General features: G+C 59.1%; 46 protein-coding genes and 1 pseudogene (1 of these 47 cut by a window edge). 19 read left to right on the forward strand and 28 right to left on the reverse strand.

What is annotated here, in order from left to right; translation table 11 throughout:
• Window positions 1-173 precede the first annotated feature (173 nt).
• The 5 genes from LDO14_RS21225 to LDO14_RS21245 all read left to right on the forward strand — a co-directional run bounded on the left by LDO14_RS21225 (window position 174) and on the right by LDO14_RS21245 (window position 4,927).
• Window positions 174-1,745, forward strand: a complete 1,572-nt coding sequence (locus LDO14_RS21225; protein WP_223995452.1) for a GMC oxidoreductase — start codon at window positions 174-176, stop codon at window positions 1,743-1,745.
• The gene (locus tag LDO14_RS21230; protein ID WP_223995454.1) at window positions 1,742-2,137 is read left to right on the forward strand and encodes a DUF6379 domain-containing protein; all 396 of its coding nucleotides are present in this window, start codon (window positions 1,742-1,744) and stop codon (window positions 2,135-2,137) included. The genes LDO14_RS21225 and LDO14_RS21230 overlap by 4 nt, the downstream gene beginning before the upstream one ends.
• Window positions 2,134-3,237 carry a sugar phosphate isomerase/epimerase gene (locus LDO14_RS21235; RefSeq protein ID WP_223995456.1) on the forward strand — a complete coding sequence of 368 codons (1,104 nt, stop codon included), beginning with the start codon at window positions 2,134-2,136 and terminating at the stop codon, window positions 3,235-3,237. Before LDO14_RS21230 ends, LDO14_RS21235 begins: the two co-directional genes overlap by 4 nt.
• A gap of 328 nt (window positions 3,238-3,565) precedes the next feature.
• Window positions 3,566-4,216: a plasmid pRiA4b ORF-3 family protein gene (locus LDO14_RS21240; protein ID WP_223995458.1), complete on the forward strand. Its 651-nt coding sequence runs from the start codon at window positions 3,566-3,568 to the stop codon at window positions 4,214-4,216.
• A gap of 24 nt (window positions 4,217-4,240) precedes the next feature.
• On the forward strand, window positions 4,241-4,927 hold the full coding sequence (locus LDO14_RS21245; protein ID WP_223995460.1) for a hypothetical protein: 687 nt from the start codon (window positions 4,241-4,243) through the stop codon (window positions 4,925-4,927).
• Between the two features lie 104 nt (window positions 4,928-5,031).
• Here the strand turns inward: LDO14_RS21245 and LDO14_RS21250 are convergent, their stop codons facing one another.
• On the reverse strand, window positions 5,032-5,367 hold the full coding sequence (locus LDO14_RS21250; protein ID WP_159630067.1) for a DUF1508 domain-containing protein: 336 nt from the start codon (window positions 5,365-5,367) through the stop codon (window positions 5,032-5,034).
• A gap of 231 nt (window positions 5,368-5,598) precedes the next feature.
• Window positions 5,599-6,090: an Hpt domain-containing protein gene (locus tag LDO14_RS21255; protein WP_159630065.1), complete on the reverse strand. Its 492-nt coding sequence runs from the start codon at window positions 6,088-6,090 to the stop codon at window positions 5,599-5,601.
• A gap of 564 nt (window positions 6,091-6,654) precedes the next feature.
• On the opposite strand from LDO14_RS21255, the gene LDO14_RS21260 reads away from it, so the two are divergent.
• The gene (locus tag LDO14_RS21260; protein WP_159630063.1) at window positions 6,655-6,855 is read left to right on the forward strand and encodes a hypothetical protein; all 201 of its coding nucleotides are present in this window, start codon (window positions 6,655-6,657) and stop codon (window positions 6,853-6,855) included.
• Window positions 6,856-6,974: 119 nt separating this feature from the next.
• Here LDO14_RS21260 and LDO14_RS21265 read toward each other — a convergent pair whose 3' ends face one another.
• The gene (locus LDO14_RS21265) at window positions 6,975-7,271 is read right to left on the reverse strand and encodes a DUF4193 domain-containing protein (protein ID WP_159630061.1); all 297 of its coding nucleotides are present in this window, start codon (window positions 7,269-7,271) and stop codon (window positions 6,975-6,977) included.
• Window positions 7,272-7,469: 198 nt separating this feature from the next.
• Here LDO14_RS21265 and LDO14_RS21270 point away from each other — a divergent pair, with 198 nt between their 5' ends.
• The 3 genes from LDO14_RS21270 (at window position 7,470) to LDO14_RS21280 (ending at window position 10,015) form a co-directional block, all read left to right on the forward strand.
• Window positions 7,470-8,036, forward strand: coding sequence for a recombinase family protein (locus LDO14_RS21270; RefSeq protein WP_159630059.1), 567 nt, complete (start codon window positions 7,470-7,472; stop codon window positions 8,034-8,036).
• A 488-nt stretch (window positions 8,037-8,524) separates the two neighbouring features.
• Complete coding sequence (locus tag LDO14_RS21275) at window positions 8,525-9,265, forward strand: LacI family DNA-binding transcriptional regulator (RefSeq protein ID WP_223995462.1); 741 nt, start codon at window positions 8,525-8,527, stop codon at window positions 9,263-9,265.
• Window positions 9,266-9,439: 174 nt separating this feature from the next.
• Window positions 9,440-10,015 (forward strand): nitroreductase family protein, encoded by a 576-nt coding sequence (locus LDO14_RS21280; RefSeq protein WP_159630057.1) that lies wholly within the window; start codon window positions 9,440-9,442, stop codon window positions 10,013-10,015.
• Between the two features lie 1,445 nt (window positions 10,016-11,460).
• Here LDO14_RS21280 and LDO14_RS21290 read toward each other — a convergent pair.
• Both LDO14_RS21290 and LDO14_RS21295 read right to left on the reverse strand, forming a co-directional pair.
• Window positions 11,461-12,153, reverse strand: a complete 693-nt coding sequence (locus LDO14_RS21290; RefSeq protein ID WP_159630055.1) for an SGNH/GDSL hydrolase family protein — start codon at window positions 12,151-12,153, stop codon at window positions 11,461-11,463.
• 613 nt (window positions 12,154-12,766) lie between these two features.
• Window positions 12,767-14,275, reverse strand: a complete 1,509-nt coding sequence (locus tag LDO14_RS21295) for an APC family permease (protein ID WP_159630053.1) — start codon at window positions 14,273-14,275, stop codon at window positions 12,767-12,769.
• Window positions 14,276-15,780: 1,505 nt separating this feature from the next.
• Here LDO14_RS21295 and LDO14_RS21300 point away from each other — a divergent pair.
• Window positions 15,781-16,176 (forward strand): annotated as a pseudogene (locus LDO14_RS21300) (NAD(P)H-dependent oxidoreductase); the annotation flags it as partial.
• Window positions 16,177-16,424: 248 nt separating this feature from the next.
• On the opposite strand, the gene istB (LDO14_RS21305) reads toward LDO14_RS21300, so the two are convergent.
• The 4 genes from istB (LDO14_RS21305) to LDO14_RS21320 form a co-directional block, all read right to left on the reverse strand.
• Complete coding sequence (istB, locus tag LDO14_RS21305) at window positions 16,425-17,213, reverse strand: IS21-like element helper ATPase IstB (RefSeq protein ID WP_223993173.1); 789 nt, start codon at window positions 17,211-17,213, stop codon at window positions 16,425-16,427.
• Complete coding sequence (istA, locus tag LDO14_RS21310) at window positions 17,210-18,742, reverse strand: IS21 family transposase (protein ID WP_223993174.1); 1,533 nt, start codon at window positions 18,740-18,742, stop codon at window positions 17,210-17,212. Before istA (LDO14_RS21310) ends, istB (LDO14_RS21305) begins: the two co-directional genes overlap by 4 nt.
• A gap of 769 nt (window positions 18,743-19,511) precedes the next feature.
• Window positions 19,512-19,856: a cupin domain-containing protein gene (locus LDO14_RS21315; protein WP_159630049.1), complete on the reverse strand. Its 345-nt coding sequence runs from the start codon at window positions 19,854-19,856 to the stop codon at window positions 19,512-19,514.
• Window positions 19,853-21,118: an NAD(P)/FAD-dependent oxidoreductase gene (locus LDO14_RS21320; protein ID WP_159630047.1), complete on the reverse strand. Its 1,266-nt coding sequence runs from the start codon at window positions 21,116-21,118 to the stop codon at window positions 19,853-19,855. Before LDO14_RS21320 ends, LDO14_RS21315 begins: the two co-directional genes overlap by 4 nt.
• An 884-nt stretch (window positions 21,119-22,002) precedes the next feature.
• Here LDO14_RS21320 and LDO14_RS21325 point away from each other — a divergent pair.
• The 3 genes from LDO14_RS21325 (at window position 22,003) to LDO14_RS21335 (ending at window position 25,069) form a co-directional block, all read left to right on the forward strand.
• On the forward strand, window positions 22,003-23,508 hold the full coding sequence (locus tag LDO14_RS21325; protein ID WP_159630043.1) for an NAD-dependent succinate-semialdehyde dehydrogenase: 1,506 nt from the start codon (window positions 22,003-22,005) through the stop codon (window positions 23,506-23,508).
• Between the two features lie 84 nt (window positions 23,509-23,592).
• A complete protein-coding gene (locus LDO14_RS21330; protein WP_236560689.1) occupies window positions 23,593-24,285 on the forward strand; it encodes a fumarylacetoacetate hydrolase family protein in 693 nt (230 codons plus the stop codon).
• Between the two features lie 568 nt (window positions 24,286-24,853).
• Window positions 24,854-25,069 (forward strand): hypothetical protein, encoded by a 216-nt coding sequence (locus tag LDO14_RS21335; RefSeq protein ID WP_223917530.1) that lies wholly within the window; start codon window positions 24,854-24,856, stop codon window positions 25,067-25,069.
• 260 nt (window positions 25,070-25,329) lie between these two features.
• Here LDO14_RS21335 and LDO14_RS21345 read toward each other — a convergent pair whose 3' ends face one another.
• From LDO14_RS21345 to LDO14_RS21360, 4 genes are all read right to left on the reverse strand, one after another.
• Complete coding sequence (locus LDO14_RS21345) at window positions 25,330-26,259, reverse strand: bifunctional methylenetetrahydrofolate dehydrogenase/methenyltetrahydrofolate cyclohydrolase (protein WP_159630035.1); 930 nt, start codon at window positions 26,257-26,259, stop codon at window positions 25,330-25,332.
• A 96-nt stretch (window positions 26,260-26,355) separates the two neighbouring features.
• A complete protein-coding gene (locus LDO14_RS21350; RefSeq protein ID WP_159630033.1) occupies window positions 26,356-28,830 on the reverse strand; it encodes an FAD-dependent oxidoreductase in 2,475 nt (824 codons plus the stop codon).
• Window positions 28,831-28,886: 56 nt separating this feature from the next.
• Complete coding sequence (purU, locus tag LDO14_RS21355; RefSeq protein WP_159630031.1) at window positions 28,887-29,750, reverse strand: formyltetrahydrofolate deformylase; 864 nt, start codon at window positions 29,748-29,750, stop codon at window positions 28,887-28,889.
• An 852-nt stretch (window positions 29,751-30,602) separates the two neighbouring features.
• Complete coding sequence (locus LDO14_RS21360; protein WP_159635063.1) at window positions 30,603-31,931, reverse strand: APC family permease; 1,329 nt, start codon at window positions 31,929-31,931, stop codon at window positions 30,603-30,605.
• Between the two features lie 702 nt (window positions 31,932-32,633).
• On the opposite strand from LDO14_RS21360, the gene pmfR reads away from it, so the two are divergent.
• On the forward strand, window positions 32,634-34,046 hold the full coding sequence (gene pmfR / locus LDO14_RS21365) for a transcciptional activator PmfR (protein ID WP_223917529.1): 1,413 nt from the start codon (window positions 32,634-32,636) through the stop codon (window positions 34,044-34,046).
• 1,363 nt (window positions 34,047-35,409) lie between these two features.
• Here the strand turns inward: pmfR and nboR are convergent.
• The 10 genes from nboR to kdhC all read right to left on the reverse strand — a co-directional run bounded on the left by nboR (window position 35,410) and on the right by kdhC (window position 46,242).
• Window positions 35,410-36,009: a nicotine blue oxidoreductase gene (gene nboR, locus LDO14_RS21370; RefSeq protein WP_159630021.1), complete on the reverse strand. Its 600-nt coding sequence runs from the start codon at window positions 36,007-36,009 to the stop codon at window positions 35,410-35,412.
• Between the two features lie 387 nt (window positions 36,010-36,396).
• Window positions 36,397-37,530 carry an XdhC family protein gene (locus tag LDO14_RS21375; RefSeq protein WP_159630019.1) on the reverse strand — a complete coding sequence of 378 codons (1,134 nt, stop codon included), beginning with the start codon at window positions 37,528-37,530 and terminating at the stop codon, window positions 36,397-36,399.
• The gene (locus LDO14_RS21380; protein WP_159630017.1) at window positions 37,523-38,551 is read right to left on the reverse strand and encodes a VWA domain-containing protein; all 1,029 of its coding nucleotides are present in this window, start codon (window positions 38,549-38,551) and stop codon (window positions 37,523-37,525) included. The genes LDO14_RS21375 and LDO14_RS21380 overlap by 8 nt, the downstream gene beginning before the upstream one ends.
• Window positions 38,552-38,631: 80 nt before the next feature.
• On the reverse strand, window positions 38,632-39,525 hold the full coding sequence (locus LDO14_RS21385; RefSeq protein WP_159630015.1) for a MoxR family ATPase: 894 nt from the start codon (window positions 39,523-39,525) through the stop codon (window positions 38,632-38,634).
• Between the two features lie 197 nt (window positions 39,526-39,722).
• A complete protein-coding gene (locus LDO14_RS21390) occupies window positions 39,723-40,547 on the reverse strand; it encodes a carbon-nitrogen family hydrolase (RefSeq protein WP_236560688.1) in 825 nt (274 codons plus the stop codon).
• 61 nt (window positions 40,548-40,608) lie between these two features.
• A complete protein-coding gene (locus LDO14_RS21395; RefSeq protein WP_159630013.1) occupies window positions 40,609-41,322 on the reverse strand; it encodes an SRPBCC family protein in 714 nt (237 codons plus the stop codon).
• A gap of 12 nt (window positions 41,323-41,334) precedes the next feature.
• Window positions 41,335-42,528: an FAD-dependent monooxygenase gene (locus tag LDO14_RS21400; RefSeq protein WP_159630011.1), complete on the reverse strand. Its 1,194-nt coding sequence runs from the start codon at window positions 42,526-42,528 to the stop codon at window positions 41,335-41,337.
• Complete coding sequence (locus tag LDO14_RS21405; protein ID WP_159630009.1) at window positions 42,525-43,457, reverse strand: cyclase family protein; 933 nt, start codon at window positions 43,455-43,457, stop codon at window positions 42,525-42,527. The genes LDO14_RS21400 and LDO14_RS21405 overlap by 4 nt, the downstream gene beginning before the upstream one ends.
• Window positions 43,457-43,762, reverse strand: coding sequence for a Dabb family protein (locus LDO14_RS21410; RefSeq protein WP_159630007.1), 306 nt, complete (start codon window positions 43,760-43,762; stop codon window positions 43,457-43,459). Before LDO14_RS21410 ends, LDO14_RS21405 begins: the two co-directional genes overlap by 1 nt.
• 95 nt (window positions 43,763-43,857) lie before the next feature.
• Window positions 43,858-46,242: a 6-hydroxypseudooxynicotine dehydrogenase complex subunit gamma gene (gene kdhC, locus LDO14_RS21415; protein ID WP_159630005.1), complete on the reverse strand. Its 2,385-nt coding sequence runs from the start codon at window positions 46,240-46,242 to the stop codon at window positions 43,858-43,860.
• Between the two features lie 167 nt (window positions 46,243-46,409).
• On the opposite strand from kdhC, the gene LDO14_RS21420 reads away from it, so the two are divergent.
• On the forward strand, window positions 46,410-47,513 hold the full coding sequence (locus tag LDO14_RS21420) for a 2,6-dihydropseudooxynicotine hydrolase (protein WP_159630003.1): 1,104 nt from the start codon (window positions 46,410-46,412) through the stop codon (window positions 47,511-47,513).
• The gene (locus tag LDO14_RS21425; protein ID WP_159630001.1) at window positions 47,506-47,856 is read left to right on the forward strand and encodes a cupin domain-containing protein; all 351 of its coding nucleotides are present in this window, start codon (window positions 47,506-47,508) and stop codon (window positions 47,854-47,856) included. Before LDO14_RS21420 ends, LDO14_RS21425 begins: the two co-directional genes overlap by 8 nt.
• A gap of 38 nt (window positions 47,857-47,894) precedes the next feature.
• Here the strand turns inward: LDO14_RS21425 and LDO14_RS21430 are convergent, their stop codons facing one another.
• Window positions 47,895-49,121: a helix-turn-helix domain-containing protein gene (locus tag LDO14_RS21430; protein WP_159629999.1), complete on the reverse strand. Its 1,227-nt coding sequence runs from the start codon at window positions 49,119-49,121 to the stop codon at window positions 47,895-47,897.
• A 59-nt stretch (window positions 49,122-49,180) separates the two neighbouring features.
• Here LDO14_RS21430 and LDO14_RS21435 point away from each other — a divergent pair, with 59 nt between their 5' ends.
• The 3 genes from LDO14_RS21435 to kdhB all read left to right on the forward strand — a co-directional run bounded on the left by LDO14_RS21435 (window position 49,181) and on the right by kdhB (window position 51,884).
• Window positions 49,181-50,365 carry a PucR family transcriptional regulator gene (locus LDO14_RS21435; protein ID WP_159629997.1) on the forward strand — a complete coding sequence of 395 codons (1,185 nt, stop codon included), beginning with the start codon at window positions 49,181-49,183 and terminating at the stop codon, window positions 50,363-50,365.
• A 146-nt stretch (window positions 50,366-50,511) separates the two neighbouring features.
• The gene (gene kdhA / locus LDO14_RS21440; RefSeq protein ID WP_159629995.1) at window positions 50,512-51,402 is read left to right on the forward strand and encodes a 6-hydroxypseudooxynicotine dehydrogenase complex subunit alpha; all 891 of its coding nucleotides are present in this window, start codon (window positions 50,512-50,514) and stop codon (window positions 51,400-51,402) included.
• Window positions 51,402-51,884: a 6-hydroxypseudooxynicotine dehydrogenase complex subunit beta gene (gene kdhB / locus LDO14_RS21445; RefSeq protein WP_159629993.1), complete on the forward strand. Its 483-nt coding sequence runs from the start codon at window positions 51,402-51,404 to the stop codon at window positions 51,882-51,884. The genes kdhA and kdhB overlap by 1 nt, the downstream gene beginning before the upstream one ends.
• A 665-nt stretch (window positions 51,885-52,549) precedes the next feature.
• Here the strand turns inward: kdhB and istB (LDO14_RS21450) are convergent.
• The 4 genes from istB (LDO14_RS21450) to LDO14_RS21470 form a co-directional block, all read right to left on the reverse strand.
• Entirely contained in the window at window positions 52,550-53,338 is a 789-nt protein-coding gene (gene istB, locus LDO14_RS21450) for an IS21-like element helper ATPase IstB (protein WP_223917527.1), read from the reverse strand.
• The gene (gene istA / locus LDO14_RS21455) at window positions 53,335-54,867 is read right to left on the reverse strand and encodes an IS21 family transposase (protein WP_223993174.1); all 1,533 of its coding nucleotides are present in this window, start codon (window positions 54,865-54,867) and stop codon (window positions 53,335-53,337) included. Before istA (LDO14_RS21455) ends, istB (LDO14_RS21450) begins: the two co-directional genes overlap by 4 nt.
• 1,120 nt (window positions 54,868-55,987) lie before the next feature.
• Entirely contained in the window at window positions 55,988-56,362 is a 375-nt protein-coding gene (locus tag LDO14_RS21465; protein WP_159629989.1) for a DUF948 domain-containing protein, read from the reverse strand.
• A gap of 452 nt (window positions 56,363-56,814) precedes the next feature.
• Window positions 56,815-57,671: the 3' portion of a (S)-6-hydroxynicotine oxidase gene (locus LDO14_RS21470; RefSeq protein WP_159629987.1), read on the reverse strand. It continues 421 nt past the right edge of the window; 857 of the gene's 1,278 nt are visible here — the last part of the coding sequence; its start codon lies off the right edge, out of view; it ends in the stop codon at window positions 56,815-56,817.

The following is a 57,671-nucleotide window of genomic DNA, read 5'->3' on the forward strand; positions in this document are numbered from 1 at the left end:
GAGACTAACCCCTTGAACTTCCTCCTTCCATCACCCTTGACCCCGAAAAGAGCAGGAATGACTAAATCTTTTCCCCGTCGTCCGGACATTGCCGTCACCAGCAGTGGTACCAGACCTTCCCTCCGCAGCCATGCAAAATCCACCCGCCGCATCCAGGAACTGGTGGCGGGGCTGTGAACGGAAGGTACCCCACCGCCGTCGACGTGGCGATCGTTGGCAGCGGCCCCACCGCCTCCGCGTACGCAAGAATCCTCAGTGAGGAAGCTCCCGGTGCCACCATCGCCATGTTTGAAGTGGGCCCCACCGTCAGCAACCCGCCGGGAGCACACGTCAAAAACATTCAGGACCCGGACCGCCGCAGCTTGGCCCAGCGAGCATCGGAAGGACCCGGAGCGGGCGCTGAAACGGTGAACTCACCCGGTGCAGTTAAGAGTGGACAACGCCGGGCCCGGCCGGGAACCTACCTGCTGCAGGACGGCTACGCCTTCCCGGGCGAGGACGGCATGCCCGTCGCGGCCATGTCCAGCAATGTGGGCGGCATGGCCGCCCACTGGACCGCCGCCTGCCCCCGCCCTGGCGGCAAGGAGCGCATCCCGTTCCTGCCGGACCTGGAAGAACTCCTTAACGAGGCCGACCGCCTTTTGGGCGTCACCACGCACGCTTTCGATGGCGCCCCCTTCTCGGACCTGGTCCGCGAACGCCTCGCCGGGGTAGTGGATCAGGGCCGAAAGCCTGCCTTCCGCGTCCAGCCCATGCCCCTTGCTGTACACCGGCGGCAGGATGGCGGCCTCGTATGGTCCGGCTCCGACGTCGTGATGGGGGAGGCCACCCGCGATAATCCGCATTTTGAACTGTTTGATGAATCGCTGGTGACCCGTGTGCTGGTGGAGGACGGCGCCGCTGCCGGCATCGAAGTGCAGGACCGCCGCAGCGGTGACACCTATCAGGTGGCCGCCCGTTACGTTGTGGTGGGGGCGGACGCCCTGCGCACACCGCAGCTGCTGTGGGCTTCCGGGATCCGGCCAGGCGCCCTGGGCCGCTACCTCAACGACCAGGCGCAGGTGGTGTTCGCGAGCAGGCTCCGCGATGTCCAGCCCGAGGACGCGCCGGCGGCGGCCAATGGTGCCCTCAGTGAGCAGAGCGGAGTGGCCTGGGTTCCCTACACGGACGAGGCGCCCTTCCACGGCCAGATCATGCAGCTGGATGCTTCCCCGGTTCCCCTGGCCGACGATGATCCCATCGTCCCGGGCTCCATCGTGGGGCTGGGCCTGTTCTGCGCGAAGGACCTGCAGCGCGAGGACCGGGTGGCGTTCGACGACGATGCCCGCGACTCCTACGGCATGCCCGCCATGCGCATCCACTACCGCCTCACCGCGCGGGACCACGAGGTACTGGAGCGCGCCAGGCAGGAAATCGTCCGCCTGGGCAAGGCTGTGGGCGAACCGATCGATGAGCGCCCGTTTGTAATGCCGCCCGGGGCGTCGCTGCACTACCAGGGCACCACGCGCATGGGGGAGACGGACGACGGCGAGAGTGTCTGTTCACCCGACAGCCAGGTGTGGCAGGTCCCCGGCCTCTTTGTGGCCGGCAACGGCGTCATCCCCACCGCCACAGCATGCAACCCCACCCTGACATCCGTAGCAATCGCCGTGCGCGCAGCACGTTGCATTTCCAAGGAACTCGAGACGCCATTGGCCGTTTCGGGATCAATTGCACCATCACAACAGACAAGGAGGTCTCGATGATCGCCGACCGCATGATCGAGCAGGGAACACTGACCACCCAGGACGGCCGCACCGCCGTCGAAGTCCGGATCCCCTGGTACCGCGCGCTTCCGGGCTCATGCATCGCCGGGGCAGCACTGACGGTTGACGGCGTTGCCGCGCCGGAGGACACGCTGCGCTGGACCATGAACAACCGCACGTTCAGCTTTGCAGAGCTCGTGGATGAAACCGGCGAGTGGTGGTACCCGCTGGACTCGGCCGTCCTTTCCGGCGACCTTCCCGTCCGGGATGACAACGCAGAGCACGAGGTCCGGGTGGACCTGAAGCTCTACATCCCCTACATCATCACCGACCACGGCGTGCTGCACATCGAAGAGCACGACACCAAGACCATGAAGGTGGCACAGCGATGACCAGCCTCGGCACGCCGATCCAGGGCGTCACCCTATACAGCTTCACCCGGGCTTTCCACGCCCGGCAGTACGACCTCGACGGCCTCATCCGCAAGGTGGCGGCCGAAGGTTTCGGCCCGGGCCTTGAGGTTATCGGGTTCTCCAGCCTGCGCGGCTTCCCGGACCGCATCGATGACACCTTTGTGGGCCAGTTCCGCGACCTGGTGGCCGAGGTGGACCTCGTGCCCACCTCGCTGGCAGTCAACGTTGATACCGGCATCCGGCGGGACCGGCTGATGAACCACGACGAGCTGGTCGAATACATGCGCAAGCAGATCGAGGTGGCCGCCAGGCTCGGCTTCCCGATCGCCCGCGTGCAGATCTCGCTGACCCCCGACGCCATGGAAAGCCTGCTGCCCGTGGCCGAGAAGTACGGTGTGACCCTTGCCCTCGAAGTCCATGCGGACCAGCACGGCGCGCACGAACGGGTCCTCGCGCTGCGTGACCGCTACGAGAAGCTCGATTCCCCGCTGCTCGGCTTCACTGCCGACTGGGGCGCCACCGTCACCGGTTTTGCCTCCTCGCTGCTGGAGGCCTACCGCCGTCGTGGTGCTTCGGAGGACCTGCTCCGGCAGGTGGTTGAGCTGTGGGACGGCTTCTATGCCGAAGGACCGCCCAACAACCAGAAGGTCCATGGCGAACGTTTCGGCGCCTTCATTGGCCTCGCTGCCCGGAACGGCCGGCCGGACCTGGGCATCGACTTTGGCATCAACGGAACGGGACTTTTCGGCCCTGCACCCCTGGACACCTGGCTGGAAATCATGCCGTGGGTCCGCCACGTGCACGGCAAGTTCTTCGGCATCGACGAAAACGGCGAAGAGCCCTCGGTGCCGGTACGCGGCCTCGTCCGGCAACTCGTGGAAAACGGCTACTCCGGTGCCATCTCCAGTGAATACGAAGGCTGGCACTGGAACAACTGGCAGGACCCGTTCGAGATCATCCGCGGCGAGCAGGCCGTCCAGCGCTCAGCAGCGGCCAATGCCGGTTCCGCCATGATCACCGAGGCAACGGAAGCCCGCCGCATCCTCAGCAGCCACCTCGCCCAGCCCGTCCGCGGCTGACAACGAAGGAAACAACACATGTCACAAGGACTGACGGGGCAACCCGTTAACTCCAGCTTTCGTGCCCAGGCTGGAGTCTTGAGGCTGGAATGATCCGTTGGGGGCCTGATGGGCGCTGCCCACCCCAAGGCGGGACCGCGCCCGGCTATGGCCGTCGTCCTGGGCCGGAACGCTGGCGCGGTGGCGCGCCGGGCAAAAGTGGGGCTGGGCTGCGGTCGCCTTCTAGTTAAAGCGCCGATAATGGAGATTCTGTAAGGCTGAGGTTCGATGGCGGGGGAGTGGCCAGGGTCTCCGGAAGCGAGCGGCGTCGGCTGCAAGAATGGCCTGCATGGAGAACATTTCTACCACCATGGGCCGGACATCGGGGTGGATGCTGGAGGTTCGCGTCGAGCTGGTCGACAGTAACCCAAAAATATGGCGCCAACTGGAGGTCCGCGGCTCATTGAGCCTGGACCGGGTCCACCAGATCCTGCAAACTGCCTTTGGCTGGGAGGACATGCACCTGCACAGGTTCACAGCCGATGACTCGTTCGCGCCGCTGCGGCCGGTGGATGGTCAGATTCCAGAGACGCTGCAATGGCTTCCCCGGCGGGAGTGCGACGAACCGGATGACAGGCCAGAGGAAGACTTGGCCCTTGCGCAGCTGCTGGCGCTGGGCGGTGGCGCGGCCTTTTACGAATACGACTTCGGCGACAGCTGGCTGCACCGGCTTGAGCTGGTGACGCGGCGCCCCGCAGCCGACGGCACTCCGGCGGCCCGCGTGCTCGACGGTGCCCGCCGCGGCCCGCTGGAAGACTCGGGAGGATTCCCGGGGTACGAAGAACTCCTCGAGGCATTGGCCGACCCGGCTCATCCAGACCACACAGAGCACACCGAGTGGGCCGCAGAGACCACCGGCACGGATGAACCATTTGACCCCGTCTTCCTGGACATCCCGGCGTTGAACCAGGCGCTGGCAGCACAGGTGATTAGTGACTGAGATTTTCGCCCGTAGGCTGTGGTTGTGAGGGTAGCGAAATCGGATGTCATCGCCGGGCTGCCGGCCGACTTGGCCCGCGCGATCGTCCGCCGGTTCAGGGGCCGGGAAATGACCGACGTGGGTGTGGCAGACCTCCTCGACGGCACCGGGCATCAACCAGGGACGGTGCTGGCCCAATTGGAAGCTGCCGGATACATGGAGAGGGTCGAGACCGACGCCGCCGGGGACATCTGGTGGGACACGACCATCCAGGGCAACGCTCTGGCGATGGCAAGCTTCGGGAAACCGATCAGCCGGAAAACCGCCGACCGCCTGGTGTCGGAACTGCTGGAGCGGGCACGCGCCTACAACGCCGACCCGGCCAAGCCTCTGTTCATCGACACGTTGCGGGTTTTCGGCAGCTACCTCAACCCTCAGATCGACCCGCTGGGCGACGTCGACCTCGAACTCACCTACGGCAGAAGGATCACCGACCCTACGCTCGTCGCAGCCTATGCCAAAGCAAGCGGCCGGTCGTTCAACACCTACGTGGACCGGCTGCTGTGGCCGTATACGGAGCTGGTCCAGCACCTGAAGAACCGGTCGGCGTTCATCAGCATCACGACCGAGAACATTGCCTTGCTCACCGACCACTCAGAAATCATCTACAGCATCGACACCGACCCGGCAGCCGCGCCGCCGCCGGCCGACAGAACCCTCACCGGCCGCTAAAACCGGGCATTTTTAGGCCTCTCCCCCAGCAATTTTAAAGAGCCGATATCGGATCTTACGTAAAGCTGGAGCTGGGAAGGGGCAGAGGCGGGCCCTCCCCGGGCTCAGGAAAAGTTGTGTATTGCCCCGGCCCAGCGCGGACCGGAGACGGCCCGGCGGACCGCACGGGCGCGCCCATGGAAATCGATTTTGGGAACCCGTTGGGAGCCCGCCGGAGCAGGCGGGTCATTGTAGGCTCGATGTCCGATAGCGCTGAGGGTCGTACAGGAATCGGTAATCAGTCCCATGCCGGCGTACTCGCGGACGGCGGCGATCCCTGCCACGGCGTCGGTCTTGGTCGTGAAGGGTCTGGATACGGCCATTACGGTGCCGTCCGGTGCTGTCAGACGGAACCTGAAAGCTGATTGTGCGTCGATAAACAGTTCGAACATTCCTGCCATTGCGATCCTTTCGGTCTGCGGGACCTCGTGGCTGCACCTTCGCAGCCGGCGGGCGCCAAGCATCGTTGCCAGCGCTTTTCGTGGTGTATCCCGCTCCAAATTTTTCATCAACTCAGCATGCGTCCCCCGAGTCTTGCCCAGGGACGCCCGCGGACGCAAGCCTCGCGTGGCATCCAGGGCGAATTGATGTCCTGCTCTCGGTCCCATTCCAGGGGGCGGCTTCCCCGCATTCTAGGCGTGGGCAGCTGGCATGGAACCAAGCCGGGCCTCCGCTTGCTCCAGCAGCATGGGGGAAGCGGCAGTCAGAGCCTCTACGTCGCACTGCAGGGCCGTTGCATGTACCCGCGCGGACGTGAAATTCCTGGCCCCGACCAGTGGCAGGATGATCGCGCAGCGCTCGGCAATGTGCTTTGCGCCAGCCATGGACGATGCAGTGTGCAAACTACGGACAGCATTAGCTGAGCCCGCGGGGTCCTCCTCGGCCAGAGTGGCGAGGATCCGGGACACTCGAGCCTGCTGCAGGCTGAAAAAGTCGCTGAGGAATTGCAGGGCCAGGGCAGGGCCCTGCGTATCCTCGGCAATGTTCCACAGGCTTTGCAGGTCGAGAGCCGACATATCGCCGGTGACACCCGGCAACGAAGCGGCCGAGTCAGCGTCCCGTGGGCCCATCGCCTCAGCAGCTCCGGGTCGTTCTAAACGCAATATATTGACGGTGGTTCTCAAACGGATCCTCAAAGATTACGAGCGCCGCCAACGGAACCCGAGCCCCGTTACTGGCCAGGCGCTCTGCATGACCTGACCAAGACACTCTTCCTGAAAAGGATCAAGCGGGTGCTTCCTGCGGATCAAGATTTCCTCAAGATGCACGCCTGAAAATGAGTCTCCACTGCCAATTTGTTGGAGCGAAGCTTTTGATGAATCATAGGTTTCGGCGGAGGATGCGCCGCGCGGAAAGTGTTGTTTTCCAAACCCAGCCGGGATCCCATCCCGCCCGTCTTTCATCACAAACTGTTAGGTCGCCAGCTACCGCCGCGGCCCAACGAAGCCGCCTCCGCAGAGCCTGAAACCAAGCAGGCAAGCCGAGCACGCATTCATCGGCTCCAAGCTGACCCAGGGGCCCACAAGCCCCCTGAGGGCGGCGAGATGGCACACCAAACAGCACAACCAAAATCTGTTGCAGCGCGCCCGTCGGCGGCTCCCAGGGTTTTGAAGATCCACCACTCTTCCGGCAACCAGCCCAGCCAAAAGCTTTGCCGCCACTCTTACATTGGACAAAGGAGACCAACAATGTTCACCCACGACACCATCATCATCGAAGCCCACGACCGCGCATCCAGAGATCTGCAGCTTGAAGAAGCCACCCGCCTGCTCAGCGAGAAGGCAACGGACCGCGGCATACTAATCACCCGACACAGCTTCAGGTCATTCACTGCCACCCTAAGCACCGGCGTTGAATACGGACTCATCCAGGAATTGGATCTGCTCTAAAAGCCCTGCCCCTCCCCGAACGGCTCACTGCCGGCAGTGAGTCACCAGCAGTGGCAGGGGTCAGGGAACGACGAAAAGTCCTCGGCGTCGGGAAGGTTGCGGGAGCCGTCCCGAGGTTGTCAGCCTTCGCACTCGATGCAGTAAGGCTGGCCGTTGCGTTCGACGGCGAGCTGGGACCGGTGCCGGACGAGGAAGCAGGATGCGCAGGTGAACTCGTCCTTGCCCTGCGGGATGACCTGGACGATGAGTTCCTCGGAGACGATTTCCCCGCCGGGCGTCAGCCCTTCGTCGTCGGCCACGTCCAGTTCGGTGACGACGCTGCGGGCATCAGGAGCGCTGGCCGACTTCAACGCCTCGAGGGACCGGTCCTGGGATTCCTTGACGTCGGAACGGACTTCGTCGTAATCGGTAGCCACGGTAGGCGGTGCTCATTTCAGTCTTTGACCGGGTCTTTCCCGACCAGAGAGCAACGTACACCATGGCAGGGTTGTTCCCCTGCCGGACGTGCGTTCCTTGGCAATTAGTCGTCAGGCGGTTTTGGACAGACCCGTGTCTTGACCTCTGCGCTGGTGGGGTCGACACTCGTTCTCACACCGCGAGGATTGGAGGCCGTCGTGAATGGTCAGCGCATCGGCTACGTGCGGGTGAGCACCGTGGACCAAAATGAGCTGCGCCAGCTTGATGGCCAGGTCCTGGACCGGACGTTCACCGACAAGGCCTCCGGCCGGGACACCGCAAGGCCGCAGCTGACCGAGTTGCTGCGGTTCGTCCGCGACGGGGACACCGTGGTCGTGCACAGCATGGACCGGCTCGCCCGCAACCTCGATGACCTTCGCGCCCTGGTCCAAGGGCTCACCCGGCGCGGGGTCCGGGTGGAGTTCCTCAAAGAACAGCTCGTCTTCACCGGCGAGGACTCCCCCATGGCCAACCTCATGCTCTCCGTCATGGGCGCCTTCGCCGAATTCGAACGCTCACTGATCAGGGAACGCCAGCGCGAAGGCATCGCGCTGGCCAGACAACGCGGCGCCTACAAAGGACGGAAAAAGACTCTGACACCCGAGCGTGCGGCCGAACTGGTCCAGCGAGCCGGCACCGGCATCCCTAAAGTCGTACTGGCCCGCGATTACGGAATCAGCAGGGAAACGGTCTACCAGTACCTCCGCCAAGCGGCGCTGAAGTAAACCCCTCCCCTGCCCGGCGCTCCCACACAACCCCAAGGTTCACCCTGCAGTGTTGTCCACGGAACTCCGGCCAACCGCTATTTGGCCGGAGTTTCGCCAATTCCAGTGCCTTCGGCCGGCGCCGGCATCGCCTGCCCACTGTCACTGAGGGGTCAGCGTGCGAACGGCGGAACGGAGCATACTGAGCTCTAGCGCTCCCCACTCCCCCGGCCCTACAGAACGTCCATTATCGGCACTTTGGCCCCGCATGTAGAAGTGGCCCAAATTAGGAGTCCGCCCTCTGCCTCATCACCTGAAGCACGGCGAAATTTGGAAGCACAGTGCTCTGCTGCTGGCAACGAGCGCGTACGTGATGGCTTGGCCGCGTAGTGTTTGATTGCGGATACATGACGGTTGGTCCAGGTGAAGAGTTAGGAGGCGCGGCTGTGGCAGGAGCAGCGACGCACCCGGAGGTGAACGGCTCCGGCTCGAACCCGCCCCAGCGGCGGATGACTATTAAAGAAGTCGCACAAATGGCAGGCGTTTCATACGGAACCGTCTCCCGAGTTCTTAACGGCCATCCCGAAGTCAACGAGTCTACCCGGCAGCGGGTATTGCAGATCATTAAGGATGTTGGGTATCGCCGCAATAGGGCCGCTACCACTCTTGTGACCAGTCGCTCGACATCCATCGGCATCGTAACCGATGGGTCCCCGCGTTTTGGGCCGGTCGGAACGCTTCTGGCGCTGGAGAACGTAGCCAGGGAAAAGGGATACTCAACCACTGTAGCTTCCGTCCGACCCCCGTACGAGGAATCGATCCCAAACGCGCTCAACACCTTGGAAGACCTCGGAGTCGACGGCATAATTGTCATCGCGCCGCTGGTGTCCATGGCTGCTGCCGTTTGGCGCGCAACACGTCGGGTGCCTCTTGAAATGGTGGCAGCGGGTGTTTCTTCCACTCCTGATGTCTTCACTTACTCTGAAAATCAAGAACTCGGGGCCCGGCTGGCAACTCAGCACCTCATTGACCTCGGACACACAGACATCGCCCACATCGCAGGTTCCATGGAGTGGTTTGACGGGCGCGTGCGAAAGCGCGGGTGGGAAGCAGCGCTCAAGGACGCCGGCCGAACTGCACAGGCAAGACTTGCCACTGCTGGGATACGCACTGGGCGAGAGTCCGCTCAATTCCGTTTTCTCTCCTCGGGAAATCTTGTGCAAACCTCTTCAATTGCACGGAGTACGTAAAAACCCTGTGCAGAAATTACATAAAAAGGACAAGCCTATCTTGTGAGGGACGCCCTAGTGTTGATGAGAAATTACCCGATCTGACCGTTCTGAGCCCTACCTATTAGGGTGGGCTTGTGACTGAGCAATCGTAAAGAAACGAAGAGAGCTATAACATTGAAACCCTCCGACGTAATGACCTCCCGTACCGCTGACACGCGTGTTCCAATCATCTCGGAGCTGTCTCAGCGTTGGAGCCCTCGGTCCTTCGATCCGGACGTTAGCATCACCGATGCTCAGCTTGACGCGCTTCTTGAGGCTGCGCGCTGGGCTCCCTCGGCGAGCAACAATCAACCCCGCCGTTTCATCGTGACTCGCCGAAATACACCGGAATTCGACACTATCGTCTCTGCCCTTGCTGGTTTAAACGCTTCATGGGCGCACACCGCGTCGGCGCTGGTGGTGGGCATCGCGGAGACGTCCTCGCCGGAAGGGGATGGGCGACCGTACGCAGAGTACGACCTTGGCCAGTCGTTGGCTCACTTTAGTGTGCAGGCGCAGGCAGACGGCCTTTACACCCACCAGATGGCGGGCGTCGATTGGAACAAGCTCACGAAAGCCTTCAATCTTGCTGAAAATCTTAAGCCCATGACCGTCACTGCCGTGGGCACGGTTGCAAGCGCGGATCGCCTCTCCGAGATTCTGGAGCAACGAGAGACAGCCCCACGAAAGCGCCTTCCACTCGACGAGCTTGTATTACTACGCAGTTAAACCCTACAGCGCACAAAAGAAACTTGCCCTAATCAAACAGCGCGGCGCCTACAAAGGGTGGAAAAAGCCGCCTGCGCCAGACCAAGGTGGAGGGAACCAACCTCCCCTGCCTGCGCCGTCGACGTGCAGGACATGGGTTCAGACGAGTTGGATACCTCATAAGTGTGGCTGGCCGCACGAAATCGCTGTATGAGCACGTTGCCCAGTGCAGTGCCGGTGTCAGCGACCCTTTCGCGGTCGGCAGCCGGTCACCTGCGAGGGCAGGAGCGTGTGCAGTCTCCCCTGCCATCACAGCCGTGGCGGGATCGCCGGGGCCGGCAGCAATCGCATGGTAACGGGGCCCGTCCTCGGTACATGCGGTCACCTGGGAGTGGGACCAGCCCGCGCTGCGCTGGTGCTCCGACCCCCACCTAGTACCGGAAGGCAGCGGTCGAGCACCCCCGGGTCGGCGTGTACACCATTGCGCCGGTGGATGCCCGAAGCCCGAGTGCCATTGCCCTGGCGATGCCGCTCCCGCCGCTCCGGGGGCCATCCCCATCACCTCGCCGTACTGAAGAATGCGGCCATAGGCCAGCGCTGCAAGGCGTTGCTCCGGCGCACCATAAGAGAGCGTGGACCTACGGAACGTGGTAGTGAGCCCAGTGCCCCTACTTCATGGGCGGGGCAATGAATTCCACCGCCGTGCGCGAGAGCATTCTCGTTCAGAGCGGGGGCCCCTTGCCTGGAGACATGCCGGCTTTCTTGCTGCTCAACCAACTGATCTAGCGGACCACGGCCCGTCCAACGGACATCGCAGACGCCATCGGCACGGGCCGGTTTAACGTGAGCAGAGTTGTTCGGCGGCTTGAAGTGGCCTGTCTGGTGGGACGGATGCCCGACCCGAAGGACGGAAGACAGAGCGTAGTGTGGCTGCCCCCGCCCGGACGAGAAGCCGCCGAAGCGCATCGTCGAAGTCTCGAGAGGCCTAGGAGGTAATCTTCCAGAACTGGAGCGAATCAAACTTCAACAACTCGAAACTCTCGTTGTCTGGCTCGTGGCGAGCATCCATGACCGCCTTGGCCATGCGATTGAACGCGCTTCCGGTGTCCAAATCCGGAGGCCTTCTCTTGTATAACCGAATCCATAAGTCCTAAGACTTAGCTCAAGGTCCCGGGCTTCGCCCGGCTAAGGCACACCCCAACCTGACGTGGAAAGCGCCTGACAAGGCGAAACACACACGCGTACGTTGGACGGGGGCTTCCCATTCGTTCTTAACGCCTCCTCTGAGGCGCACGCGGGCATAGCTCCTCACGGCCCCAAATTTATCCCGTCTAGCCCCAACTTCTTTGCGTACTTCGACTACTCCCGGGTTTCACCCGCTTAGCCTCTTCCCTTCCGACCGTCCGGCGGTGATCTGAGAACATCATGATCTACTGTCAGTAAATCTGAACTTCGCCTTGAGCCTTTCAGTCGGATAGGGCGGCTCTAAGAATTCTCCCTATTTTGTCTCGCAGGAACCTCTGTCCTTTGGCGCTGGGATGCTCGCCGTCTGGTCCGAGCAGCACACTGGCGCGGCCACCGAGCCAGTGCTCCGCTATGGGATCAAAGAATTTCACCCCTTTATCGCGCACGGCAGAAGCGTCAGAACGGCACACGGCGGCCAACACCTGATCCAGCCCCTCGCTCCCGGTCAACGGACCGATCGCGACGAGACTGGCCTGGGGAGCCAGCGACGACGCGGCGTCGAACGTTGACGCTACCGCCGCCTTGAGCTCCTCAGGATCTGTCCCCGCGTCGTTGTCTGACCCAAAAAACAAGATCACATCGGTTGAAGGTGTGACTGCCGCCTGGACTTCCCCGTGGAAAGTGTCGCCATCAACACCCGTGGCTATGTAGCCGCTGCCGTTCTCGGCAGCATTAGTGATCTCAACCGCACGCTTGTCGAAACCGGGTGCCGACTTAAGGAGTTCTGGCCAAGCCTGTTGTGGGGATGTCCCCAACCCGGTACTCAGCGAGTCTCCAATCACGACAACCCTGGCTATGTCCATTGACATCGTTTCGTGCACAGGCCAGTCGACGCCGGCAGGGGCGCATGCGCTCATAGCAACCAGCAGCGCCGCTCCGGCTGCCGTCTTACTGTTCAGGGACGATTGCTCCATCTACTGCTCCAACAATTTTAGTACGACGCAGGTGAACCCTTCGCTGGCCCGAGGGAGCAAGCCCACGGTGGCTGAGGCATCCAAGGGACCCATCACTCTCTTCCACCTTTACAAAAGGGCAAACTATCGGCGCTTCAGTTCAACTGGAGAGAGCACCTCGAAGAGGTCGTGCTCAGGCATCACGGCAGGGCTAATCTGATGCTTGCATCTGGGTGATCAGCCCCTGTTCGAAGCCGTGATGTCCAGGAAACCAGAGTCGAAAAGGTTTAATCCGAAAGGGTTATGTCTGTCACCCATTGCTAGTGTTCGGCGTAGCTCAGGACCATCACGTAAAAGCTGGCGAGATTAGAAACGGAAAGGGTGCTCGTTAGCTCGGCAAATTATGGTTTGGATAACCACTACGTCGCGGCTTCGAGCACCCTCCTCGTTTCTAACATGCGATTAAGAACGGCGCCTCACTTAGAGCCGAGGCTAGTCCACGCCCTATGCAGAACTGGTCACGACAACCATGGAATGCCCCTTACGAATTTTTCGAGCGATGCTCCCGTGGAAGAGGCGCATCCTGCGCGTCGTGCATCAACCATGCGGCACATGCAAGTAACTTCACCCTCGGTCAGCTTGATTCGGCAGCCGCCGGCCTTGTGGTTGTTTCACCTTTTGCCTTGCCCTCGAACGACGGGTCTTCTTCGTCTGGGTGAGTCGGCACCCATTCCCGGAGCACCAGCTTCACACCATCCTGGAACTTCTTCCTGATGACGTAGGTGATAGGCCCGAAAGAAAGCAGGATTAAAGCGATGAAGATCGAGCTGGCGTCCCCGTAACCCCCCAGATCCGGGTTAAGGAAGCCGACCAAGGCTATGACAGCATCAACTATCGCAAGGACCGCGGCAATACCCACCCAGTAAGATCGCAACTTGAACGGCCTCGGCCAGTCTGGGCGGTCCTTGCGCAGCAACACGAACCCGGCGACTGCGAATGTTGTGCACACGAGGTATCCGAAGTTGCTGGCGAATAGTACCGCCAGTGTTGACCCAAGGAAGAACACCATCGCAACATTGACCACCATGTCCAGTGTCATCTGGCGCACGGGCATGCCACTTCGCTTGCCAAGATGGTCCAGCTGTTTGAGCGTCATGCCCTCGCGTGCGAGTCCGAAGAGGGCTCGTCCCGCGCCACCACTGGAGGCTGTCATCGAGGCAAACATTGATGCACAGACAACTAGAGTGACGAACCCCGAGGCTGGCCCGACTAAGTGCTGGAAAGCCAACACTGCGTAGCCAATGGGATCATTGGCTATAGCGTTCTCGCCGAGCGTGCCGGCTGCACCGATAGGCACCAAGATATAAATAGCAACCATTGTGAACCCGTTGAACGAAGTCGCCTTGGGCACGTCCCGCTTCGTATCACCGAACTCCGGGGCGAAAGTCGCAATAATTTCGGTACCGTATACGCTCCAGGCTGCCAAGTACATCAAAGCTATAGCGAGCTTCCAGCCGCCCCATGCCCCCGAGAAATGGAACGTGAAGCTCTCCGCGCTCCATTGTCCTGTTATGAATGGCATAACCACGAATACGAGCAGGACAAACACAACTCCGATGTTGAGGATCCACAAAACACGAACTGTTGGCTTGACCCCTAACACATTTAGCATCCACACCAAAATGATTGCGCCTGCTGCAATAAAATGCTGAGTACCAATATCTACACCAAAGATTGTAAAAAAGATTCCCGTATCCGGAAACCACTGTGCTTTCACAAGATTGCCAAAGGTCAAACCGACCGCCGAGAGCGCGAGTGACCAAGCCATCCAGTATCCGTAGACACAGAACGGACCAATTGGTGCAAAATACTTCCGCCAGGCCTCGTGGGCGAACACGCCAATGCCGCCAGTCTTGTTGGGAAACATTAGCGCCATTTCAGTGAACAGCATGACCTGGAGTAGTCCGATCAACGCGGCACTTACCCATACAGCGATCATGCCCCACAGGCCTACCGTACCCATTGTGTATCCGACAGAGGTGAAAATACCCGTCGTCATAACCCCGATCGTCAGGGCGAAGCCATCGGTCCATTTCAGCCGCTTTCGCATTATGTTCTTGGCACTAGCTGCGCTTTCTGCCATAGTTCACCATTCTCCTTTTCCTTAATGGATCTGAAGACGCCCGTGCTGCGCCGTCTTGAGTGACACGGATAACTATGGGGCCCGGCAGACCGTTCACGATTGTCGTGAATTGATAAAAATGCCGCGCACCTTGTGTCGCTACGTCTAACGCTTCGAGTGCGTTCCTTGGCGAGTAACAATTGCATGCTCTGGCCGGAACGGCGAAGCACGCAGACCGTACATGGCTGCCAGTGTGGAAACCTACGGCTTGGACCCTGATCTTTAGCATTGTGGTGCGGCCCGGCGAGGCCGTCCTTTGTAAAGTAGTTTCGGGTGTAGGTGGGAATGATTGTATAGACGACGGCAGTATCGTTGGCCGCTGCGCAACCGTACGTGCGTACAAAAAGCAATGACCTCTCAGTCATTGACTGCATGGCCTTGGGGGTCACAGGCACGCTAAATTCGGTTAAGAATTGGCTTTTTTGACGATCGCCTTCCCGTCGCCATGGCTCCGGACTGTTCAGTGGCAGCCAACGGCGGTGCCCCACATAGGAGTTTGTATGGATTGCAGTGGTTCCGAGAACCCCGCTCCCGGTTCGAATGAGGCCATGAAAGCGTACTCGTTCCCTCACATATCATCGCTTGCATTCTTTTCCATGTGGGCGGATGCAGCTGCCGCGTTAGTAGACGCACGGCCGACGATGGGTATTGACGTTGGACCTCGGGATAACTGTGGAGTCCCTTTTCCCAAGGCGCACGAGAAGGGCGAAGAGCTCTTGGCCGCCGACTGGGCCCAGCTGGAGGAAGGTCACTATGTAATCGTTCAGCGGGACAGTGAGCCGGCGGTCTCCGGGGAAGTGGATGTCGTTACACAAGATGCATCGGTCTTCTGGGTCTGGCTTGACGGCGGCCGCGGACGCATAGCCGTCTACGGCGATGAGGGTTTCCGGGTATGGCTGCCACAAGGTTATCGTCTATGAATTTCCTGGAACCGACTGGCAAGATCGGAAAGGCCGTGACCTGGCTAAAGAGCTTGAAAAGGAAAGCACGGAATGAACTACCGAGCAAGGATCCCCGATTGGGTGACACCAGCAATTCCAGCGCCGCCCCTCCCTGCGGGCGTGACAACTGGACGGCACGGCTTTGATGTCATCTTTTACGATCCACTCTCTGCCGTAAGCGGGGGCCAAAGGTGGGATGGCAGATTGAGTTCGGCGCGCGGAGGTTCCGATTCACCTAGGAAACAGAGGAATGTCGGGGCCACGCGGCCCGGCAAGATCAGTGCTTTGAAGGCTGTAGAAGGTGAACTGGCAATCCTGTTGTTGCGAAAGCGAAACGCGGAGTCGTGTTCCCGATTAACCACAAAGGTCAAGCCCAGTTCGTCTCCCTTGATCGGTCCTGGCCAGGGTTGTCGCGGCCTCCTAGGATACGTTCGTTTGGAGAGCGATACCAAGTAAGCCGGACCAACTTAGCGGCGGGATGAGCGGACCTTCGCCATGCCGGAGGTGAGGAGCGCCACGACGCTGGAATTGATCCTCTTCGTGTCTCACGAATACAACCGTTCCATTCTCGATAGCCCTTAAAAACGCTATCGACTGTGGTTCTCGTCGTTGGGGGAAGAATTCATTCGCCCGTAAACCCACGGGAATCATCGGGACCTCTCCCGGAAGCATCGGCACAGCAGTGATGCAGTCGTCCTTCCGCAGCATCCTGGACGCATCCCAACTGAATTCGCCTGAAGCGTACGTTCATATGACATCGAAGTATTTGAGGAACGGGGCGAAGTCAAGGATGAACGCACGGCGAAGTTCCTACGCCACTACATGGACGAGTCCGGCGCCTTCGTCGCCCGAGTCCTGGCGGCAAACACAGCCGGGCACATCGGCGATACGGAGCCGGATCGGGACAAGCTATCCCGCTAAAAAACGACATACCGCAGGAATGTGTGTAGGTTTTGGTGCTTCTTGCTTTGGAGTTTCCTTGTGAGCACCGATCGCCAGGTTGGCCGCACTAACGCCTAACTGAGCAAGTATGTATGTCAATGGCCATTAGTTTCTGCCCACGGGCGGCCATTTAAAGTGCCCGCCGGTGGCCAGTAAAACTGCCCGGTGATGGCCAACAGATCTGCCCACTGAAGGTTCTCGGCGGGGTTGGCCATTGTCGGGTGGTGTTAGTTCAGTTGGGTGACTCCTTTTCCGGCGAGGGCCTGGGTGAGGCGGATCGAGTCGCCGCTGGTTTGGCAGACGTGGGCGTGGTGCAGGAGCCGGTCAACGGTGGCGGTGGCGAGGGTTTTGGGCATGAGTTCGTCGAACCCGGCGGGGTGCAGGTTCGAGGAGATCGCGACGGAGCGTTTTTCGTAGGCTGCGTCCACGACCCTGTAGAGGCCTTCGGCGGCGTCGGTGGCCACCGGCAGGAGCCCGATGTCATCGATTACGACGAGTTCGGCGCGCAGTATCCGGGCGACGGCTTTGGTGACGCTGTCGTCGGTGCGGTGTGCGCGGATGAGGGCGCCGAGGTCTTCGAGTCTGAACCAGGCCACGCGCATGCCTGCTTCGACGGCTTGCTGGCCGAGGGCTTCGAGGAAGAACGTTTTCCCGGTGCCGGAGGGCCCGCAGACGACCAGGTTCTCGCGTCGGGTGATCCATTCCAGGGTGCGCAGGGCTTGCTGGGTGGGCGCCGGGATGGAGGAGACGGCGGGGTCCCAGACGTCGAAGGTCTTCCCGGTCGGGAAGCCTGCTGCTTTGCGCCGGGTGGCGAGCATGGACCGGGCCCGGCCTGCGGCTTCTTCGGTGAACAGTGCCTTGATGATCTCGGTTGGTTCCCAGCGCTGGGCGCGGGCGGTCGCGATCAGCTCCGGTGCCAGTGCCCGGGCGTGGGGCATCTTCAGTTGCCGCATCAGCGCTTCCAGTTCGGCCGGCAGGGCCGGGGCGGTGGTGTTCGTGGTGGTGACCGGGCTCATCGGCTCTGCTCCTTTGCGGGGGCGCTGGACGGCTCGGCGCCGAGGCCTGCCCAGGCGCTGGTGCCTTGGGTGAGGGACCTGGTTTCGTTAGCGGCGTGGGTGGTGGTGCGGCGGATGTTCGCGTTCAGGATGGAGGGCAGGTCGCCGTGGGCGAACCGGCCGTGCAGCGCGGCGTCTCCCAGGGCACGGTCCACGGACTCGGTCCCGGCGATCTTGGCCAGGGTCACGGCCTCGGCCATTTTCATGTTCATCCGGCCTGTTCCTGCAGCCGCGGCTTCCACGAGCCAGGTCTTGGCGCCGGCGCCGATGGCCAGGAACTCGGCTTCACCGGCGGTGCGTGCCTTCACGGCGTAGTCGCCCGGGGTTCTGGTACTGGTCCCTGGGAAGTGCTCCTCGATGACCGCGGGACTGCCGGGCCTTGCCCGGCCGTGGCGGGCGACTTCGACCGGGCCGGTCGGGCCGTGGTGGACGATGATGACCTGTTCGTCAGGGCCGGTGCCGTGGGAGCGGACGAACACCTTCGCGCCGAGCAAATGCGACGGCACCGAGTACTGGGCGTTCTCGAAGGAGACCATCGGGGTGTTCTCCGGGACTATACGGGCCAGCCCGAACGCGACCGTGTGCGCGGTCTCCGGGATCCGGTGCAGCCGGGCCGCTTCCTCCGCCAAAACCATTGCGGGTTTACGTCGGGTGGCCCGGTGTTCGCGGTTGTTGACCTCGTCCATGAACGCCTCGCAGGCGGCCTCCAGCTCGGCAAAGGAAGCGTAACCGGGCCTCAGGTTCGTGTCGGTGGGCACGAGGTCGGCTTTGGCCAGTTTCACCGACGCTTCGACTCCGCCTTTCGTTGCAGGGTCCGCGGGCTGGCAGGTCAGCACGGTGACCCCGTAGTGCCGGGCGAAGTCCAGGGTCTGCTGGTTCCGCACCGGAACCCCTGCGACATGGGCCGTTGTCACGGTTTTCTCGTTATCGGTCAGGACATACGTTGGTGCCCCGCCCAGGATCCGGAAGCACCGGTCGAGGGCTGCGAACACGCTCGGCGCGGTCCGGTCCCGCAACGGGATCACGATCCGGAACCTTGAGAACGCCAGCCAGGCAACGAACAGAATGGTTTTTACGCCGCCGATCCGTGGCCCGTCGCCGAAGTCGTACTGCAGCCACATCCCAGGCTCGGTGATCCACGGCCGGTGCACACGGGTGTGTCCGAGCCGCCACGCGGCCTTGACCTGCGCGATCGCCCGGCGCGTAGACCGCTCGGACCCCTCATAGCCTAGGGCGAGCAGCTTTTCGTGGGCCTTGTCGGCGCGGATCCGGCCCTTGGACGCCTCTACCCATTCCTCGATCTTAGGCAGGTAAGCGTCCGTGACCCTGGGCCGGGGCGCCGGTTCTGCAATTGGCCGGCCGGCGTCCCGCGCGGCGACGTGCCTGGCTACAGTGTGGTGCGAGCAGCCCGTGAGCTCCGCGGTGGCGCGCAACGATCCGGTCAGATCATAGGCAGCAAGAATTTCCATGATTTCTCCGTCATGCTTCATACAGGGCCTCTTCCTGGGACGACATTTGGTGCGACTAGACACCGTCATCAAATCCCGGGGAGAGGCCCCCGCCGCTGAAGACGCGGCAGGAACAGTTGAGGAAGTGGGCAGATCTCATGGCCACCAGTGGGCAGTTCTACTGGCCGTCAGTGGGCATTTTCGTGGCCGCCTATGGGCAGTTTTTCATGGCCGCTAACATATGTATTCGTGCATGTCGAGGCGACATCGCAGTCCTCGCCTGTACGCACCACTGGCAATATATGACCCCCGGCATACCGTCGGATGCTTCGATAGCACGCTTCAGCGCCAGGCATTCCGGGGAGAAATCGGCGTCGTAGTCATAGCTATAGAGCGGGAGATTCTTGATGGGGATTTCGTTGAACTCGAGGTCATCCTGGGCAAGCTTTAGTTATATGCGGAGACTGTGACCAGACTTGTCCGGAGGCCGGTTTATTCGGTGACCCACCCGAGCCAGGGAAGAAGATCGTGCACTTCCGGACTGCGATTTGCAGCGGGCGTCCACGAGAGTGACGCAGGAAGGTCCGCGTCGCTGGATTTCTCCGCGGACATGCAGCCGGCCGCGAACAGCCGATCTCGGAAGTAAAGCGCGCGATGCTCGGTTGACCGCATGGGGCAAAACCTGGGACTGAACGGGTGTGACGAGTGCTTGTTCACGTCTAGACCTTCTGTAGAACGATGGATGTAAACGTCTTTCGCTTTGGCCCGGGTGTAAAAGCCTTCCGGGATGCGTGCTTGCCCGTTTGCTGGTTCACACTCGAACTGTGGCATAGGACTTAACAAGAGTGCTGTCGATGCTCCATCGACCGCTCCAACCGTTTTCAAGAATTAGGACTGTTCCGGGTTTGAGCGTGATCAGCGAGCCGTCATCATGAGTCAGTTGGCCTTCTCCTTCGAGAACGCTTATAAATTCCTCGTATCCCTGATGGACGGTGGTGAACTCACCAGGGCTGACCCGCCACAACCCAAGTTCCGTTTTGTCATCGGTGAATAACACGACAGTGCTCGCGGCGGGTGTCCCCTGGATGATTCGTTCGGAAGCAACCGGGACCGGTTTTGGCCAGTGCGCTGAAGAAGCGTTAAGTACGGTGCTCATGCTTTGGTTCTTTCGGAATCTGAGTTGCGCGAACGTGCTTGAAGGCGCTGAATGATACGTCCTGCTGCCCGCTCGCCGCTGCGTATAGCTCCTTCCATTAGGCCAACAAATTCCGGTTCGCTATATTCGCCGGCCCAGAAAACATCTCCAACCGGTTTCTCCAAGAGAGCCGTTCCAGCGGCCGTTACACCTGGGGCGTGGGCGGCATATGCCCCACCAGCCAGCGGATCTTGAGACCATATAGTGGTCAGCGCGGAAGCGTCCTCTGGGATGGTGAGATCGGACCGGAGTGCTCGCGCCTTAGCAACCCACTCCTCCGGGTGTTGCGTAAGGTTGGCGCGGGATATTGCTGATGAGGAACCCATAAAGGCGTTTAGGACTGGGACCACTCCCCCCGATTCATCAGTGGCCGTCCAAGTCCAGTAGCGGCCTTCCACCGACATGACAGCACTTGTGGTGGGCTGAGTTTCCAAAGGGAGGTGCAGTTTTGCAGCATGACCTTGAAGAACGTACTTCAAGGCTGAGTCGCGCGCTTCGTTCGTGGGCAGTGTCACCTGGGGGTGGCGGACTACGGCCAGTGGAAGAGCGACAACTACGGCATCAAAAACCGAAGTGCCGCCATCAGTGGTGACGAGAACGCCCCCGTCACTAATGTTCTCAACCGCTTTCACGGTTTCGCCATAGCGGACTGCATCCCCAAGTGCACCTGCCATGGCGTCGGGCAGCTGCTGATTGCCGCCAGCCACTCGCCAGCTGGGTTTGGGTTCGAACGATGCAATATGCTGCAAGGATTTCGCCGTAACCTCTGATGCGCTCACCGCCGTCGAGATCTCTATGCGGGCACGAAGGGCGTCCACTAGTTCCGGCTCGTCGGGCAGGTCGGCCAGCAGCGCTTCGGCGGTCCCTTGGAGGCCGCTGCTACTGGCTAGTTGCAGCGCTTCCCGCCCGGTACGAATAATGTCATCACAAGTGATGTCAGGCACGTCGCCGGGCTCACGAACGTAGTAGCTCATGCCAGTATCAACCAAGCGAAGCCCGAACTGGGAAAGCAACCGTCGCATTGAGGTATAGCCGTCAAGAACGAATTCCGCACCTCGTTCTATGACATAACAGCCGGTTGACGTGTCAAGCGTTTCGGACCACACCCGACCGCCGGGGCGGTCGCGGGCTTCGAATACTGTGACGTGCTCTCCGGCTTCGGCAAGTTTTGTAGCAGCTGCCAGCCCAGCCAGGCCGGCACCAAGAATCCCTATGCGGCCCATACAGCCATCTCCTTTTCGTTTGTTCAGGGGCGCAGACAGATTGCATCTGCTGCTTCCACCTCAGGCTAGGCCGCTTGGTTCACCGTGAAAATCGTGCGAAAGCGAGAAATAACTGCCGTTTTTGTACTCTTGGACAGTTCTTGCGTAGTCCTGGCACGAAACCTCTAGGGACAAGAGCGGCCGCGGAGCTTAAAGACAAAAGAATACGGTTGTCCTGCAGACAGTTCTTACAGGCGCAGGGAAGACATAATTCAGACTCAAGTACAAAATATGCACCGAAGTCATCCGCAAGAACTGTTTGCGGACCACCCTTCGCGGCTTCATACTCACTGCTACAGGCGTAGGGCCGTGAACTGTTGCTCGAGTTCATACTGAAACAACAGATCCCACAAGAAGCGCTCTCATGTCTGAAAGATTGCCTGGTCGGAAACTCGCGAACCGCTTCGGAAGGAAACCTTGGCATGGCAGCGCACATAGGCTCTTACAACAAGGTCATCACCGTAGATCATCGATATGAGATGGAAGAACGACTCAGCGCCGTGGTCAACGAGGCAATGGTGCACGCGCTCCACACTTCAAATCACGGGATTGTTGTCACGCGTCATGATCAAAAAACGTTCAGTGTCCGTCTTTCGACGGACATTACGCCAAGGACTACCGTCGAACGGGATCTGTGGAGAAACAACATTGGATATTTACCGCACATCTAACGCTCACTGGTTACCTCCGAGCGTGAAGGCCTTTTTATGCACGCGGCCCCGATTGTCTCGCTCCGCGCACCTTGGCCGCAGACTCACGTCTTTCGTGAATTAATCTCCCTCCGCGCCATGTGCAGTGCCCGCAGGGCAATCATCGCTTACAAATCAATCTCTTGAGGACTACAAATGACCGTTGAATCAGCTGTGCTGCCCACCACTCCCCAAGAGCGCGAAGCATCTCTGCTCGCGTCTGTGCCGACGGGCTTGCTGATTGGCGGCCAGTGGCTCGACGCGTCCGACGGCGGCACGTTCGATGTGCGTGATCCTGCTACCGGGGAGGTCCTGACCACTCTGGCTTCCGCCACTAGCGAGGATGCTGTTGCCGCTTTGGACGCAGCTTGCGAGGCGCAAGCCTCGTGGGCGCGGACCGCTCCCCGAGTGCGCTCCGAGATTTTACGCCGTGCTTTTGACTTAGTAACAGCACGATCGGAGGACTTCGCGCTGTTGATGACGTTGGAAATGGGCAAGCCACTCGCGGAAGCCCGGGGAGAGGTCGCTTACGGGGCTGAATTTCTGCGGTGGTTCTCCGAGGAAACCGTGCGGGACTATGGCCGTTATCTCACCACCCCCGAGGGCAAGAACAAAATCCTGGTCCAGCACAAACCCGTAGGACCATGCCTGCTGATAACCCCGTGGAATTTCCCCTTGGCGATGGCTACGCGAAAGGTTGCTCCCGCAATCGCCGCTGGCTGCACGATGGTTCTCAAGCCCGCCAAGCTGACACCCCTGACTTCACAACTTTTCGCCCGAACCATGATGGAGGCCGGTCTTCCCGCCGGGGTTTTGAACGTTGTTTCTTCATCATCGGCTTCAGAGATATCTGGACCGCTGCTGAAAGATTCGCGCCTGCGGAAACTTTCGTTCACGGGGTCCACTCCCGTCGGCAGGCGCCTTATGGCAGAGGCATCGCAAAATGTCCTGCGGACTTCAATGGAATTGGGCGGCAACGCGCCGTTTATCGTGTTTGAAGATGCAGATTTGGACAAAGCTGTAGAAGGTGCCATGGCGGCGAAGATGCGGAATATGGGTGAGGCCTGCACCGCTGCAAACCGGTTCCTCGTCCACGAATCCGTGGCTCAGGAATTCACTCGGAAGTTTGCAGGCGCGATGGGCGCCCTCACCACCGGCCGCGGCACTGACCTTACTTCCCAGGTCGGCCCGCTGATTGACGACGGTGCCCGCGACGACGTCCACGCCCTCGTCAAAGCTGCCATCGATGCCGGGGCCGTCGCCTTGGTCGGTGGGGGCCCCGCGGAGGGGCCAGGCTACTTCTACCAGCCCACTGTCCTTGCCGATGTCCCTAACAATGCGGCGATCCTCAGCCAAGAAATTTTTGGTCCTGTCGCGCCGGTCACCACTTTCACCACTGAACAGGACGCCATCGAACTGGCCAACGCTTCAGAATACGGGCTGGCGGCCTACCTCTACAGCCGAGACTTCAACCGCCTCCTCCGCGTAGCGGAACAAGTCGAGTTCGGGATGGTCGGGTTCAACGCGGGCATCATCTCCAACGCCGCAGCCCCCTTCGGCGGCGTCAAACAATCCGGCCTCGGCCGCGAAGGCGGCACCGAAGGCATCGCCGAATACACCACCACCCAGTACATCGGCATCAACGACCCGTATGAGAACTAAACGACTGCCGGCGTCACTGGCCGACGGAACGAGTGGATAATGCGGCTCGCTAGGATACAAACGAACGCAGGCCCTCAGCATGCAGTGCTGCGGGACGGCAAGTGGCACCACCTGACTGACCCGTTTGCCAAGGTCATATCCTTTACAGGTCAAGTTACGCCTGCGGAAGGGGCGAAGCTACTTGTTCCCGTTCTTCCCTCCGTGCTCATTGGAATGAGTCACAACCCCCCGGGGAAAAAACATCCGCTCCCCGTGCAGGCATGGCACAAATCAGTCCATACGCTTGCGAACCCGGGTGATCATATTCACCCGGTTCAAGACGCAGGTGCAGTACACGCTGAGGGGGAGCTGGCAGTAGTTATTCGCAAAAGCACTGTCGGATTAACTGCCGAATCTGCGATGGACTATGTGCTGGGTTACACGATTGCAAACGATGTCACAAACGCGGACCAGGGACTTGTCGACGAGAAACTTTTCCAAGCCAAAGCCGGGGTAAATTACACACCTCTTGGACCCTGGATTGAAACAGAAATCAGTGATCCTGACAAAGTCAGCATCACTGTCCGCGTGAACGGCCGAGTTGTAGCCGACTCCGGGTCCTTCAACCTACCCACGAGCGTGCTGGACTGCCTCGTATACGTCACCCGTTGGACGGCTCTTGAGCCTGGCGACATCGTGATGACGGGTGCACCGGGGACATTCGCTGCTATTAGCCGGGGAGATCGCGTTCAAATCAGCCTCGGGGGAATAGGCACTTTAACCAGTCCTGTCACCTGAGCGCCATAAAGGGCCACTCAACGAACGGACGGTCAGAGACAGGCCCGGGAAGTGTCAACGCCTAGCATTGGCCTTGATCAAGGTGCCCAAACAGTACTACTCGCTCCGGGCACATTACTGGTCCTTCACAGATGAGCGTGGTTGGGACCTCTGACGCCAGTGCCGGGAGTGTGTTCTGATGACGCTGCGGCATGGTGCGGAGGCGAGAGCTCAGGTGCAACTTTGAATTGGCAGCGACCAAGCTTCCAAATAACAAAGTGACCCTGCTATGCCCAATGCTACTTCCTGCCCGGGCGGTGCGAGCGGGCCGACGCCCTTCTTGATGTGGAAGGTATCCACGTCTGCTCTGTCACAGCGGCCGGGACCGGCCTGGTTCTGCGCGTGGAGACAGCACAAACTGTCAGTGGCAGTCCGGACTGCGGCATCGTCGCGATCGGGCATGGCCGCCGACCGTCCGGCTCCATGACACCCGTGTTTCGGCCGTCCGGTGCGACTGCTCCGGGCCAAGCGAGTCTGGCGGTGCCCGGACCCGGATCGCCCAAGAACCGCGTTCACCGAAGAGCACGAGTTGGCCTGGCCCCGGGCAGAACTCACTGCCAGGACCGTGACATGGGCGGCCGACGGCCTGCAGCGTTTCGACACCTCGGTCTCCGCCCTGGCCCACCAGCTCCGCGTCTCCTGGCACACTGCCTGGGACGCCATCAAGGCAGAAGCCGCCCGGCGGATCACAACGGCCGGCAGGCTGACAGGAGTGGACGCTCTCGGCGTTGACGAGCCCGTCTGATCCCATACCGGACCACCTGGCGCTGGTATGGACACCAGGGTCATGGATCACGTCCGCGACCCCAAGGTGTGGTCCACGCCAAGTTGCTGGACCTTGTTCCGGGCCGTTCCGGTAAGGCCTACACGGACTGGCTCAAAGAACAGGGAGGGGAATTTACGGCAGGCATCAAAACCTTGGCGCTTGATCCGTTCCGCGGCTTCGCCAACGTGATTCGCAACGAACTGCCCGAACCGCCACCGTCCCGCACGCGTTCCGAAATTTCATTTAAGAAGAAGGTCCCGTTCGGCCGCCTCAACAACGTTGGCAAGGAGCATCGCCCGCGTCATAGGACCCACTCCGCCGGGATTGGGCGAGATCCAGGAGGCAACACGCAAAGTGTCGGCAGCAACGTCTCCGTTAAGGACGGCCTTGCCGGTGCTGGCATCAGTGTTCCGCGATACTCCGACGTCTAAGACGATTGACCCCTGTTTGAGGTTTTTGCCTTGCACCATACCCGGTACCCCGGCTGCGGCCACGACAACATCTGCACGCTTAAGCAGCTTAGGCAGATCAACGGATCCGGTATGGGCTGAAGTGACAGTTGCATTGCACGCGCGCCGTGTTAGCAGCAGACCCAGGGGCCTACCAACTGTCACTCCACGACCGACGACAAGCACCTCCAAACCATTGAGAGAGATCCCGTGTCTGGTCAGCAGCTCCACGATTGCGTTAGGGGTGCAGGGCAGAGGAGAAGTAAGATCCCCGCTGACGTTCAGTACGAGTCTTCCAAGGTTGATCGGATGGAGACCGTCAGCATCTTTTTGAGGGGCTATCCTTTCCAAGACAGCGTTTTGGTCGATGTGCGGGGGCAACGGCAGCTGAACTATGTAGCCTGTGGTTCGGCTATCTTCATTCAGCTCATCCAGTACGCTCTCCAATTCCCCTTGAGAAATTGTGGACGGTAAATCCCTACGAATGGATGCAATTCCCACTTCAGCACAATCTCTGTGCTTCCCCGCCACGTATGAATGGCTTGCCGGATCATCGCCGACGAGAACTGTACCCAACCCAACCGTCTTGCCAAGGTCCTTTAACGCTGCAACGCGACTTGCGAGATCAGTTTTTACGACAAGAGCTGTTGCCTTGCCGTCAAGGATTTTGCCAGTGTTCGCCAATTGGCCCTCCGGTTTTTGCATCGCGTCCTTAGCCATGGGCCTTCCATTCAATGATCGTGTGAGACTCCGGCTGTCCATAAGCCGCCCTGTCGACATCTGAGTTCATCTCAGGGGATTTTGAAGGACGCGGCTCTACCCGCGGAGTCGTTCGCCCTTGGGATCGTAAAACGGCCGCCGGGAGACCTTCGCGGGGTAATTCTGTCCCTTACACTTGACCTCAAAGTCACCCGAGAGGTCTACGCCAGGGTCAATAGCGGCAATTCCGACTGCTCGTCCCAAGGTGTGGCCATAGCTGCCGCTCGTCATGCGTCCCACGGGAAGGCCGTTGCAGTAGACCGTCTCGTCATGTACGAACACTGGATCCGGATCTTCCAAGGCCACATACACTGTCCGATGGTCAGGCGCTGCAGGATCGAGCTTCAGGAGGGCGTCCCTGCCCACGAAGCCTCCCGGTTTGTCCATGGAGATCGTGAAACGAAGGCCTGCCGAATACGGATCATCGATAGGCCCGATATCGTGGCCCAAGTGCCTGAATCCCTTCTCGCTGCGCAGTGAATCCAATGCGTGATAGCCGGCCATTTTCACTCCCAGATCCTGCCCTGCTTCCCACAGCGCATCCAGTACGTTCACTGCTATATCGGCGCTCGGATACAACTCGTAGCCTAATTCGCCAACAAAGCTAACGCGGAGACTATAGGCATAGCCATCGGCAATTTCGACCATGCGTCCGTGGGTGTATTTCTGTGCCCCGTCGGACCAGTCCTCTGGGGAAACCCTGCTAAGAAGTTCTCGGCTCTTGGGCCCCATGACTCCGATGGTTGCCAGAGCCGCCGTGCAGTCAAACACTGCGGCTGCTTTTCCCCGTGCGACTCGTTTGAGGTATGCGGCCGTCTTTTGCTGCGTGAACGATGGCGTAACGATCAGGAACCGGTCACGGCCGAGACGAGTGATGGTTCCGTCCAGTTCGATTCCCGCTCGATCATTCAAGAAGAGCGTATAGACGGCTTTATCAGTCTCAACGTCGACGTCTGCTGTTGCTGCCATCTGACAAACTTCGAGGGCATCAGGGCCCGCAACTTCGAACTTCGCGAATGGACTCAGATCGAAAAGGACCACACCCTCACGCGCCGCTTCATGCTCCTCGGCTACGCGGTCGAACCAGGTCGGACGTCCATAGCTGTAGTCATAATTGGGAGACGTTCCTGGGTCCCCGTACCAGTTCGCCCGTTCGCCGCCGTTTACTTCACCAAAGCAGGCACCGAGCTCAGCCAGACGCCCGTGAAGGGGCGTTCGACGAACGTTGCGGCCCGTCTCCATTTGGAGGTTCGGCCAGTGCATTGCGTACAGCCGTCCCAGGCCCTCTTTGGTTCGTGCATTAAGATACTTGCGATTGTTTTGGTGTTCCGCGAAGCGCTGTACGTCGACCGAGGATGAGTCAAAGCCGGGCGTTCCTGAAATGACCCACTCGGCCAACTCCTTGCCGATGCCGGGAGCAAAGATGATGCCCTGAGAGTTGAAACCCGCTGCGACGAAGAGGTTAGAAAGTTCTGAGGTTTCGCCCACGGCAAAGTTGGCATCCGGAGTGAAGCTCTCCGGGGCATTCAGAAATCGATCGAATCCCGCTGAAGCAAGAGCCGGCACTACCGCTTCGGCCTTGGCTCTAATCGGAGCGAAGTGTTCCCATTCCGGCCCGAACTCGGCGAAACCGCTGGATGGGATTTCCTTAAGCGGCCTTGGAAGCCCGTCAGGCTCAAATGCACCGACCAGGAGCCTCCCTGCCTCGTGACGGATGTAGTAGCTGTTGTCTAGGTCCCGATATACGGGCAGTTCAGCGACAGCCCCGTCAATCTCTGCGGATCGGACATGGATGTGTTCGGCAGCGTACAAGGGGACCTTCACATCGGCAGTGGCCGCGAGATCCCGAGTCCACAAACCGCATGCCAGAATCAATCGATCGCAGTGTACGATTCCTTGGTCCGTGAGCACGCCGACGACGAGATCACCCTGGCGAAGGATTTTTTGGACGGATACGTTTTCGCGTATTTGGGTCCCCAGGCCGTACGCGAGTTTAGCGAGAGCCACTGTTGCGTGTCCGGGATTGATATGACCATCGTCAGGTAGCAGGAGCGCTCCGGCGACTCCTGAGGAGGAGGCCAGGGGCCACAATTCCTCGTAACGGTCCTGACTCAGCCATTCAGTCCGTATCCCCTGCTGGTCGGCCACGTCCTTTGCATATAGAAGCTCATCAACGCGGCCAGCGGTCCGCGCAACGCTAAGGGAACCGGAACGTTGAAATGAAACGTCCAGACCTGACATCTGCTCGAGCTGGCTGTAAAAGTCCAAACCGTACTTGGCCAGTTTCGTCATAGTCGTGGTGCCGCGGGCTCCTGTGACCAGTCCTGCCGCATGCCAAGACGTGCCGCTGCCCAGGACATTGCTTTCCAAGAGCAGAGTGTCGTTCTCACCTGCAGCTGCAAGATGATAGGCAATACTTGCACCTATGATTCCCCCACCGACCACAACTGTCCGCACGTGCGTCGGCATTGGGTCGTGAGAAGTATCCGTAAACATCGTCGCGCTGATTGTGCGGTCGACAAGCCTGTCCATTAGGGGCCTCTTTTCTGCTCAGGTCAGTGCACGACCCAGGCACGGGATGGTTGTGCTTATTTGAAAACGACGGTGCGGTGGCCGTTTAGGAGGATTCGCTGTTCGGCGTGCCACTGAACAGCCCGGGACAGTGCTAGTCGCTCTGCGTCCTGACCTGTCACTGCTAGTTGAGCTGGGCTGTATTCATGTCCGACGCGGAGGACTTCCTGCTCAATGATGGGTCCCTCGTCCAGTTCGGCCGTGACATAGTGTGCCGTCGCCCCGACGAGCTTTACCCCGCGGTCAAATGCTTGGTGGTAGGGCTTGGCGCCCTTAAATCCGGGAAGAAATGAATGGTGGATATTGATGGCCTTGCCGAAAAGTTCGCGGCAAAGGTCGTCGCTGAGCACCTGCATATACCGGGCTAAAACGGTTAGATCCACGTGATGTTCTGCCAGGAGAGCCAGGAGCTTTTCCTCTGCTTCTTGCTTGGTTTCCGGTGTCACTGGAATGTGGAAGAACGGGATGCCATGAGCGTCTGCAACTTGCTGGAGAGTTGTATGGTTTGAGGCGATGAACGGAAAATCCACCTTAAGTTGTCCGGAGCGCCAACGGAAGAGTAAGTCGTTGAGGCAATGCTCAGCTTTGGAAACGAGCAATGCAACCTTGGGCCGATCGGCGGCATCAACCAGCGTCCACTCCATCTCGAATGTGGAGGCCAGAGCGAGAAAAGCTTTTTTCAGGTCGCCAACGGATAGGGCCGCTGGGCAGGACACCTGCACGCGCATGAAGAATCTGTCTTCTGCGTTGTCGTCGAACTGCTGACTGGCAAGAATATTGCAGCCGTGGGATACCAGGAACCCAGAGACAGCATGAACGATTCCAATCCTGTCTCTGCAACTGAGTGAAAGAATTACTTGGCGGAATTGGGCGTTTTCCATAGGACTCCTATTGGGAGATTTAGTTCGTTGGGGTGCCCGTGCGGGGAGGGACGGTTTGGACAGTGCCTAAAACTAGGCTTAGCCCTGCCATCTGCACCTGCATCCTGCCTCGACCATACGGCCCAAAATTCGGCGCGACCATGCAGTATTTGTATGAAAAGATCATAGTTTTCATACTCCAGAAGGCTGACAACTGAGAAAGCGGGAGCTTTCTGTGCACGTGTGGGTGCTGGCCTCACCGTATGCCTAGTCACGCCCACACTGCGCCGGTGTCGGCGACGCGCATAGGGGCCCTTGGCGAGCCGTGCTGCCGTCGCCCCGCTACACCGAGACTAGCGCCCCACAGCTGACACCTGGCGTCACCGCCTGCCAGAGCCACGCGATTACCTGGTCGAAGGAGCCGGCTTGGCCCAAATGCTCACAGGCACCAAACCGAGTCACCTTGTGCTGTTCTCCTGAAATCGTTGGCAGTCGGCTTCCCCAAACAGGGAGGGCACGACGCGCGACCGTCTATGGCGCGGAATGACCGAATAGCAACTGCTTCCATAAAACCGCTCGTGCCAGCCCAGGTTGGTCGGGCTGCCGGATTCATGAAGGCTTCTACATCCGTGGCGGATTGCGTGGCGCAACTGTCAAGACGGATTCTGAGACGTAATCGACCATGCGGCAGATCGCAGGCCTCCGTACACCGCCCATATGAATCACGAGCGATGTTGCAATGAAAAGGCTCCCGCCCAGGGGGACTGGACGGGAGCCTCTAGGCTTTGGGGCAATTTCGGAGAGTGCTGCCCGTCGCCGCAGTTGAAGCAAAGCGCCGTGGCCTGCCTGCAGTTAGTAGTGCAAATGAGGCCCCTACGTGGAAACCGCAGTCTTCCTCTTAATCCGGACGGACGCCACAAAGCCGATGAGGAACACGGCAACCGTCCCGATCATTACATAAGGCAGTGCGCTCAGCGGCCCCGCCACGGGGTACAAGATTCCATTGACGTAAAGCCAAAGGACAGTAGCCGATGCCAGGACAGCTCCAATGTTGACCAGAACGGACTTCCTAGGGCCGGTGCGGTTCAACAACACCGCACCGCCGATGCAGATGAGGAAGTATGGAATTACCCAGAAGTAGACCAACAACGTAGCGATATAACCATATATTTCCAGCGGCGCGGCTGATGTTAGCCATAGCATCACTGGGGGACCAACAAGCGAAGGAATTCCAAGGAAGCCAATAGCCGCCACTGGACTCTTGTGGCGCTTGCTGACCCTGGTTAATGCAGAAGGTAGGAGCCCGTCTGAAGCAGCACTGACAACAACTCGCGATCCGTAGTTGAAGAAGCCGATGAGGCTGGCGAAGACGGCAGCGGCAAGTACCAGGTCACTGATGTTCGACAAAAGGCCTACCCCTGCTGCTTCAGCTAGTACCGCATTCGGTGAGACACCAAGGGCAAGTTGATCAGCGGAATCGACAAGGGTGGGTACCTGGATCACTGTGGCAGCAAGGAAGGCCGTGCCGAGGACGAGGGGAACCACCATGATCGCCCGAGGAATAGCGCGGGTCGGGTTTCGGGTTTCAGCGCCAAGGGCTGCGCTGCTTTCGAAGCCGATGAAGAATGTCGAACCTATTGCTAAACCTTGGAGGAAACTGTTGAAGGTGAAATCGCTGAGGCTAGCTTGCCCCAGCAAATCGATATTTCCTGCGAAGGCGGTTGCTACGGTGATAGTCAACATGACCGGTACGGAAACGACTGTGAGGATTACGCTGGCCCGGACGGACACATCCAAGCCACGATAGGCGATACCCATGGCCACCAGCGCGGCCAGGACATAGATAACCAACTGAGTGTCCGGTCCTGCTGCGCTAGGCAGGCCCACGGACATGAGGAAACTTCCGATATACAGGCCCAGCGATACGACCAGAACCATAACTACAACTATGTAACCGGGCACCATGGCTGCCGCGATAATGAGCGGACTCCACGAGCCGAACACGTGGCGAATATACGAATAGAGAGACCCCGTCCCGATATACCGTCGCGCGAACACGGTGATAAAAAGCCCGATGATTGTGAAAGCCACGACGGAAGCGGCCATCGCTAACCACGAGGAACGCCCTGTGTAAGAGGCGAGAAACGCTGGCACTGCTGAAAGACCGACAGCGGGGATGAAGGACGATATTGAAAGTCCCATCACCTGCGAGCCGGTAAGGTGCCCTAACTGCAGATCTGCGTGGGCTGTATCTTGAGTCGGTGGGCCGTAACCACCGCCTGCTGATGCTCCTGCGTTTTCACAAGAAGTTTGCAAAGCTGTACGCCTTTCAGGTGAGTCGAGGCCACGGAGCGGCTACGACGCGTAAGTGTAATTTTCTTTAGAACCTTGTTAAGGCAGCGGGTGAGAAGATGCGTCCTTACACCTACTCGATAGTGACTTCGACGCGGTTGGTTCACGACTGATCTGTTTGTTCAGCCCGAGTCGTTCGCCGGTATTTTTTCAGCGCCTCACCAACTGGCCCAGCCTTTCGGCAGGATGCTATCCAGAAGGGGTTGAGTCTTGCTGTTCTCGCACGAATGAGAGCACCGCCCTCCCGCCTCACGGAGAAACCAAGTGAAGCCGCCGGTCAACCTCGACGATCGATACGCAGGGATCGCTTAAAGAAGCGTCACGTCCTCGCTAGGGTGCTCCCAGGGGGGGCTCAGAACCGTTCAGCACAGCTTTGGGAGTCGAGCCATGAGGGGAGTCGATCCGCCGAAGTCATTCGTTAACTCCCCTTACAAAGGCCACACATTACGCAGCCGCTCCCGGGGTCCGAAATTGGGCTAGTGAACAAATTGTGGGCTGCCTTCGTTCTTTAGTACTAATTCTTCCCTCATCCACCAGTACTAAGATGCACGTATGGAACAGCAAATGCTGACGGTCAGGGATCTTGTTACTGCCCAAAGTCTGGGTACGAAGGTAATTGCCGGCGCGGGCGGCCTTGACCGGCAAGTTCTCTGGGCGCATAGCTGTGAGTTGAGTGACCCCGACCGCTGGCTCGGTCCGCATGAGTTACTGATGACCGTGGGTTTGTGCGTTCCACGAAGTGCCGAGGAACAACGGACTTTTATTGGCAAGCTTGACGAGGCCGGCCTTGCCGGTGTTGCCTTCGGGGATCACCCAAGTCTTCCCCCTCTCACGCAGGAACTATACGAAGAAGCAGAGAAACGCTCCTTTCCTGTGCTTCTTACGAACGATGCCACTCCCTTCGCCGCAATCGGGCGAACAGTTGCTGCTGCTACGGCCACTACCCAAACCATGCAAGTACTCAAGCTCAGCAAGCTCTACCAGTTGTCCACCTACGCCCGTACTGATCCGGTACGGATGATGAATGATTTGCAGGCGCTTCTTAGGGCTGGGCTCAGAGTCTTGGATGAGCAAACAGGGCTCCCAATTGTGGAGGGCACACCGCTGGAATCCATGCTCTCTTTGGCACGTGAACGCACCTATGCGCTCCCGGGGGACAATGACTCCCGGCTCATGATTTTGGAATACCCCGGGGAGGAGGTCAGCAGTTTCCTGCTAATCCACGTCCTGCAAGTGGTGGATGTCGCCTTGAGTCAACTTTTAAGGACTCTTCGACGCCGTGCGGAACGCTCCGCGCAAATGCTAGCGTCCGTCCTGGAAGGGCGGAGCCCGGAAGGCTTGGAGACCCTGCTTGGCCCGGGCGGCACTTCACTGGGATATCAATTTGTTGCAGTGGCAGCAGAGGACGGCAACAAGGTCGCCCGAGCCGCCTCCATCAAGTCACTGCCAATCCTGGCTGGCTCCGGAGGCAATTCGTTTTTTGTCCTAATGCCCGAGCAGAGCCGAAATGAGGTCAGGCAGCTGCTCCGCCGCCTCGACATCCGGGCCGGAGCATCGTCAACTTACCTTGACCTGCGGGATGCTAAAGCAGCTGCCGATGAGGCCGCAAAGGTTTTTTCATCCGGTGGGACGAACGACCAATGGACCGATTTCGTCGGAGTCCCTGTATCGCTGCTTACTCGTTCCAAAAAGGAAGCTTGCGCCATTGTTCAACAAGTGCTGGGTGGGCTTGCGGCTGCAGATCCTAAATCGACTGCTCTGCGTGAAACACTTTTCGCCTTCCTTGCCCACGACCGCAGCTGGAATGAAACGGCAGCCGCTCTCGGAATCCACCGTCAAACCTTGTCTTACAGATTGACCAGAATCAAAGAGGTCACAGGGCGAGACATCGCTTCTTCAGCGGATTTTTCGGCCTTCTGGCTCGCGTTTCAAGCCTGGCCGTCCTACTCGTCCAAATCCGACTGAACCCTACTGTCAAGTGCGATTCCAGCTGCTTTTCTGGAAGAGAGCCGTACCAAGGTTGGCGTCCCTTCCCGGTAGTTACGATCCATAACCTCTGCCTTTGAAATCAACAGTTCCCACTGGGAGTCCTAGGAATCACACAAAAAGCGCTCATAATTTTGGCTTTCGGTATCATGACTGCCGCCGCCGGAACGTCTAACTTCGATGAACAGGGGTTGTCGTTGGTTTCATGAGATACGGCAACCCCTGCGCAACAAGAACCGTAACCCAATTTACTTGCACCTTTCTATGGGTTGATACCTGTTCTTGCGCAGGTCAAGTCCCTGTAGTTAAGCCCTCCCCTTACCCTCTCGTCCACGAGAACCTGGGCTTGAGGAACAGAAAGGTCCGATAATGACAGCAACAGTTCCGGCCGGACACATCACAAAACCGGTCAGCTCCGTCCCCAGCCTGGGATGGCACCCTTACCTTTCACTTGAGCCTGCCGGTTCTGGTTGCGAAGAGCATCCGTGCAGATTTTGCAACATTCCGGAGACCGATTGATGTGTCGGGGAAGGGCAGGCAAGGGGCTGTGCTGTGCGTAACGGTATTCAACACGCCCGCGCAACGCCGCCGATACTATACATGCGCCCTCTAGCCAGAGGTACATCCCGTTTGACACGTGTGCAAATGAAGTTGCGAAGCGAGGGACTGCAGTTAGGTCGCGTCGTTTTTCGCTGGTCCTCGATTTGTCCAAACTGCAGGCGCCGCCGGAGAATGATCAGCACTTACCGGGGTGGATGTCGCGGACGCTGCGGACGCCCTTGGCGTCGAAGATGATAGCCTTTCACCTGCAGGCTGAGGAGGCACATGATTCGTTTCGCGGGACTTGCTTCTAGCTAGAAGCGGCAAGGGCCCGCGGCTGCTATGTTCAGAGAAGGTTATCCAGGACCTGTCAATTCCGATATCGGCACCTCGCCACAACTAACTTGCTCCTTTGACCGGTCAGGACCGAAAATACTTCACGGCTGGAGCAGAGGCGGGCGCTCTCACTGCGATGCATCCTGTCGAGGGTATTCGAGTCCCCCGTGGGCACAAGTAATCTCCACTGGCGCCCTTTCCGTTTCGGCAGCAGCTCTTCGACCCTTTGTATTTGACTGGCAAAGCCCGCTAGCAGCAGCCGGTAGGCCGGTCATCAATCCCAGCCAGCTCCATTGGTCATCGCTCGAAGCTGGCCCAGACCAAGTCTCTCTACGGCCAAATAGGGCCACAAGCAACCAATCCAACAGCGGTAGTAATGCCACGCAAGAACTTCCTTACTTCACCGACTCAGGCGTGCTCTCCCAACGCCAAAGTACCTACCGAACATGGGTTGCAGCACCTTGACCTACAACAGGCGATTCATCTGCTCTATGGTGTCGATGTCCTCGCCAGTGGATTCATCACTGCAATCGACAAGGTCTACGAGCCACGGTTTCCGCTGCAAGAAAACCCGAGCCCCCGCATCCCCGCTAACAGTGCTAGCCACCGCTGACCTGAGTTGCGCATCGATCACCATGGGGTGACCCCTACGGAGCACTCCATCGTTTTCCATGGCGCGATACGCAGCCGAAGTAATGCGCCTCGGCCGATGGGAGAGGAGTAACCGATGAACAATGGCGACGGTAAGCCCTGGCTGATCTACCAGAGCTACGAGGAGGTGGTTATTTGGATGTGCTTCGGCATCACCGGCAAGGTAGGAACTTCCCATACCTGAGGACCAGTGGGAGTTCACCACCACCCGATACGGTTCAAGGTCTGCTTCGGCGCTAACCGCTTGTGCATCCGCTCCAAGAACAACCACAACCTCCTGACATCCGCCGGCACGCAGCGTGTGAGCGGCTGCCTCAACCAGAGTGCGGCCGCGGTACGGCAGGAGTGCCTTAGGACCACGCCCAAGACGTGTTCCGGCGCCGGCTGCCAGCAATAAGCCCGTTACCCGCGCCAAATCCCTGTCCTCCTGCGGGGGGTTCCTATGCGCCGCATGAAAAAACTGTCAGGTCCCATTGCCTGGTGCGATTCTGACGCAGCCTATAGTCAGTGCAAAGGATTAGCTTTCTCTCCCCCAGCCCTTCTAAGCGGATCCAGATAATCCCAAGGGAAGGAGCACTCGTTTCCACGACGCCGGAGTAGCGTGACGTGTAATCTTCAATTACCTGGATCCGGTCGCCCTCCCCTAGCATTTCCAAATCAAGTAGCTGGCCTTCGTCAAGTCTGCTGGGTGTGCGGTCTTCCGCTGACTTTGAAACCACCACGGCCTTGGTTGCCACCAACGCCTGCCACTGTCGGGTGTCTTCAAAAGGTTGCGTAGCCGACTCTTTTAGGTGCGGCATGGCTAGGCCGGGTCCGAGTGCACAGCGCCAGCCGAATCGCGCAGAGGGCGGCCAGTCCCTTGCCACCGTTTCGCAATTATTTCTGCCACAACTGACACTGCTGTTTCCTCCGGTGTCCGACCGCCGAGATCAAGTCCGATCGGACTATGAAGCTCGGCAATCTGCTTCTCCATTACTCCAGCCTCCAAGAGGCGGTTGAGTCGGTCCTCATGTGTCTTTCGAGAACCCATGGCACCTATGTAGGAGGGCCTGTATTCTTCTTCCAGCCGCAAAGCGATATCCAGGACAGGGACGTCGAACTTGTGATCATGGGTGAGAACACAAATGACCGTTCGGTTGTCCACCTTTCCCGCCGAAACTTGTTCCTGAAGGTAAACGTGAGGCCACGCTACGATCACCTCGTCAGCTCCAGGAAAACGGGCGGCGGTCGCAAATACTGGGCGGGCATCGCAGACGGTCACATGAAATCCGACCATTGACCCGGCCCGCGCGACTGCGGCGGCAAAATCGATGGCTCCAAAAATGATCATTCTGGGCTTCGGCTGATAGGAAGAAACAAAGACCTTCGCGCCCGTTTCCATGCGTTCTCCTCGGGGACCGTAGGTGAGCACCTTGGATTCGCCGGAAGCCAGCAGGCCCCTTGCATCGTCAGCCACTGCATGGTCCAGCATATTGCTGCCAAGGCTGCCTACAGCGTGGGTCGGCCAAACCGCCAGCCGCTTTCCCAGTATTTCAGGCTGGTCATGTTCGACGACGGTCGCTGTGGCAACAGGGTTACCGTTCTGGACGTCCTGGACGATCGTCCTGATTTCTGGGTAACTTTCCTTGGTGACTCGTTCAACGAAGACGTCGATTATTCCGCCGCAGGTTAGTCCAACCGCTACAGCGTCATCGTCGCTATAACCAAAGCGTTGCAGAACAGGGGTACCGTCTTCGATGACATCCTGCGCGATTTGGTAAACAGCTCCTTCAACGCAGCCCCCGGAAACTGAGCCGACGGCTTCCCCAGCGGTGCTTACAGCCATCGCAGCGCCCGCCGGCCGCGGGGCAGATTTAGACGTGCTGACGACGGTGGCGAGGGCGAAGGTTTCTCCGCGCCTCGTCCACTCTGCCACTGCTTCAATAACGTCACGCATTTGCTATCCGATCTGCTAGGTCCCTGAAAGCAGCCATGGTGTGGCCCGCGACCAGGGCATCGATGTGCGGGAGAACGGCCTTAATGCCGCTTTGTATAGGTTCATATCCAGATTTTCCCCGGTGGGGGTTGGACCAGATAACACGATGGGCCAGGCGATGGAGACGGGATACCTGATGCGCAAGATCTCTGGTATCCCCACGTTCCCAGCCATCACTTGCGATCACAACTACAGACCCTCTGAGCATTGCGTGTTGTCCCCAGAGGGCGATGAAGGCCTCTAGGGCTTCGCCCAGCCGGGTGCCTCCAGACCAATCCGGCACAGCGAATCCTGCGTCCAACAGCGCCACTTCCGGATCCGGGTGCTGCAACGCCGCCGTCACCCTGGTCAGGCGTGTGCCAATGGAAAATACTTCTGTGGTGTCGGCGTTGGTGGCTAAAAGCCGATTACCGAAGCGAAGAAAACTATCAGCGTAGGCTTCCATGGATCCCGAAACATCCACAATCAAGACAACTCGGCGGGGCTTTTTCGTTCGGAAGCGATACTGCAGTTGGCCTGGTTCGCCGCCTCTTTTTAGGTGGTCTCGGACAGTGTGTGCCGGATCAATGCGCTTGTGGCGATGGGTCCGCTTGTAACGAGCCCTTCTTAGCGGTGCTTTAATAGGCAGAGCAGCAAAGGCCTCTACAAGGTACCTCTTTTCCTCCGCCGACATGAGGGCCACATCTCTGTGTTGCAGGGATTCATCCCTGCTAGCCAGTGCAATCTGTTGCTCAAGTTCCGGCTGAGGGCTGTCGCCGCCTGCTGCGTCGGGCAGGCTTGCTTCCTGTCTCTCCGAAAGGGGCACAGGTACCGGAGGCTCGGATGAAAACCACAAGCGGAACGCCCGGTCGTAAGTCTCAAAGTCCGACCTGCTCTTACACAACGTAGCGCGTCCGGCCCAAAAAACCTCGTTGCGACGCTGGAGATCCAGAACGTTTAGGGCCTCAAGGTAAAGGCCGACCTGTTCTGCCCCTACGGTCATCCCCTCATGTCTAAGCGCTCCTACGAAGCCATAGAAAATTTTCAACCCTACTTGTGAGTGCATCGCCAACACCATTCACGTTAGGTAGGAAAGATGGTTCTCAAGGTGCTCAGGATCAGCTCCCTGTCGTCTTGGTCTTTGCAGAGGGCGCCAATAGTTAAGCCTGCACTGTCGGCGTCGATGTCCTGCCCGCCAAGGCGGTTCAAAGCCTGGGCCCAGTCGAGCGCCTCGGCTACCCCAGGGGAACGCCTCAAGCGTCCCTCGTTGCGCAAGGACTGAACCACGTCGACCACCTGCTGCGCCAGCTTCTCGTCCATGCCGGGCAGCCGGGTCCTGATAATTTCCAGTTCGCGGGCCGGCTCTGGATGGTCGATCCAATGGAAGTAGCATCGCCGTTTCAGAGCCTCGTGTAACTCGCGAGTCCGGTTGGAGGTCAGGATTACGATGGGTGGAACAGTAGCGGTGATAGTGCCCAACTCGGGTATGGATATTTGGTTTGACGCGAGCACTTCCAGGAGGAAGGCTTCAAATTCGTCGTCCGCCCGGTCAACTTCGTCGATGAGAAGAACGGCCGGCCCCCCCTGCAGGGCCCGAAGAATTGGTCGTGGCAGCAGGAACCGTTCGGTGTATAGGGACTGCTCTAGTTCCTCCGCACTCGTTGCCGAATTTGCTGCTTCCAGTGATCGCAAGTACAGAATCTGACGTGAAAAATCCCAGTCGTAGAGCGCCTGGGTCGATTCGATGCCCTCGTAACACTGCAGTCGGATCAACGGGATCCCCAGCATCTTAGCTAAAGCTTCAGCCAAGGAGGTTTTGCCCGTGCCGGGAGCACCTTCAACAAGCAACGGCTTATTCATGGCAACAGATAGAAAGACGGTGGTGGAGAGACCCTCGTCAGCCAAGTAGTTGACTGCCTTAAGCCGCGCCGCCATCTCACCGGGGCTTTCCGGTTTGGTCACATTGTCGTTACTCATTGTTTCGCCTTGCTAGTCGGTTTTAGAGGTCGTGGAGTGCGGCTTATGGCGATGTGAATTTATGCAGACACTGCATACAAGCAGTCGACGAGGGTCCACCGTCGTACTCAAACGTAAGAACAGCCGGTTCCGGGATGCCCCGCCCTATCGACAAGGCAGAACACCCCGAAGCCGGACCGCTCGAAGTGGCCCCCTTGCTATTCCTGCAGGTTGCTCACGACCATAGTCTTACCCTTAGCAACCCAGATATCTGCCCGCCGGTCGTTAAGCACCGGGAAAGAAGTGCGCAGATCGTTCAACGAATCGAAATCGAGACGCGCCTTGAGAACGGTTTCCTCTTTCTCTGCCTGCGCCAAGATATTTCCGTTGCCGTCCACGATCTGACTGTGACCACCCAACTCCACCTTCTGGTCAGATCCTGTCATGTTGCACTGGACGACAAAGGTCTGATTCTCGATTGCCCGCGCGCGCCCCAGGGTCTGCCAGTGCTGAACTCGCGAAAGTGGCCAGCAGGCCGGTACCACATTTAGCGCCGCACCCTCCGCTGCGATATGCCGATACAGCTCAGGAAAACGAAGATCGTAGCATGTGCTAAGCCCAGTGATGGCCGTCGCGCGTTCCGTCTGCAGCTCCACGATCACGGGCTCGTCTCCCGCTGCTATCAGCTTTGGCTCTCCGTCGGAAAATCCAAATCGATGGATCTTTTTATAGGTGGCACGGATGGATCCTGCAGGGTCAAAAAGAACCGATGTATTCCACATGTCAGAAGCGGCACTGCTTTGCTCCGTCACCATGAAAGAGCCGGCATGCAGCCAGGCCTTTTTTTCCCTGGCCATTTTGGACAAGAAGGTGAACACCTCACTGTGCAGCGAGATCGCGTTCGTTCGCCAGCTGTCGTAGGAGAACCCGCCATGAAGCCAGAGTTCAGGCAGAACGATCAGGTCCGCTTTGTCGATGCCAGAAATCAAGTCCTGCGTACGCGAAATCCTGTCCTCGAGGAGCTCTGTCGAATCAAAGCTCACCTGAACAGCTGAGACGTCAAGCTGCCCGCTATTTGGGACCAATCCACGAACATTCATCGATTCAGGACTTTCGGTTGCTTCCGGCCGCAACACCTGCCGAGAAGACTGCAATCAGTGCAGCAACGACAGAAATAATTGCAGGGAGCCATTTTCCTACTTCGGGAACCTCGACCTGAGTGCCAGTGCCCTTTTTAGCGGCGCGGGTTTCCTTCGCCAGCTTAATGAGGTCCAGAGCTTCTTCGGGTTCCGCCTGACCAGGCTGCTTTAGTTCCCTTCCTGCGGCTCCGTCAGCTTTTGAGAGCTCTGTCGATGCTTCGCTCCGGGACTCGCTTCCTGAAGTCATCTCCACAGCCAACCTTTGAGCGAAGACTCCAAGGATGGCCGTAGCCGCCTCGTTGATCACACCTCGCCCGAACTGAGCGATTTTTCCAGTCATGTCCAGCTCCGTCTGAACAATGACGGTTGCGCCATTGGCCTCAGGCTCAAGCCGTGCGGTGATGGTCGCGGACATGTTCCCTTGCCCACGAGCATCCTTGGCACGAGCTTGGATTACTGCGCGCCGTCCCTTTTCATCGACCTCAATGAAACGGGCAACGCCAACATACTCGGCCGTAATCGGGCCGACCTTGATCTTCGCCTTGCCCTCGTACTCATCACCGTCAACGCTGGTGATGGAAGCGCCGGGAAGCATAGGCGCGATTCGCTGCAGGTCCAGCAGGACGGGCCACGCCTCGTCCGGCGGGACAGGCACGGTGAAAGTGTTAGTCATCTCCATGATCGGTTTTCCTTAAAAGTTCTTGACTACGGATGGTTCATCCACTGCGGGGAGCCCAAATGCGAAGTCGGGGTTTCCAGGCTCAAAGCTACCCCCGTGCTGTAGACGGGACGCCATTCTTTTCACTTTCTGGAGATAGGCGTTCCCCTGCTGCAGTTGCCTGGTTTCCCACCTCTGCAGGGATTCCTGCAGATTGTCGTTCTCCGTAAAGACTTCTGCAAGAGTACGTGCGTCGTCACAGGCTTTAGCTCCACCCGCAGCAGCGTGAGGCCTTGGGGTCACCGCCGCGTCTCCAATCAACAGAACACGGCCATGAACCATGCGCTCGACAGTGGCATCTGCAACAACAGTCACAAATGGGGATGAAGCTTTGAGTACGAGGTCCCTGAAAGGCGCGAAGAGACGCTCACCCTTGCTATGGAACTGACGCAGATTGTGCGGATTCAGTGAGTTGTTGTGGACAGACGTTGGGAGCCTGATGCCGCGAACGTCCGTCATGAGTTCGTCGAGGTCAGCTCCTTCAGGGACGTTCCAATACCACTGAAAATTCAAACGCGGCGACTCTGAGTTTTCCCGGCCCGGAATGGGGTAAGCGATGAGGTGACCATCATTCAGAAGCCCATACGTGAACTTGTCGTTAAAGTAGTTCCACACATCGTCGGAAACTTCGCCCGGCTGGAGCACCCCTCGCCAGGTGACGTATCCTGCGTACTTCGGTTCAATGCCCAGCAGGCGTTTGCGAACTACTGATGCTCCGCCGTCAGCGGCGATCAACCAGTTCGCCTCGGCCTGGGTACCGTCTGAAAAGCGCAACTGTACGGCGTCGGAATCCTGGTTGAGACCGACGAGGCACTTACTGGTGTGGTAACGCTCCGGCCCAAACAGTTCGTAAAGCGCTCCGTATATCGAGTCGTAGCTAGTGAAGCGCCAGTCTGCAGGAACGGACCCGAAGCTTTCTCCAGTCAGTGCGTCGACATATTCCATGGATGACGACGGAACACTGATCGAGTCCAGCTCGACACCCTGCTCCAGCAAGTAACGAACAAGCTCCGGCTGGACGACAATGCCAGTGCCGAAGCCCGAGAGGGGCTGGGGCGACCGTTCATAGACATCGACCTCAACGCCCGCATCTCGAAGCATCAGCGCTGCCGTTAGCCCAGATATCGAACCTCCAACTACCGCAATACGTTCGGTTGTCGGGCTCATGCGTCCTTCCTTAATGCCATGGCGAGCGGACGCATTGGGGCGCCGCTCGCTCCCCGAAGACGGATAGGAGCAGCGATCAGGCAAAATTCCTTTACTCCATCCGCTGCCAGTTCCTCCAGGTTCAACAGTTCCACCATGGGCACACCTGCTTCCGCAAGGAAGTGGGTATGCCCGGGAAGCCAGTTGTCTTCATGCTCCGACGGGCCTACCTCCACGCATTCCTGGTCAGCACCAATTGCAGAAATGTTTTGGCTTGTAAGCCAGCGGGCAGCATCCAAGCTCAGTCCCGGAGGGTTTCCAAGAGTCTTAGTTCCATCCGGCCAATGACGCATACGTCCGGTACGAACCAAGGGAACATCCCCTCTCTGCAATACGAGGCCCGCTTTTTCCAGTGCCTCTTCAATATCTGCAGTGGTGATGGCGTAGGAATCAGGCAGGCACTCTACGTTCTTTAGGCCAGCAATATCCAGCAACACGCCGCGGGTGATGATTGGGGGAATCGTCTCCGCTCCACCCTTGGTCCAGGTCCGACTGCCCAAATTCTCTTCCGGTTTGTACCCGTTATAGATCTGTCCGTCGACGCCGAAGTGGTTCAGCGAATCGATGTGAGTCCCGGTGTGGGTATACATGAATACAACATCTCCGGAGTAGCACACGTGCCTGTTGACAGCCTCGCCGACACCGTTGAGGTTATCCACCACCGTGCCCTGAGGGGTGTGGCTCATGAAGATTTGGTAGCTGGGATCGCCAGCTCCCTGAAAGCTGGGCATCCCTACGAAATAGTCAACGCTGAGGTCATAAACCCGCGAGGGGTCCGCCCGCTGAAGAACGTCTGCCCGAACAGACTCGTCGAGGAGGTTTAATGCTCCCCTCTCGTCGTCGGGGCCCCAAGGGCTAATCCCTACCTTCACGTCAGCAGTCTGGCTCATCAGAACGCCTCAACTTCGTAGTCCACTACAGCCCTGTCCGCGAACATCGGCATAAGTGTCGCAACTACCTCAAGGTGAAAGGGATCGGTGGAGTACTTGTCCAGATCAGCCCAGCTTGCAAAATCAGAAATCAGGACACCATCCCACGGCGCACCGTTATCGCCAGGGTCGCCCGAATGAGTGCCGATCTCCCAGCCTTGAATGAAACCCAGACGCGGCGGAAGGGTGTTGAGAATTTCAACAATCTCCTCCTGGTTGCTTCCTTCGGCTACGCGCCATGCAAATACGTGTCGAACTTTAGTCATCAGTTGACCTCTCATGTGTGTCTTGGATTACCCGCCGGGTTGTATGTTCAGTTTCGTAAGAGCAGCGAAGTTGTCCCACTGGCGGATGCCACAAGTTACAGTTGTGCTTTGTTCAAACCTTGACAGCGGGTGAAGATCTGCTCGGGAGTGACTGGCAGCCGGTCCGTGTGGATGCCATCGGCAATGGCATCATCTACCGCGGAAGCGATTGCCGCGCCGGCGGCAATGATGCCAATTTCGCCAAGGCCCTTGGCGCCAAAGGGATTGTCTGGCGACTTGGCATCTTCAGTTACGAAACAGTCGACGTTCGGCATCTCCTGCGCGCCCGGCAACAGGTAGTCCATAAACGAAGTCGTAATTGGCTGTCCGTCCTCTTCGTAGAGGAACTCCTCGTAAAGGGCGCCTCCAATGCCTTGCACAGCGGCACCAATGATCTGACCCCTTGTGGTCAGCGGGTTAATTACACGCCCTGCTTCCGTGGAGGTCGAGAAGCGAAGTATCTTATGGCCGCCCGTGCCAGGATCTAGTTCGATTTGCACCAGCGTCACCCCGTACGGGTAGTTCATGGCGTTGTTCACGTAGACCGCGTCCGCCGCGAGGCCCGGCTCATCATTGTCCGCCCTAGCCGTGAAAGGGTCCCTCGCCGCCGCAATCTCGTACAGCGTAATTTGCTGATCAGTGCCCTTGACCTTGAAACTGCCTGCCGCCAATTCGAGGTCTTCCGGATCAACCTCGAGCATCTCAGCTGCCAGACGCCTGGCTTTATCCACCACTGCAAGCGCCGCCTTGCGGGCAGCACCCCCAGCGAGAACAGTTGAACGGCTGGACCAGGAGCCGACGCCGTCCGGAATGAGCTCTGTGTCGCTATGGACGATGTCAATGTTTTCGGGAGCGATCTGTAGTTCTTCGGCGACAATCTGGGCCAGAACTGTCTCGATTCCCTGTCCGACCGAAGAACCTCCGGTCTTGACCGTAACGCGGCCTGCGCGGCTGACTTCGACACCACCTGTTTCGAAAAGCCCCAGCCCTGCCTTGTCCATAAGCACGCCGAGGCCTACGCCAACTTTCCGGCCCTGCGCCCGCAGTCGTTTGGATTCTTCAATCCACTCCGAAAAGTTTGCCGCCTCCAGCGCTTCGCCGAAGTGCTTTACTACATCTCCCGAGTCGAAGTGGTAAGGCTCGTGGACGATATCGAGACCAGGCGTCCACGGGAGGTCTTCCGTGGTAAGAAGGTTTCGCCGCCGGAACTCCGCCTTACTGAGACCGATTTCTTCACATGCCAGATCGAAGATCCGCTCACGAGCAAAAGTGGATTCATATCGTCCAGGTGCGCGATAAGCGCCGACAGGTGTTTTGTTGGTGAAGACGGCGTGCAGGGTAGCATCGTAGGCCGGAACCCGGTAGGGGCCGAACACAATGCCGGCGGTAATGTCGCTGACTAGTGGCTCGGCTTGCCTGAAATAGGCTCCATGGTTGTGGAAAATTTCGTCCTTCATGCCCAGAATTTTGCCCTCAGCATCGAGCGCGAGTTCCAGCTTATGCACCATTTCCCGAGCATGGGACGTGGATGTCATGTGCTCGGCGCGGTCCTCAGTCCATTTGATCGGGACTCCCAATGTGCGGGCTGCCCATGCTGCAACGACGTTTTCCGGGAAGACTCCGCCCTTCACCCCGAAACTGCCGCCGATTTCTACGTGTTTCATCCGGACATTGACCTCGGGAAGATTCAACATCTTGGCGATGATCCTGCGGTTGTCATGCACATGCACTGTGCCCCAGATGAATAACGTGTCCCTTGCCGGGTCGGGCTGCACCACTACGGCCCGCGGCTCCATAGGTACACCGGAATGGCGGTTCGTAACGTACTTGTGGCGGATGATGTGCTCGGCCTCGGCAAAGGCCCGGTCAATGTCGCCGTAGGCCTTTTTAATGCGTGCACCTTCATTGCCACGCCCCGGAAAAAGCTCAATCTCACCGGTCAACGCTTCTTCCGGATCCAGGAGGACCGGGAGCGGCTCGTACTCGATAGAGACCAGTTCGGCCGCGTCTTCGGCAAGATAGGGATCAACGGCAAGTACGGCAACCACCGGCTGCCCCACATACTGCACCTTGTCTACTGCCAGAACGGGGTGGCTAAAGTCCTCAATATTTTCGTAAATCTCGTGGTATCCCAGCTCTTCCAAGAGGATGGAACCCAAATGCCGCGTGTGCTCAGACGTGACAACCATTCGTACGCCCGGAGTCTTTGCGGCTTCAGTGACGTCTATGGACACGATCCGCGCATGGGCCTGTGTCGAACGGACAATGCGCATATGCAATTGCCCGGGCACTCCCAGATCGCCAGCAAATGTTGCTGATCCAGTGAGGAGCCGGCGGTCCTCCCGCCGCAGAACCTCCTGGCCTATCCATGCCTGTCTGTTGCCCTTGTCCGCGTCGGCCGTGCCGGTATCAGGGATGAGCGTTTTAGCCTTTGCCATCATGGGCTCAGTATGTCACCGGGCCGGGAAGCCCGGATGTTCAGGCATTGACAAAAACACCGCCTAAGTATCCGCAGTTAGTAGGCGCCCTCGCGCCGCTTCCATAGCAAGATCATTCCGCAGACCCCTTGTGCGGGGTCACGGAAGTCTGAATTTAGGGAGACGGCAGTATGACTGTAACTTCGCAAGTGAAACCTGAAGATGAAATGCTGAACTGGGGACGCCTTATCCTCGACGGCGTTTCCTACTCGGACATGGTGGGTGCCCGCGATAGGCCTAAGGAGATTACCTGGTTTGACTACTGGATGAATCTCGCAAATGAGTACGAGCAGGAAGCGGAAAGTAAAGTGGCCCTGGGCCACGACCTGTCCGCCGGTGAGCTCCTGATGTCAGCGGCGCTGTGCGCCCAGTACGCCCAGTTCCTTTGGTTCGATGAGCGCCGACAGAAGGGCCAATCTCGAAAAGTTGAACTATACCAGAAAGCAGCCCCACTCTTGTCCCCGCCCGCACAGCGACACGAACTGGTGGTTGACGGCATTCCGATGCCTGTTTACGTGCGAATTCCGGAAGGCCAGGGACCACACCCCGCGGTCATCATGCTCGGTGGCCTGGAGAGCACCAAAGAGGAAAGTTTCCAGATGGAAAACCTGGTGCTCGATCGGGGCATGGCTACTGCCACGTTTGACGGGCCTGGGCAGGGCGAAATGTTTGAACACAAGCGGATTGCCGGTGACTACGAAAAGTACACGTCAGCGGTAGTGGATCTACTCATCGGACTTGAAGCAATCCGGAACGAAGCTATCGGAGTTTTGGGCCGAAGCCTGGGCGGTAACTATGCGCTCAAGTCGGCCGCATGTGAACCGCGTCTGGCGGCGTGCATTTCCTGGGGCGGATTCTCCGACCTGGACTACTGGGACCTTGAGACTCCCTTGACAAAGGAAAGCTGGAAGTACGTCTCCAAAGTTGACACTCTGGAGGAAGCAAGGCAGCACGTCCATGCTGCTCTGGAGACCCGGGACGTCCTACCAAACATCGCATGCCCTACATACATTCTGCACGGCGTGCACGACGAAGTTCCACTGTCCTTCGTGGACACTGTCCTCGAACTGGTCCCGGCAGAACACCTGACCCTGGTAGTTGAAAAGGACGGCGATCACTGCTGCCACAATCTGGGAATCAGGCCCAGGCTTGACATGGCAGACTGGCTCCAAGATGTTCTAGTGACGGGAAAGACACCTCCCCCGGCTATGAAGGGATGGCCGCACAATGGATAAGATCAGGAAAGTCAGCACGGGCACCGCCCCGCTTGAATCCTGGCAGCCGGACGGTGTAGTCGTCCATGAGGGAAGCCCGAACGGGCACGGGTTCACGCTCTTTGAACGCACTTCCTCTCCACAATTCGGCACGGGTATCTTCACTTCGCAGCCGTGCACAACAACTTATGAACTCACCGATAACGAGATCATTTACGTTGTCGAAGGCTCCGCAACGCTAACTCTTGCATCCCAGGAGCCGGTCCCTGTAACCGCCGGCGACCTGGTATTCCTTCCGAAGGGACACACGTCTACTTGGGAGTTTCACGAGCCATTCAAGGAAATCTGGTTCTTGGTGGAGTAGAAGCCGCTGGCTGGCAGCGACTCCTCAAAGGGGTTCACTCAGAGGGCGGGTTGCGGGAGACCGGGAGAATCCTCCAACCCGCCGAGCTCCAGCTTCATAGCCTCGACCATCCGCGAGAGCCTGATGGCGACGGGCAGTTCATCTCGGAGCAAGCCACGTGAACCTATTTTGCCTTCGATGAGTTTTAGACGGTAAGCGATAGTACGGCTGTGAACTCCCAGACGCTGTGCTGCCGCTGCCGCGTTCTGGCCCGAAGCAAAATATGCTTCGAGAGTTTCGACTAACCTACTTGGGGGGTCTTGGTGCAACCCGAGGCCCCCCAATTCGTCGGAAATAAATGAAGTAACGGCAGCGAGATCGCGCGTAGCCAACGCTTCAAGCATGACATCTTCATACCAGGTGACCTGGGTGCCCAGTTTTTGGGCGACCGAGTCGGCCTCCAGCGCTCGTCTGTGCGTAACTACGAACCCATCCAAGCCTTCGCTCAAAGTCCCAAACGAAATCCGCGTGTCCTTCGGTAGGTCACTTGACAGGACAACCTGCCGTGGTGACGGCAATCGACTCGACCACTCGGCCCAAATATAGCCGGTCTCATCCTCGGCTGTGATAACAAGGGGACGGATCCTAGATGCGCTGCCGAGGGTCCGAGCCACAGCCTCCACACCGTCACCGGACACAACCGCAGCAAGATGCCGGCCTGAAAGGTTATAGGAAAAAACTGTCGAATCTATTGGCAGTCCAGCGAGGAGAGCCCTCAGCGTCGAAAGCTTCCTCCGGTTTTGACTCTGCCTGGAGAATGCAGTGCTCTCCATTTGGTATGTCTCGATGATGGACGCAGAAACTCTATCGTTCCAGGCAAAATGGCTTGCACTGGCATGCCTCAGGACCTTGGACCTTCGAACGGGATCGGTGATGATTCGGTGCGCCTCCTCAAGTAGAAACTCCCACAAAGTGGCCTGAGCCGCCCTGGATCCCCGGAGCAGGTGATGCAAGTCCACGCCGGCCCGTGCCGCCAACCTCACCTCCCGGAGAGTCTCATTGGAAGCCCTGGTTGCCCCGACCCGCCCTTGACCGATGTATTCGAGGACATCACGCAGGGAAGCTGTGATGGTTTCCGATTCTGCCTCCGTGAGGGACGAGTTACGTGTCGCGGCGGAATAGTCTTCGTACGTATACTGCAGTCTCGCCCGGATGCAGTCGTAGATTTCAGGAATCCTTGCCTTCACTGCAACGGAAAGTTCGTCCAGTCCTTCCTCAATGGTCATACACTGAGACTATCAAGGGGCCTGGTCTGTGCCGAGACCACAGCGCATGAAATAGGAACATGATCCAGACACAACATCTATCGGCAATATCGGCCGCCGTCACATCAGATATCGAACACTTGTCCGACTCGATGGTCCGCCGACTCCATGATGACGTTCAGGCCGGTGTGGGCTTAGATCCGGCACTTTCGCTGCGGCGGTCTGAGCGGCTGTCCGCCGCCCTGCTATCTATCAGCAGGGCCTTGTCCGGGTCAGACGAACCAGACGAAAATTTCCTGCGGGAGGCCACCCTTGAGGCGCGCGAAACAGCCCAAGCCGGTGTGGATCTACTCGAACTCATCCACACCTACAGAGTGCTGCAATCTGCGACCTGGGATGTGCTCCTAGACCTCACAACAACTCTTGTCCCAGATGCATCACAGCAATTAGAGATCCAGAAGTGGGTCTCCCAGTTACAGCACCGATGGCATGACGTGGTCGTTGCCAACGTCATCGACGCGTATCGTTCCGAACAGCATCGATTCTTCTACAAGTCTGAGGATCACCGGCTGAGGAATGAGTTGCGGGACTTCATTTCAGGAAGGCGCACGGCCCGACCTAACGCTGCCTACCCCTTCGAAGGAAACCACCTATCAGTGGTGGCCTGGGGAAATGATCCGAAGGGGATGATCACCCTTGCCGCCACCATCCTTAACAGCAATGCGCCACTGATACTGGAAAGCACCGGCGGAGCTTTTCTGGGCTGGTTGCCTGTATCAGATGGACTGAGCTCTGCAACGCAATTGACAGAAGGCGACCTGCCCGATGGAGCACATCTTGCCCTGGGATCCCTTGACAAGGGTTTCTCCGGCTTTCGGCACAGTCACCAGCGCGCATGGAGAGCTTACAAAGTCGGCCGTCTCACGGGGGCGCGAATAACGCACTATAGCGACGTAGCTCTGGAAGCTGTCTTCGCCACAAATATGCAAGCGGTGCGTGATTTGGTCGCGCAGCAGCTGGGTCCTTTGCTCACCGATCCCCGCAAAGACATACTCTGTGACACCCTCCGGGCGTACTTCTCAGCCGGCTGCAATGCGGTAGCGGCCGCGACAGCACTCCAGGTTCATGAGCGCACCGTGGCCTACCGTCTCAGATCCATTGAAGAACGGCTTGGCATCAGCGTTGCCGAACGCCACGTGGAACTACTTGTCGCACTACGACTTTATGGTTTGCTGAAGTCAATCGCCCAAACAGACATCCTCTGAGTTAGGGCGCTCAGCATCAGCGCTGCTTGGAATTGTCTGTTCTAGGCAGGTCCGGGCACTGTTTTGTCCCATGACGCAGAGCGCAAAGCCATACCAAGGGGGCAAAGTAGTGGCATGAACAATGAGCGCGGCCGGCGGTATTGCCCGTGAAGCCACCTTCCTTCGAATACGTTGTTGCCGACTCGGTTGAGGATGCGCTCCGCCTACTCGCGGAGGGAGGCGATGACGCGAAAGTCATCGCCGGAGGTCAAAGTTTGGTCCCGCTCCTGAATTTCCGGATGGCCCGTCCCTCACTTCTGGTCGACATCAACCAGGTGCCCGGTTTGGCAAACATAAAGAAGACCGACCATGCTATGGCGATTGGCGCCTTGACCCGTCATGCGAAGCTAACGACCTCCAAGACCATTTCGCAAAACCTTCCAATCTTGTCGGAAGCGGCAGCGTGGATCGCGCACCCTCAAATTCGTACCCGAGGAACGATTGGCGGCTCTCTTGCACATGCTGATGCTGCGGCAGAGCTGCCCGTAGTCCTGCTAGCCCTTGACGCCTCCGTCACCGCACGGTCTCTACAAGGCGAGCGAAAGATTCCTATCAAGGAACTGCTAGTCTCACATTTCGTCTCGAGCATCCTTCCCGGCGAGCTCATTGTGGAGGTTAACATACCTCTGCTACCTCCCGGCACTGGTGCTGCATTTGATGAGTTCTCTCGGAGGCATGGCGACTACGCCATAGGAGGAGCGGCATCCATCGTCACCCTGGACGAACACGGCAAATGTTCGCGGGCGAGAATTACTGTCCTGGGTGGAGGATCAACCGCCATCCGCTGCCAAGAGGCGGAAAAAGTCCTAATAGACAGCACCCTGTCCAGCGCCGACGTTGCCACAGCTGCCCGGGTGGCGGTACAGGGGCTTGATCCCGTGCCCACAGTGCACGGGAGCGCTCCCTATCGCACCCAAGTTATTCGGACAATCGTCGAACGAACCCTCGCCCAAGCACGGCACCGCGCGAGACCGACAAAGGAAAGCATGGAATACTGATGAACGCCTTTCGCCTCACGGTTGAAGTAAACGGAGTCAACCACGAAACGGACGTCGAGCCTCGTCGGCTCCTCGCAGATTTCCTACGCGAAGACCTGCACCTCAGAGGGACACGGGTAGGCTGCGAGCACGGCGTTTGCGGTTCCTGCACTGTGCTGATGGATGGTCAGCCCATTCGATCCTGCACCGTGCTGGCAGTGCAGGCGAACAACGCCAGGATTGAAACAGTCGAAAGCCTACAGCAGGAAGGCGACCTTCACCCGCTACAAAGTTCCTTCTCAAAGTGCCACGCCCTGCAGTGCGGTTTTTGCACATCAGGTTTCTTGATGTCTCTTAAGCCTCTCTACGACGACGAAGACGTTACCCTCGATGAGACAACCGCTCGCGAAGCTATTTCCGGAAATATATGCCGGTGTACGGGATACCAACAAATCGTGGAAGCCACAGTAGAAGCCTTCCAATGTAGGAATCACAGCAGCTGACACGCGTCGGCCACGTCACGTCAGCGCTAACGGTCTCATGGCCGTTCGGCCATGGCTGTCACCTCCGCGCCGGTTGCGGGCTTTGGGGAATCAGGCAGTTGGTCTGCGAAGTAATGCGGCATCTCGTGAGGTGATGAATGCAACAGAATGCGCTCCCGGGCGGAGACGAAACTATCCGGACGCACGAACCCTGTGGGCGGCTCTGGCAAGCAGTTTCGTTGCAGAAGATACTGCTCCGCGCAGCCTCCGCGTACCAAGATTCTGAGCAGGTCTCGATGTGGGAATCCTGGCCAAACAGCTGAGTGACCGGAAATCAAGGCGGCAACTGCCGATAGGAAGCCACTAACCGCAAGATTACTGCAAGACCCCTTGGGACAGTCCCCCCACATTTTCCGGGCCAGACACGACTCCTCCTGGCTCGGGATCCACCCTCGGTCATGGACTGCGGGGAATGCAACGGCCTGCATTTCCCGCAGTCTTCGTGGGCTATGTCGCTCTGCACAGGCGGGGCGACGTCTGCCGCTGGCCGTTGTCAATGGCCTTTGGTTTCTGCCCACGGGCGGCCAGTTAATCGGCCCGCTGGTGGCCAGTAAATCTGCCCGGTGATGGCCAACAGATCTGCCCACTGAGGGTTTTCGGTGGGATTGGCCATCGTCGAGGGTTTGTTAGTTCAGTTCGGTGACTCCTTTCCCGGCGAGGGCTTGAGTGAGTCGGATGGAGTCGCCGCTGGTTTGGCAGACGTGGGCGTGGTGCAGGAGCCGGTCCACGGTTGCCGTGGCGAGGGTTTTGGGCATCAGTTCATCGAAGCCGGCGGGGTGCAGGTTCGAGCTGATCGCGACGGAGCGTTTCTCGTAGGCGGCGTCCACGACCCGGTAGAGTCCTTCGGCGGCGTCGGTGGCCACCGGGAGAAGGCCGATGTCATCGATCACGACGAGTTCCGCGCGGAGGATTCTAGCCACGGCCCTGGTGACGCTGTCGTCGGTGCGGTGTGCGCGGATGAGGGCGCCGAGGTCTTCGAGTCTGAACCAGGCAACGCGCATCCCGGCTTCGACGGCTTGCTGGCCGAGGGCTTCGAGGAAGAACGTTTTCCCGGTGCCGGAGGGCCCGCAGACGACCAGGTTCTCGCGTCGGGTGATCCATTCCAGGGTGCGCAGGGCTTGCTGGGTGGGCGCCGGGATGGAGGAGACGGCGGGGTCCCAGACGTCGAAGGTCTTCCCGGTCGGGAAGCCTGCTGCTTTGCGCCGGGTGGCGAGCATGGACCGGGCCCGGCCTGCGGCTTCTTCGGTGAACAGTGCCTTGATGATCTCGGTTGGTTCCCAGCGCTGGGCGCGGGCGGTCGCGATCAGCTCCGGTGCCAGTGCCCGGGCGTGGGGCATCTTCAGTTGCCGCATCAGCGCTTCCAGTTCGGCCGGCAGGGCCGGGGCGGTGGTGTTCGTGGTGGTGACCGGGCTCATCGGCTCTGCTCCTTTGCGGGGGCGCTGGACGGCTCGGCGCCGAGGCCTGCCCAGGCGCTGGTGCCTTGGGTGAGGGACCTGGTTTCGTTAGCGGCGTGGGTGGTGGTGCGGCGGATGTTCGCGTTCAGGATGGAGGGCAGGTCGCCGTGGGCGAACCGGCCGTGCAGCGCGGCGTCTCCCAGGGCACGGTCCACGGACTCGGTCCCGGCGATCTTGGCCAGGGTCACGGCCTCGGCCATTTTCATGTTCATCCGGCCTGTTCCTGCAGCCGCGGCTTCCACGAGCCAGGTCTTGGCGCCGGCGCCGATGGCCAGGAACTCGGCTTCACCGGCGGTGCGTGCCTTCACGGCGTAGTCGCCCGGGGTTCTGGTACTGGTCCCTGGGAAGTGCTCCTCGATGACCGCGGGACTGCCGGGCCTTGCCCGGCCGTGGCGGGCGACTTCGACCGGGCCGGTCGGGCCGTGGTGGACGATGATGACCTGTTCGTCAGGGCCGGTGCCGTGGGAGCGGACGAACACCTTCGCGCCGAGCAAATGCGACGGCACCGAGTACTGGGCGTTCTCGAAGGAGACCATCGGGGTGTTCTCCGGGACTATACGGGCCAGCCCGAACGCGACCGTGTGCGCGGTCTCCGGGATCCGGTGCAGCCGGGCCGCTTCCTCCGCCAAAACCATTGCGGGTTTACGTCGGGTGGCCCGGTGTTCGCGGTTGTTGACCTCGTCCATGAACGCCTCGCAGGCGGCCTCCAGCTCGGCAAAGGAAGCGTAACCGGGCCTCAGGTTCGTGTCGGTGGGCACGAGGTCGGCTTTGGCCAGTTTCACCGACGCTTCGACTCCGCCTTTCGTTGCAGGGTCCGCGGGCTGGCAGGTCAGCACGGTGACCCCGTAGTGCCGGGCGAAGTCCAGGGTCTGCTGGTTCCGCACCGGAACCCCTGCGACATGGGCCGTTGTCACGGTTTTCTCGTTATCGGTCAGGACATACGTTGGTGCCCCGCCCAGGATCCGGAAGCACCGGTCGAGGGCTGCGAACACGCTCGGCGCGGTCCGGTCCCGCAACGGGATCACGATCCGGAACCTTGAGAACGCCAGCCAGGCAACGAACAGAATGGTTTTTACGCCGCCGATCCGTGGCCCGTCGCCGAAGTCGTACTGCAGCCACATCCCAGGCTCGGTGATCCACGGCCGGTGCACACGGGTGTGTCCGAGCCGCCACGCGGCCTTGACCTGCGCGATCGCCCGGCGCGTAGACCGCTCGGACCCCTCATAGCCTAGGGCGAGCAGCTTTTCGTGGGCCTTGTCGGCGCGGATCCGGCCCTTGGACGCCTCTACCCATTCCTCGATCTTAGGCAGGTAAGCGTCCGTGACCCTGGGCCGGGGCGCCGGTTCTGCAATTGGCCGGCCGGCGTCCCGCGCGGCGACGTGCCTGGCTACAGTGTGGTGCGAGCAGCCCGTGAGCTCCGCGGTGGCGCGCAACGATCCGGTCAGATCATAGGCAGCAAGAATTTCCATGATTTCTCCGTCATGCTTCATACAGGGCCTCTTCCTGGGACGACATTTGGTGCGACTAGACACCGTCATCAAATCCCGGGGAGAGGCCCCCGCCGCTGAAGACGCGGCAGGAACAGTTGAGGAAGTGGGCAGATCTCATGGCCACCAGTGGGCAGTTCTACTGGCCGTCAGTGGGCAATTTCGTGGCCGCCTATGGGCAGTTTTTCATGGCCGCTTACAGGCCGTCTCCTGCAACTCGAGGAACTTGTCCCCTCCCCTGTGTTAAGCGCTACCGTAACGTTCCTTAGTGCTGCTGATGGCGTATCCAAGCCTGCATCCGAATCCAAAACGAACCCTGGTGTCAGCGATGCTCGAAAACTGAGCCATGTTGCGTGGGCTTGCCGTCTAGCGGTGGTTGCAACACCTGAGCGATTATGAGTTGCAATTGGGCCAGATGAAAGGACCGCCGAGGGGTCGATGCGCTCCACCGAAGATGGCTGCCCGGGCTCACTATGATCAGCTGATAAAACAGGAAATGGGCAATCCTGAAGCCTGCCGCATCGTGGGAACCAGCCGTAGTCCCGGCACTCGGTGGCGGCACGGCCAAACGGTCGTCTAAAAGTCCGGAGACATCAAGACGTACGCACCGATTTCACAGCAGCGGCCTGCAGGGATCTCCGCCGTCATCTCTCCGAGCCGGAACGGATTACGATTGCGGACCTACTGCATGCCCGGCGTAGCATCCGTGCCATTGCCCGGCAGCTCGGGTGCAGTCCGCTACCGTGAGCACGGAGATCAGCCGCAACCTTCACGAACCCTCTGGCAACTACCGTCCGCAGACAGCCCTGCGCAGTGCCGAGCGCAGAAGGAGTCGTCAGCGAACCGGGAAGATCGCAAGCAAAGTCCCGCCGTCGTCCGATCCAGGAGCTGTGGGCCTTCGTCTGGGAGCACCTCGAACAGCGATGAAGCCCCCGCCAGATCGGCAACCGGCTGTGTAGTGTCTTCCTGGACAGCCGGAATTGCACGTCGCGCCTGAGACCGTCTATAAGGCCCTGCACGGGCCGGGTCCGGTCTTTGTTGCATTCACTTGCCGAAGGGCAATGACTGCAATAAGCATGCCGGTTCCCAGCCAGATAAATCGGTTCATACTGGCCTCCGAACTTTAGCGGCTTCGTCGGCCTGTAGCCGGCCTAGGGTGTTTCGCTAAAGCGGTTCTGACACCATGGCTGAAAGCCGCCATTCTGATCAGGGGTGCCCCGACACTGGCCGTGATCAGGGAGGTCAAGGCGGAGAAGTTGGCACTAACATCAGAGACATTCGACGCAATGCCGTCCACTTTCCTAAGTTGTTGATTGGCGGTGGCCACAATAGCTGTGGCCCCATCCATTATCGGAATCGCACCGTCGCTCAACGACCTAATCGCAATTCGTACCTCGTCTAGTACCTGGCCGAGTTTCATGATCGGCACTGCAAGCAGTAGAACAAGGAGTGCAAAGACCCCAGCGGAAATCAGACCGGCGATAGCACCGATAGACATCAAATTCATCTCCTCGAAGTGAACGGGGTGAGCACAAACTGCCTGTGTATAGGAAAGGGATGTGAGGCATCGAATTTGTGAACCGGCGAGGTCCGAGGACGACCAGGCGAAGCAGCAACTCTCACGGGCGGAGGCAGTGGTCCAGTTCCTGCGGGGGCGCGGCAAGGCCCTGAGCAGGAAACTTGGCTACCAAACGGATAGCAGTGACCCTCCCTGGAGCAGGAGGATCATGAGGCGGGATCGGGGGCACCGTTGGGTTAGAGGATCACGCTACACCCAAACACCTAAACCTAATTTTTGATCCCGACAGAACGCCATCGGCCATCATTCCTGATGGCCGATGGCGTTCATGGGACCGTGCAACTGCATTCTTGTCAGCGTTTTTGGCCGGATGACTGCGCCGGCTGCGAGCGAACCATAAGCTCCGGGGAGAGCATCAGGAAGCCCTCGTTCTACGAACGCAGAATCGCGTTGACCGCCGAGTCAGCGGTTTCCAGCGCGCCCTCAATATATCCCGGGAACCCCAACGACACATCGGATCCTACAAAATAAACACGGCCTGCCGGTTCACCAAGTTCCTTGTGTACTCGACTGAACTGTCGTACTCGGGGTGAGACCCAGGGCCCTTCGAAAAGTGGGTCTTTGATCCAGTCGTGATAATCGATGCCGAGGACTTCAACCTCCGGTAGATAGTAGTGCACAGCGTCCTTGACAGCACTGAGATCGGTAGGATCGAAGGATCCCGAGTCGGTGAACGCCACCAACAGTCGTTCGCTTTCCGACACCTCGCAATAGTCGTAAAGCGTGGGAAAAATTCCGTCTCCGACGCATTCGATTCCCGCTTCCGCTCCCCGCACGTGAATCAGAATTTTAAGTCCGCGGCCACCGTGCCCTTCCTCAATTACTGACCGCCGGTTTTCAGGTAGGGCCGGGGTGAAAAGAATCCTCCGCCAAGTGTTCATTGGGGTAGCAATTACCACGGAACGTGCTTGGAAGGCGTCCCCGCTTTTGAGGGTCACATGCACTGCATCGCCTGACTGATCTATGCCGGTAACGACGCTCTGCATCCTGATTTCAGGAATGTCGTGGCTCATGGCGTCGACCAGGTCAGCTGAACCATTGGCAAATACTTCATCCAGCGAGAAAAGCACGCCGAGGATGCTGTAGTGATGTGCTGCAACAAGTTGCAACGCCCACAACGCGGATGACTGGTCAGCAGGCTGGCCCAGCATGTTCCACGCCCAGGCGAGCAAAAACTGCCTGGAAACAGGGGGCAGGTCGAGCCCGTCGACGTACTCGATGAGTGGGA

The sequence above is a fragment of the Arthrobacter sp. NicSoilB11 genome, assembly GCF_019977375.1.
Lineage (GTDB): Bacteria > Actinomycetota > Actinomycetes > Actinomycetales > Micrococcaceae > Arthrobacter.

Coding starts and splice junctions, on each gene's coding strand:
- LDO14_RS21280 (WP_159630057.1), top strand. CDS start 9,440: ATGACCTCCCGTACCGCTGACACGCGTGTTCCAATCATCTCGGAGCTG.
- pmfR (WP_223917529.1), top strand. CDS start 32,634: ATGGAACAGCAAATGCTGACGGTCAGGGATCTTGTTACTGCCCAAAGT.
- LDO14_RS21295 (WP_159630053.1), bottom strand. CDS start 14,275: ATGGCAGAAAGCGCAGCTAGTGCCAAGAACATAATGCGAAAGCGGCTG.
- LDO14_RS21315 (WP_159630049.1), bottom strand. CDS start 19,856: ATGAGCACCGTACTTAACGCTTCTTCAGCGCACTGGCCAAAACCGGTC.
- LDO14_RS21275 (WP_223995462.1), top strand. CDS start 8,525: ATGACTATTAAAGAAGTCGCACAAATGGCAGGCGTTTCATACGGAACC.
- LDO14_RS21345 (WP_159630035.1), bottom strand. CDS start 26,259: ATGGCTAAGGACGCGATGCAAAAACCGGAGGGCCAATTGGCGAACACT.
- LDO14_RS21230 (WP_223995454.1), top strand. CDS start 1,742: ATGATCGCCGACCGCATGATCGAGCAGGGAACACTGACCACCCAGGAC.
- istB (WP_223993173.1), bottom strand. CDS start 17,213: ATGAGCCCGGTCACCACCACGAACACCACCGCCCCGGCCCTGCCGGCC.
- istA (WP_223993174.1), bottom strand. CDS start 18,742: ATGAAGCATGACGGAGAAATCATGGAAATTCTTGCTGCCTATGATCTG.
- LDO14_RS21320 (WP_159630047.1), bottom strand. CDS start 21,118: ATGGGCCGCATAGGGATTCTTGGTGCCGGCCTGGCTGGGCTGGCAGCT.
- LDO14_RS21290 (WP_159630055.1), bottom strand. CDS start 12,153: ATGGAGCAATCGTCCCTGAACAGTAAGACGGCAGCCGGAGCGGCGCTG.
- LDO14_RS21325 (WP_159630043.1), top strand. CDS start 22,003: ATGACCGTTGAATCAGCTGTGCTGCCCACCACTCCCCAAGAGCGCGAA.
- LDO14_RS21425 (WP_159630001.1), top strand. CDS start 47,506: ATGGATAAGATCAGGAAAGTCAGCACGGGCACCGCCCCGCTTGAATCC.
- LDO14_RS21430 (WP_159629999.1), bottom strand. CDS start 49,121: ATGACCATTGAGGAAGGACTGGACGAACTTTCCGTTGCAGTGAAGGCA.
- istA (WP_223993174.1), bottom strand. CDS start 54,867: ATGAAGCATGACGGAGAAATCATGGAAATTCTTGCTGCCTATGATCTG.
- LDO14_RS21465 (WP_159629989.1), bottom strand. CDS start 56,362: ATGTCTATCGGTGCTATCGCCGGTCTGATTTCCGCTGGGGTCTTTGCA.
- istB (WP_223917527.1), bottom strand. CDS start 53,338: ATGAGCCCGGTCACCACCACGAACACCACCGCCCCGGCCCTGCCGGCC.
- LDO14_RS21420 (WP_159630003.1), top strand. CDS start 46,410: ATGACTGTAACTTCGCAAGTGAAACCTGAAGATGAAATGCTGAACTGG.
- LDO14_RS21405 (WP_159630009.1), bottom strand. CDS start 43,457: ATGAGCCAGACTGCTGACGTGAAGGTAGGGATTAGCCCTTGGGGCCCC.
- LDO14_RS21375 (WP_159630019.1), bottom strand. CDS start 37,530: ATGCGTGACGTTATTGAAGCAGTGGCAGAGTGGACGAGGCGCGGAGAA.
- LDO14_RS21395 (WP_159630013.1), bottom strand. CDS start 41,322: ATGGAGATGACTAACACTTTCACCGTGCCTGTCCCGCCGGACGAGGCG.
- purU (WP_159630031.1), bottom strand. CDS start 29,750: ATGGAAAACGCCCAATTCCGCCAAGTAATTCTTTCACTCAGTTGCAGA.
- LDO14_RS21240 (WP_223995458.1), top strand. CDS start 3,566: ATGGAGAACATTTCTACCACCATGGGCCGGACATCGGGGTGGATGCTG.
- LDO14_RS21260 (WP_159630063.1), top strand. CDS start 6,655: ATGTTCACCCACGACACCATCATCATCGAAGCCCACGACCGCGCATCC.
- LDO14_RS21250 (WP_159630067.1), bottom strand. CDS start 5,367: ATGGCAGGAATGTTCGAACTGTTTATCGACGCACAATCAGCTTTCAGG.
- LDO14_RS21360 (WP_159635063.1), bottom strand. CDS start 31,931: ATGGGACTTTCAATATCGTCCTTCATCCCCGCTGTCGGTCTTTCAGCA.
- kdhC (WP_159630005.1), bottom strand. CDS start 46,242: ATGATGGCAAAGGCTAAAACGCTCATCCCTGATACCGGCACGGCCGAC.
- LDO14_RS21435 (WP_159629997.1), top strand. CDS start 49,181: ATGATCCAGACACAACATCTATCGGCAATATCGGCCGCCGTCACATCA.
- LDO14_RS21235 (WP_223995456.1), top strand. CDS start 2,134: ATGACCAGCCTCGGCACGCCGATCCAGGGCGTCACCCTATACAGCTTC.
- LDO14_RS21400 (WP_159630011.1), bottom strand. CDS start 42,528: ATGAGCCCGACAACCGAACGTATTGCGGTAGTTGGAGGTTCGATATCT.
- LDO14_RS21350 (WP_159630033.1), bottom strand. CDS start 28,830: ATGGACAGGCTTGTCGACCGCACAATCAGCGCGACGATGTTTACGGAT.
- LDO14_RS21380 (WP_159630017.1), bottom strand. CDS start 38,551: ATGACCGTAGGGGCAGAACAGGTCGGCCTTTACCTTGAGGCCCTAAAC.
- kdhB (WP_159629993.1), top strand. CDS start 51,402: ATGAACGCCTTTCGCCTCACGGTTGAAGTAAACGGAGTCAACCACGAA.
- LDO14_RS21385 (WP_159630015.1), bottom strand. CDS start 39,525: ATGAGTAACGACAATGTGACCAAACCGGAAAGCCCCGGTGAGATGGCG.
- LDO14_RS21410 (WP_159630007.1), bottom strand. CDS start 43,762: ATGACTAAAGTTCGACACGTATTTGCATGGCGCGTAGCCGAAGGAAGC.